The following is a 57245-nucleotide window of genomic DNA, read 5'->3' as shown; positions in this document are numbered from 1 at the left end:
CAGCTCGACCTCGTTAGGGCAGCGCTCTCTGATGCCCCGGAGGTGCCGATACACGGCGTGTTGTGCTTCATTGGCGCCGACTGGCCGCTCATTGGCGGCGCCTTCACTGTCCGCGGTGTTGCCGTGATGTGGCCGAAGAAGCTCAAAGCCCTTCTCGCCACCGCAGGCGACTTGGACGCCGACAGCATCGCCGACCTCCAGCTACGACTCCACGAGGCCTTTCCTCGAGCTAAGTCCTGACAGTTGCGGCTGGACGCACCGCGCGACCCCATCAGCACCCATGTGACGCGGTCCGTGGCACAAGCACGTCCGAAGCCTGGGCCCAGCCGGCAGCACGGACGAGGCAGAGTCCATCATGATCGCGTGCAACGAGGAGCCGAACTATGGCGACATTTGGGGGATTCGCAACGATGCACCCGGAGCAGAACCCCTAGTGGGCAACGCAAGAGGCCGAGTCTTTGCAGACTCGGCCTCTGGTGCGCGAGAGAGGAGTTGAACCTCCACGTCCTTTCGGACACACGGACCTGAACCGTGCGCGTCTGCCATTCCGCCACTCGCGCGAGTGATCTCCCTGGGGAGAACAGCCCGGTTAGGCTAGCACGTCGCCCGGGCTCGCCTCCAATCAGACCACCGACTCAACCGCAGCCAACGGCGTCCGACCTCAGTCCACGACCTTGAAGTGAGGCTAAGAACCCACCCCCGAGGCTGGGCCAAGGCGGGCTGCGGGCTAGGCTAAGGCGACGTCCGGTTTGCTGAGGGAGAGGGTGGACGCTGCCAGTGGGGGTGTTCGACAGCATCGAACGACGACTCGAGGGTGTGGTCTCGGGCGGTTTCGCGCGCGCTTTCAAGGGCGACGTGCAGCCCGTCGAGATCGCCGCGCGCCTGCAGCGCGAGCTGGACGCCGAGGCCCGGCTGCTGTCCCGCGACCGCAAACTGGTCCCGAACGACTTCACGGTCACGCTCAGCCCCCACGACTACGACCGCCTGTTCCCGTACAGCCAGACGATGAACGCCGAAGTCATCCCGCAATTGCGCGAGTACGCCGCCAACGCCGACTACATCTTCAACGGACCCATCACCATCGACTACGTCGTCGACGACAGCCTGCCGACCGGACGCTTCAAGGTGTCCAGCGAGGCCGTCGCCGCCGTGGACGCACCGCCCGCGTTCGGGCTCACTCCGCAGCGCCGCGCGACCCTCGTGCTCGAGGTCAACGGCGTCCGGCACCCGCTCAACCCGCCCGGCTTCGTGATCGGACGCGGCTCCGACGCCGACATCCGGATCAACGACCCGGGCATCTCCCGCGAGCACGCCCGCATCGTCGTCTCCGGACGCGGCCCCGACGCCGTCATCGACATCGAGGACCTCGGCTCCACCAACGGCATCCTGGTCAACGGCCAGCGCGTCCGCTCCGCCACCCTCGCCGAGGGCTCGCGCATCGAGATGGGCAACACTCGCCTGCTGGTCAGGACCCCGGTGGCCGATGTCTGACCTGCTCGTCCTCGGGCTGAGGCTGCTGTTCCTCGCCCTGCTCTGGCTGTTCGTCCTGTTCGCCGTCAACGTGATCCGCACCGACCTGTTCGGACGCCGCGTCCCGGCGTCCGACGTCGTCGCCTGGGACGCCGCCCCGCCGGTCCCCGTCACGCGACCCCGCCGGCGAGCCGGACGCCGCCTGCCGAGCCAGCTCAAGATCACCTCCGGCCCACGGGCCGGCCTCACGGTGCCGCTCGGCGAGGGCATCCTGATCGGCCGGACGCCGGACGCCCTCGACCTGAACGACCAGTTCATGTCGACCACCCACGCGACCATCACCCTCACCCCCACGGGCTACGTCGTCGAGGACCTCGGCTCCACCAATGGCACCCTCCTCAACGAGAGCCGCATCGTCGGCCCCACGCCGCTCACGCGCACCGACACCCTGCGCATTGGCCGCACGACGATGACCGTGGACAAGTGATCGCATGGCTCTCACGTTCCGTACGAGCGCGCACTCAGAGATCGGCCTGGTCCGCAAGAACAACCAAGACTCGGCCTACGTCGCCCCCGCGCTGATCGCAGTCGCCGACGGCATGGGCGGCGCCGCTGCGGGCGATCTGGCCTCCGCCGTCGCCATCACGCACGTCGCCGAGACCGAAGCCGATCTGGGCGCGAAGCTCGCGGCGGCGTCCGTCAAACGCCCCGATGCCGCACCCACCGGCCTGCCCGAGGGACCCGAGGGAGACCTGCTGGCCGTCCTCGCTGACACCCTCGCCAAGACCAACGAGCACCTCGCGACGCTCGTCACCGCGAACCACGACCTCGAAGGCATGGGCTCCACGCTCTGCGTGGTGGCGCTCACGGGCGACAAGGCGGCGATCGTCAACATCGGAGACTCGCGCGCCTACCTGCTGCGCGACGGCGTCCTGAGCCGCGTCAGCCACGACCACTCGTGGGTCCAGGCCCTGGTCGATCAGGGGCGCATCAGCGAAGAGGACGCCCTCGAACACCCCCACCGGTCGCTCATCCTCAAGGTGCTCAACGGCTCGCCGCACCACGAGCCCGACTTCGACCTCATCGACGTCCGGGTCGGCGATCGCTTCCTGGTCTGCTCGGACGGCCTCTGCGGCCTCGTCCCGGACGCCGCCATCGCCGAGCGCATCGGCCTCGCCGACCGGGACGCCACCGTCGACGCCCTCGTCGACCTGGCCCACTCGGCCGGCGGCCACGACAACATCACGATCATCGTCTCCGACGTCGTCGACGGCGAGCCCGAGGGCGGCGTCCATCTGCTCGGCTCGGTCTCGACGACCAAGATTTCGGACGCCGGCGCGCCAGCCGCCACGTCCCCGCGGCTGACCGTCCGAGCTGGACGGCGTCCGAATCGGTCGCCCGAGGTGGTCCGGTACTCGCCGGCGGCCGGGTCGCGCGTCCGGCGCGCGGTCCGCCTCGCGCTCGGGATCCTGGTGCCCGTCGTCCTCATCCTGGGCGGGGCCTTCGGCTGGTACACCTACACCCAGACGCGGTTCTATCTCGGCCCGAACAACACCACGGTGGCCGTCTTCCAGGGCGTCCCCGACCACGTGTTCGGGCAGCCGCTGAACAAGGTGGTCGCCGACGACGGCGTCCAGTTGGCCGATCTTCCGCCGTTCTACCTCGACAAGGTCAAGGGACTCATCCAGGTCGCCGACCTCACCACCGGCCAGGCCCGCCTCGTCGAGTTGAAGGGCATGGCGGCGCGCTGCGTCGCCCAGCGGGCCGCCGCCGCCCGGGCCAGCGAGCAGCCCTCCCCCAGCCCCACGCCCGCCCCGCCGTCGGCTTCGCCGTCGACCCCGGCGGCGTCGCCGTCGACCCCGGCGGCAAGCCCGTCGACGCCCGCAGCCAGCGAGACCCCCACGACCCCGACCACCCCGTCGACCCCCGCGACGCCGGCTCCCCCCGCCTCACCCGAGGACTGCTGATGGACGACGTCGTCGTCTACGAGCGGCGCAGCGTGGCCTCGTTCACCCTCGTGGTGTTCGCGCTGGCGCTGGGCCTCGGCGGCTACGTCCTGGTGGGCCTCAACCAGGACGGGCAGCCCCCCGCCGACTGGCCGCTCGCGGTGGCCGTGTGGGCGGGGCTCGGCCTGGTCTCGTGGGGAGTCGTCCGCTGGCGCCTGCCGTACGCCGACCCGCTGCTGCTGCCCTGCGTTCTGCTGCTCAACGGCCTCGGCATGGCGATGATCTACCGCCTCGACCAGGCGACCAACCCCCCGATGCAGTCCGGACGCCTCCAGCTCGGCTGGGCCGCCGCGGCCGTCGCCGTGATGCTCGCGGTCGTGGTCTTCCTCAAGGACCATCGGCGACTGCAGCGCTACACCTATCTGTGGTTCGTCCTCGGCCTCGGGCTGCTGCTGCTGCCGCTCGTGCCGGGCATCGGCTTCGCCAACCACGGCGCCCGCGTCTGGATCAAGCTCGGCACCTTCAGCTTCCAGCCCGGCGAGGTCGCCAAAATCGTGCTGTCCATCGCCTTCGCCGCCTACCTCACCGAGAAGGGCGACGTGCTGGCCAAGGCCGGACCCCGCCTGCTCGGGCTCACCCTGCCCCGCATGCGCGACCTCGGCCCGATCGCCGTGATGTGGGGCATCAGCATGCTGATCCTGGTCTTCGAGACCGACCTCGGCATGTCGCTGCTGTTCTTCAGCCTGTTCGTCGCGATGGTCTACATCGCCACGCGGCGCTCCAGCTGGGCCATCCTCGGCCTGCTGCTGGTGGGCGTCATGGGCTTCCTCGGCTACACCTACCTCGGCCACGTCCGCGTCCGGTTCCAGGCCTGGCTGCAGCCGTTCTCGAACTACGACCAGAACTGGCAGATCATCAGCGCCCAGTTCGGGTTCGCGTCCGGCGGCCTGCTGGGCACGGGCTGGGGCCTGGGGCGTCCGTACCTGACCCCCATCGCCAAGAGCGACTTCATCGCCGCCGCACTGGGCGAGGAACTGGGGCTCGTCGGGCTCTTCGCGATCCTGCTCGTCTACCTGATCATCGTCGCCCGGGTCCTGCGCGCCGCGCTCATCACGCGCGAAACCTTCGGCGCCCTGCTCGCCGCGGGCCTGGCCTTCGTCTTCGGCCTGCAGGTCTTCATCATCGTCGGCGGCGTCACCCGACTGCTGCCCCTCACCGGCCTGACAACGCCGTTCATGTCCCAGGGCGGCTCGTCGTTGATCTCCAACTACCTGCTGCTCGGACTGCTCCTGACCGTCACCCACCAGGCCCGCAAGCCGCAGGCCCAGATCGAGACCGACGAGTTCAGCTCGCTGCACGACGAGGCCACGACGGCCATTCCGGCCGTCGCCGCTGCGGGCGTTCGGACGCCGACGTCCCCGTCCTCGGCGTCCCCGGCCCCGACCCGGACGCCCCAGGTGACGACCCCCGCCCCGACCGGCCGGGCCTCCGACGTCGACGCACCCACCCAGGCGATCGCACCCCAGGCCCCCTTCGGCGGTGATGCCCCGTGAACAAGGCGATCCGCACCATCTCGGTGGTCATCGTGGTCATGTTCGTCTCGCTGATGGCCAACGCCACCTACGGCTACGTCGCGCGCACGCCCGCGCTCAGCAACGACCCGACCAATCGACGCGTCACCGACGCCGAGTTCGGCACCGACCGCGGGACGATCCTGGTGGGCAACACCCCCATCGCCCTCACCAAGCCGGTGAACGATCGCTACGGCTTCCAGCGCAGCTACCCCCAGGGCGCGCTGTACGCACCGGTCACGGGCTACTACTCGTACCTCTACAAGCGGACGGGCCTCGAGCAGACCCAGAACGCCCAGCTGTCGGGAACCTCCAGCAGCCAGTTCATGCAGCGGCTCGTCGACCTGGCGACGGGCAAGCGCCCCACCGGGGCGACCATCGTCACGACCCTGGACGCCCGCGCCCAGCAGGCCGCCCGGGACGCCCTCGGCAACCGCCCTGGCGCGGTCGTGGCCCTCGACTACAAAACCGGCGCCGTGAAGGCCCTCGTGACCTCGCCGACCTACGACCCCAACCTGCTCGCGACCCACGACCTCGGGGCGTCCAAGGCGTCCTACGACAAGCTGAACGCCGACGCGAGCAAGCCGCTGTCGAACCGGGCGACCCGCGAGATCTTTCCGCCCGGGTCCACGTTCAAGCTCGTCGTGAGCGCCGCCGCGCTGGCGTCCGGCATGACGCCCGACACGATGGTCGACTCGCCGGCGTCCCTGCCGCTACCCGGGACGACGCGTCCGCTGAGCAACTCGGGCGACTGCGGGGGCACCCAGATCACCCTCAAGCAGGCCCTCCAGACGTCCTGCAACACGGCGTACGCGGGCATCGGCATGAAGCTGGGGGCGGACGCCGTCCGCACGCAGGCGGAGAAGTTCGGCTTCGGGCGCTCCGACCTGCTGCCTCAGCTCGGGTCCGCGAAGAGCACCTTCCCGGCGACGCTCGACCAGGCGCAGCTGGCGCAGAGCTCCATCGGGCAGTTCGACGTGGCGGCGTCCCCGCTGCAGATGGCCATGGTCGGGGCCGGCATCGCCAACAACGGCGTCGTCATGCAGCCGTACCTGGTGCAGCAGGTGCGGGCCGCCGACCTGACCGTCCTGGAGACGGCCCAGCCGCAGAAGTTTTCCGAGGCGATGACGGCAGCCAACGCCGCCTCGCTGCAGGACATGATGGTCAACGTGGTGGCCAACGGGACCGGAACCAGGGCGCAGATCAACGGCGTCCGGGTCGGTGGCAAGACCGGCACCGCTTTGACAGACGGCAAGAACGCCCCCTATGCCTGGTTCGTGGCATGGGCGGACAACCCTTCGGTGGCGATCGCGGTGTTCGTTCAGGACGCCGGCGTTGAGGCGAGTGACGTCTCAGGGGGCCGCATCGCGGCACCCATCGCCAAGAGCGTGATAGAGGCAATGCGATGACCGATCAACGGCTATTGGGCGACCGCTACGAGGTCAACGAGGTGCTCGGACGGGGCGGGATGGCCACTGTACGCAGCGCCCGCGACCGGACGTTCGGGCGCGACGTGGCGGTGAAGGAGCTCCGCGCGGACCTGGCCTCCGACCCCACGTTCCAGGAGCGGTTCCGGCGCGAGGCTCAGGCATCCGGCAACCTCAACCACCCCAACATCGTGTCGGTCTACGACACCGGCGAGGCGAAAGACCCCACCAGCGGCGTCTCGGTCCCCTACATCGTCATGGAGCTCGTCAAGGGACGCACCCTGCGCGACATCCTGCGCGACGGGCGTCCGATCCTGCCGCGCCGCGCGCTCGAGTTCACCGTCGGGGTGCTGGACGCCCTCGCCTACAGCCACGCCGCCGGCATCGTCCACCGCGACATCAAGCCGGCGAACGTGATGATCACGACGGCCGGCAACGTCAAGGTCATGGACTTCGGCATCGCCCGAGCGGTCTCCGACACGTCCTCGACGATGACGCAGACCGCGGCGGTCATCGGCACCGCCCAGTACCTGTCGCCCGAGCAGGCCCGCGGCGAGACCGTCGACGCGCGCTCCGACCTGTACTCGACCGGCTGCCTGCTCTACGAACTGCTCGTGGGGCGTCCGCCGTTCACCGGCGACTCGCCGGTGTCGGTCGCGTACCAGCACGTCCGGGAGGCCCCCGTCCCGCCGAGCACGCTCGATCCCGAGGTGACCCCCGGCATGGACGCGGTCGTGCTGCGCGCGCTGGCCAAGTCCCCGGAAGATCGATACCAGACGGCGTCCGAGATGGCGACGGACATTCGCCGCCTCCTCGCGGGCCAGCCGGTGGCGGCCGCCTTGCCCACGGCTGTCACGGCGGCCGCCGTGCCGGTCGCCGCTGCGGCCGAGGGCACGTCCGTGCTCGGCGCCGTCAGCGAGCAGACCGGCAGCCAGACCGTCGTCCTGGGTGGACCGCAGCGGGCCAACACCCCCGAACCCCGCCGCGGACGCTGGCTGTGGCCGGTCCTGATCGGGCTGCTCGTGCTGGCGCTTGCCGGGGCGGGCGCGTTCTTCGTCTTGAACCAGCGCAAGGCCCAGGTCACGGTCCCCAACGTCAAGACCCTGGAGCGCGAGGCCGCGATCCTGCTCCTGCAGGAGAAGAACCTCAACCCGACGCCGAAAGAGGTGCAGGGTCCGAACGACGCCACCGTCGGACGCGTCACCGATCAGGTCCCCGCGGCCGGAGCCACGGTCGATCCGGGGTCGACCGTGACGATCATCGTCAACGTCGGTCCGACCATGTTGCAGCTGCCCTCGTCCGGCATCGTGGGCAATGACCTCGACCTTGTGACCGCCGAGCTGACCAAGGCGGGATTCAAGATCCTGCCCGTCACCGCGGAGACAGAGCCGCCCAACGCGGTGGCGAAACAGATCCTCAGGGTCGAGCCCGCCGAGGGCAGCAAGGTGGCGGCCGGACAGCAGATCGTCCTCTACTACGCCACCGGCCAGGCCAAGGTGCCCGCAGTCGGCAACTACGACAAGGACGTGGCGCTCAAGGCGTGCAAGGACCTCGGCCTCAACGCGGTGCTGGTCGGGCAGCCGTCCCCGCTGCCCGAGAACACGGTCATCCGCACCGACCCGGCCCCGGGCACGCTCATGAAGAAGACCGACAAGCTGACGATCTACTTCGCCACGCCGATGCCGGTCCAGACCCCGACGCAGGTGCCGACGACGGTCGCCCCGACCACGTCGGCGCCGACGACGCCGTCCACCACGCCGACCCCGTAGGGCTACGCCGGCACGTTCATCAAGGGCGTCAGCCCGGACGCCCGCGCGGGGGCGTCCGCGTCGCCGCAGGCGACCAGCCAGTTCGCGAGCAGCTGATGTCCGCACTCGGTGAGCACGGACTCCGGGTGGAACTGCACCGACTCGATCGGCAGCTCGCGGTGCCGGATCGCCATGATCACGCCCGAGTCCGTCCGGGCCGACACCTCGAGGGCGTCCGGGACGGTCTCTGGGTCGAGCGCCAGCGAGTGGTAGCGCGTCGCGGTGAACGGGTTCGGCAGGCCAGCGAAGACGCCGCGTCCGTCATGAAAGACCTCGGACGTCTTGCCGTGGAGCAGCTCGGGGGCGCGTCCGACCACGCCGCCGTAGGCCACCGCGATCGACTGCAGCCCGAGGCAGACGCCGAAGATGGGGAGGCGTCCGGCCTGGTTCTTGACGACGTCGATGCAGACTCCGGCCGCCTCCGGCGTCCCCGGACCGGGCGACAGCAGGACGCCGTCGAAGGCGTCCGGCCAGGACGCATCGGCGAAGCGTGAGTCGTCGTTGCGCCAGACAGCGACCTCGGCGCCCAGCTGGGCCAGGTACTGCACGAGGTTGTAGACGAAGGAGTCGTAGTTGTCGACGACGAGGATCCGGGCCATGGCGCACATGGTAGGCGTCGGGGCGGCGGCGTCCGGACCCGCTACGCTAGCCCGGACGATCCAGCGGTGTGACAGGAGCTAGCAGTGCCCGAGTCGAAGGGACGCAAGGCGGCGGACGACAAGGCCGTCATCAAGCGCAAGAGCGAAGCTGCGGCCAGGCGGTCCGAGAACAAGGCCCGCCAGGCGTCGCTCGAGAGCCCCCCATGGCTCGCGCCGCTGTTCATCGTGGTCGGCCTGCTGGGCGTCCTGTGGCTGGTGCTGTACTACATCGCGGCCGCGTACATCCCGTTCATGGCGGCCCTGGGCGGCTGGAATGTCGTCATCGGCATGGTTCTGATGACCGCGTGCTTCCTCATCGCGACCCAGTGGAAGTAGCCGCGTCCTAGCCGAGCAGGTCCAACGCCGCGCGCAATTGGTCGACCGGCACCTGGCCCGGGGCGGACGCCGTCCCGACCATCGCGAACGTCGCGCAGGAGCCGAAGAGGTGACCCGCGAGGCGCGTCACCACCCCGCCGGACCCCATCGCGATCGTGAAGAACGTCACCTCGGGGTGCAACTGCCGCATCGCCCGGGACGCCGCGAAGACGGTCAGGACGTCGTCCGGGCTCGTCGGGGTCACGGCGATCTTGGACACCGCCATGCCGCGCCGGTGCATGTCGCGCAGCAGCCCGACGATCTCGGACGCCTTCGGTGTCGCCGCGAAGTCATGGTTGGAGCCGATCACCGGGATGCCGCGCGCGTCGGCCGCATCCAGAATCTCGTCGCCGGACGCCGCATCGAACAGGTGCTCGACGTCGACGGCGTCCACCAGGCCTGAGTCGATCAGGGCGACGTTGAGGTCCACATAGTCGGACGCCGCGATCTCGCGGCCGCCTTCGGCCGCGGTCCGGAAGGTGGCGAGCAGGGGCCGTGAGCCGAGGGAGGCGCGGAGTTCGGGAAGGACGCCCAGCACGGCGTCCGGGTGGGCGTCGGAGAACAGGTCCACTCGCCACTCGACGATGTCGATGCCAGGGGTGGCTGCGACGACGCTGGCCTGGGCGAGCAGGTCGTCCGGCGTCGATGCCGTCAGCGGGACGATCACCTTGACCGGGCCGTCACCTAGGTCGACTCGTCCGATCTTCGCGACCATGAGCGCTCCTCTCGAACGGTGCGGCGATTGTTGGCGGAATTGGTCTCGCCACGCGATAGCTCATCCGCCAGCAAGCCGGGTGTCCTCAGCCTTGCGGCTTCAGCAACGGGAACAGGATCGTCTCGCGGATGCCGGCGTCGGTGAAGAGCATGATCAGCCGGTCGATGCCGAGGCCGACGCCGCCCATGGGCGGGGCGCCGAACTCGAGGGCGTTGAGGAAGTCCTCGTCGAGCTGCATCGCCTCGGGGTCGCCGCCCGCCGCCTTCAGCGACTGCTCGGTGAGGCGCTCGCGCTGGATCACCGGGTCGATCAGCTCGGAGAAGCCCGTGCCGCGCTCGAGGCCGCCGATGATGAGGTCCCAGGCTTCGATGAGCCCCGGCTTCGAGCGATGCTCGCGTGCCAGCGGCTGGGCGATCGCCGGGTAGTCGCAGACGAAGGTCGGCTGCAGCAGGTCGGGCTCGACCAGCTCGCCGAACATCTCGACGGCGAGCTTGTCCGCTCCCCACGCCGGGTCGTACTCGACGCCGTGGGCGTCGGCGTCCGACTGCAGCGTGGCGAGCGGGGTCTCGATGGTGACCTCGCGGCCCAGCTTCTCGCTCAGCCCCGTGTAGAGCGGAAGCCAGCGCCACTCGCCATCCAGGTCGATGACGCCCTTGGGGGTCTCGATCTGGCGGCTGCCGACGGCGTCCGCGGCGTCGGTGATGATCTGCTTGAGGCGGTTCGCGACGGTCGTCTGGTCGGCCCAGGCCTCGTAGAACTCCAGCATCGTGAACTCGGCGCTGTGCGTGGAGTCGATGCCCTCGTTGCGGAAGATGCGTCCCATCTCGTAGACCCGCTCGGTGCCGCCGACCATGGCGCGCTTGAGGTACAGCTCGAGGGCGATGCGGAGCGTCATCTGCTGGTTGAAGGCGTTGAGGTGCGTCTTGAACGGACGCGCCGCCGCCCCGCCGTGGATCAGCTGCAGGATCGGCGTCTCGACCTCCAGGTAGCCCTCACGATGCAGGGTCTCGCGGATGGAGCGGGTGATCGCGGCGCGCGTCCGGACCATGGCGCGCGCCGCCTCGCGCACGACCATGTCGGCGTAGCGCTGCCGGACGCGGGTCTCCTCGCTGAGCTCGTTGTGGAGCGTCGGCAGCGGACGAAGGGCCTTGGACGCCAGCGTCCAGCTCTGGGCGTACACCGAAAGCTCGCCGCGCTTGGAGCTGATGACGCGTCCGGTGATCGACACGTAGTCGCCGAGGTCGACGTCGGCCTTCCAGGCGTCCAGGGAGTCCTGCCCGACCTCGCCCAGGCTCAGCATCACCTGCAGGCGCTCGCCCGTGGACGCCTGCCCGAACTGGTCGGCCAGGGTCGCGAAGCAGAGCTTGCCGGTGTTGCGCAGGAAGATCACGCGTCCGACCACGCTGACGACGTCGTCGGTCTCGTGGCCGGCTTCGAGGTGGCCCCAGCCTGCGCGCACGTCCGCCAGCGAGTGGGTGCGCGGGACGGTCACCGGGTACGGGGGCCGCCCCTCGTCCAGCAGCCGGGCGCGCTTGTCGAGGCGCACCTGCATCTGCTCGGACACGCTCGGCTGGGTCGGAGTTGATTCGGTCACCGGGTCAGCCTAATGGGGGTGATCCGCTGGCAGCGCATCACGACAGTCCTTCGACAAGCTCAGGAACCTGAGACGAGTTGGGCTCCGCGCACCATCCGATCCGCACGGACGCCAGTTGAGCAGAGCGAGCCTTGCGCCGCTAGCTGAGCCGAGCGCCGTTGGCTGAGCTTGTCGAAGCCCCGCCGTCCTGACCAGGCCCCGTTGGTTGAGTCGAGCGCCGTCGGCTGAGCTTGTCGAAGCCCCCCGCCGTCCTGACCAAGCACCACTGGCTGAACTCAAACCGCTGGCTGAGCCTGTCGAAGCCCTCAGGCCCTTAGACCAGGACTCCCCCGGACTCGAAGTCGAGCAGCCAGCGCTTACGGTCCAGGCCGCCGGCATAGCCGGTCAACCCGCCGGACGCCCCGACGAGGCGGTGGCACGGGATGATGATGCCGATCGGATTGCGCCCGGTGGCGGCGCCCACGGCGCGCGTCCCTCGCGGATGCCCGATGCGCTCGGCGAGGCGTCCGTAGGTTTCGGTCGTCCCGAACGGAATCTCGCCCAGGGCCGCCCAGACCCCGCGCTGGAAGTCGGTGCCGACCGGCGCGAGCGCGAGGTCGAACTCGGTGCGGGTGCCGGCGAAGTACTCGGCCAGCTGCGCGACGGCGTCCGCTGCGACGGTGTCGTCGCGCTCGCCGAGGTCGGCGTCCGGCTCGGGACCCCACTTCTGATCGGCCATGGCGAGCGCCTGCAGCGCCCCGGAGTCGTTCACGACGAGGGTCAAAGGGCCGAGCGGGCTGTCGACGATGCGGAGTTTCATGGCGTCCTCTCCTGGGGTGGCCGGTTGATCGGGTGGTCAAGCGTCGCCCACAGGTACTGGGCAGCATACGAGCGCCAGGGTCGCCAGCGGCCGACCTCGGGATCGCCGACGGACGCCAGTGCCCGCCGCAGCCCGAGATCGCCGGCCGGGAAGGCGTCCGGGTCGCCCAGTCCGCGCATGGCGATGAGTTCGATGGTCCAGGGCCCGAGGCCCTTCAGCGACGCCAGCGTGCGCCCCGCCTCGTCCCAGTCGGCACCCGGCCCGAGCTCGAGGCGTCCGGACGCCAGGGCGGACGCCAGCGTGACGAGCGCCTCGGCCCGCGCGCGGGGCCCGGGAATCTCGGACGCTTCGAGCGTGGCGACGGCATCCGGGGTGGGAAACAGCCTGGTCAGGTCGCCGGCGGGGTCGATCACGGGCTCACCAAGCCGCTCGACGAGGCGTCCGGTGGTCGTCGCGGCGGCGGCCGTGGAGACCTGCTGGCCCAGGACGATCCGGAGCGCCAGCTCGGACGCGTCCACGGTGCGCGGGATCCGTGCGCCGGGCCCCGCGGCGACGAGCGGCGCCAGGGCCGGGTCCGCACCCAGGGCGGCGTCGACGGCGATCGGGTCGGCGTCCAGATCGAGCAGCCGGCGGCAGCGGCCGATGGCGGGCGTCAGGTCGCGCGGATCGGACAGCCACAGGGTCGCGGCGACGTGGTCCGTCCGAGGCGCGAGCGCGACGATGCCGGGCCCGTGCGGGAGGCGCAGCGTTCGGCGGTAGGCGCCGTCCCGCCACTCCTCAACTCCGGGCACGGCCGTCGCCGCCAGGTGCCCGAACAGCGGCCCGGACGCCAGCGGTGGCCGAAACGCCAGGCGCACGTCGACGCGGCCCAACACGGTTTTCGTCCCTCTCAGACCGCCCGACGACGCCGATTCGCCCGCGGAGCCGCCCTTGAGAGTGCGCAGATTCGGGTTGAGGTCGCGCAGCTGGGTGGGCGTCCGGTCGAATGCCACCTTGATCGCCTCGTTGAACGACCGGATGGACCCAAACCCAGCCGCATAGGCCACGTCGCTGAGCGGCATCGGCGATGTCTCGATCAGGATGCGCGCCGTATGCGCCCGCTGACTACGGGCGATGGCGAGCGGGGAGGCGCCGAGCTCGCCGAGGGTGATCCGCTGCAGCTGCCGCGTGGAGTACCCGAGCCGCGCGGCGACCCCGGGCACCCCCTCGCGTTCGACCACCCCGTCGCCGATCAACCGCATCGCGCGGGCGAGCGCGTCCGCCCGGACGTCCCAGTCGGGGCTCCCGGGCACCGTGTCCGGACGGCAGCGGCGGCAGGCCCGGTAGCCGGCGTCCTGGGCGGCGGCCGCCGAGGGGTAGAAGCTCATGTTCTCTTCGCGTGGCGTCATGGCCGGGCAGGAGGGGCGGCAGTAGATGCGGGTCGTCCGGACGGCGGTGAAGAACTGCCCGTCGAAGCGGGTATCGCGGCTCGCCACGGCTTGCAGGCAGGCCGCTCGGGTTGGAATCACGCCCCTCATCCTTGCCCGGACGCGACTGCAGTACTAGCGGAAATACGACATCGCGTTCTTGCGTGGACCAATCCGAAGACCAATGGTTGACTACGCCCCATGACGAAGGGATACGTCAGCCACGACGCGGTGGCTGGGGACAGGCGTTCGCCTGCCGGGACGCATCCGTGATCGGCATCGTCGTCGTCAGCCACAGTCGCCCGCTCGCCGAAGCGGCGGTCGCGCTGGCCTCCGGCCTGCTGCCCGCCGGCCCCGCGCCCGAGATCGCGGTGGCGGCCGGCACCACCGACGGCGGCTTCGGCACGGACGCGGCGGCCATTTCCGTCGCGATCAAGGCCGTCGACTCGGACGCCGGGGTCCTGGTGCTGCTGGACGGCGGCAGCGCGATCATGAGCGCCGAGCTGGCCGTCCGGTTCCTGGACGCCGACCTGGCCGATCGCGTCGTGATCTCCTCCGGCCCCCTCGTCGAAGGCCTGCTCGCCGCGGTCACCGCGGCCGCCAGCGGCGTCGGTCTGGACGCGGTCGCCGTCGAGGCCCGGCAGGCCCTGGTCGGCAAGGCGCGCCGCCTCAACCCGGACGGTGCAACCTCGGCCACCCCCCTGCGCCTCCAGGCGCCCCGGCCCCAGGCCAAGGCCCGGCCGGTCAGCCTCACCTGGCGGACGCCGGTCAACAACGAGCACGGCCTGCACATCCGCCCGTCGGCGGCGATCGTCACTTCCCTGCGGGGGCTGAACGCGGACGTCCTGATCAGCAACGCCACCACTGGACGCGGCCCCGCCGCCGCCGGCAGCCTCAGCGCCCTGGCGGCCCTCGAGATCCGGCGCGGCCACGTCCTCGAGGCACGCATCACCGGGCCGGACGCCGAGAAGGTCCGCAACATCCTGGCCGACCTCGCCGCCCGCGACTTCGGTGAAACGAGCGGACGCCGCCGCCCGCCCCGCGCCCCGCGTGAGCCCGCGGCGTCCGAGCTGGCCGTCGGGAACGGAGCGACGCCGGCGCCGACGGCGTCCGGAACCCAGATCGTCGTCGGGCCGATCCATCGGCGCACGTCGGTGCCGGCCGTGGACGGCTACCACCCGGGCAGCCCCAAGATCGAGTTCGCGCGCTTCAACGACGCCGTCGAGGAGGTCGAGGACTACCTCGACGCCCTCGCACTGACCCGCACTGCCTCGGCCGGAATCCTGCACGCGCAGGCGCTGCTGGCGTCCGACCGGGAGCTGGCGCACGCCGTGGTCGGACGCATCACCGAGGGCTTCAGCGCCGTCGATGCCGTCGTCGAACACCTGACCGGGCTGGCCCGCGAGCTGGACGCTCTCACCGACCCCTACCTGCGCGAGCGCGCCCAGGACGTGCGCAGCGTCCGGCGGCTGCTTCTGCTCGCCCTGATGCGCAAGCCGCTCGCCGAAGACGACCCCGGCGAGCCGTGCGTCTGGCTCGTCGAAGAGCTGGACGCCGCCACGGCCACCCGGCTCGACCAGCGCCTGTGCCTCGGCGTCATCACCACGACCGGCGGCGCGCACGGGCACGGGGCCCTGACGGCCGAGGCGCGCGGCATCCCGGTGCTGACCGGACGCGAGGACGCGCGCGCGCTCGCCGAGGGACGGCACGTCGCGTTCGACCCGGTGACGCGCGAGCTATGGCTCGACCCGGATCCGACGCTGGTCACCGCTCTCGAGCGCCTCAACGCCGAGCGGATGGAGGCGGCGGCGTCCGCCCTGTCGCGCGCGCACGAACCGGCCTACACCCTCGACGGGCGCCGCGTCCTGGTCGAGGCGAACGTCTCGTCGCTGGCGGACGCCCTCGCGGCCGCCGCGGCCGGGGCCGAGGGCTCAGGGGTGGTCCGGACCGAGATCCTGTTCGCCGCCCGCCGCCAGGCGCCCACGGCGGAGGAACAGGCCGAGGTCTACGTCGCGCTGGGCAAGACCATCGGCGGGCCGCTGTCGATCCGGACCTGGGACGCCGGCGGTGACAAGCCCGTGGCCTTCTTCACCCCGAGCCGCGAGCCCAACCCGGCGCTCGGCGAGCGCGGCATCCGGACGATGCGCAAGGCCCGCGACCTGTTCGCCGAGCAGCTGCGCGGCATCGCGATGGCCGCGCGCGAGACCCCGATTCGGGTGATGTTCCCGATGGTCACGCGTCCCGAGGAGGTGAGCTGGGCCCGCGGCGTCCTGGACGAGGCCCTCGCCGGGCTAGGCCCGGTCGAGTTGCCGGTCGGCATCATGGTCGAGGTGCCCGCGGCGGCGATCCGGGCGGCCGACTTCGCCGGGCTCGTCGACTTCGTCAGCATCGGCACCAACGACCTCGCCCAGTACACCCTGGCCAGCGACCGCACGAACGCGGCCGTGTCGCGGCTATCGTCCCTCGATGACCCCGCCGTCTGGGACCTCATCGAGCTCACCTGCCGCGGTCTGCCCGGCAAACCGATCGCCGTGTGCGGATCGATCGCCAACGAGCCGGACGCCGTCGCCCGGCTCGTCTCGCTGGGGGTGAGCGAGCTCAGCGTGCGGCCGCCGATGGTGGCTCAGATCAAGCAGGCGGTGCGCCAGGTCAGTGAGTGAGCGCTCACTCACTGGTCGATGCCCCCAGTCCGCGCCATCGCCTGTCGCTGGTGGAAGAGGGTCGACCCTTCGACAAGCTCAGGGACCAGAACTCCGTTGGCTGAGCTTGTCGTTGGCTGAGCTTGTCGTTGGCTGAGCTTGTCGAAGCCCCGCCCGACCCCGCGACGCGGTGCGACCACCTCCACGACGCGACGCTGCACCGGGCGCCGTGTCGTTCGATGAGTGAGTGCTCACTCACCTATAGTGTCGCAACGTGAGCCGCGCCCATCCGATGCCGCCTGCCGAGCGCAGGCAGGCGATCCTGGACGCCGTCGTTCCGCTCCTGCTGGCTCATGGACGCGCCGTCAGCACGCGCCAGATCGCGGAGGCGTCCGGGATCGCCGAAGGCACCATCTTTCGGGTGTTCCACTCCAAAGGCGAGCTGATCGACCAAGCCATCGCGCGCGCCCTCGCGCCCGGCGCCGTGATCGACGAGTTGCGCGCGCTGCCGCCGCGCGACGACCTGCGCGCCACGGTCGTCGACATCGTCTCGACGCTGACCGACCACGCCCGTACCACGCATCGCCTGCTGGCGCTGCTCCCCTTGGACGCGGATGCCCTCCCGCACCACGGCCACGACGAGGCGTCCCGGCGCGAGAAGGGCGAGCGCACCCTGGACGCCATCGCCACCGCGATCGCCCCCCATGCCGGACGCCTCGCGACGAGCCCGGAGGCGTCCGCCGGACCCATCCTGGCCATGAGCTTCGGCTCGCTGTTCGCGACGCCGTCCACCGACCCGGACGCCGTCGCCTCCATACTTCTGTACGGCCTCACGAAACCCGAGAAGGGCTGACATTGCTCACCAAACTGCTGCGTGACTACCTGAAGCCCTATTGGGGTCTCATCGCCATGGTGATGGTCCTGCAACTGGTGCAGGTCGCCGCCTCGCTGTATCTTCCGTCCCTCAACGCGGCGATCATCGACACCGGCATCGCCAAGGGCGACAACGACTACATCCTGCGCACGGGCGCGCTGATGCTGGCCATCACCCTCGCGCAGGTCTTCGGACAGATCGGCGCCGCCTACTTCGGCTCCCGGACGGCGATGTCGATGGGTCGCGACCTGCGGTCGTCCATCTTCCATCGGGTGCTGGGCTTCAGCTCGCGCGAGGTCAACAAGTTCGGCGCTCCGTCGCTGATCACCCGCAACACCAACGACGTCCAGCAGGTGCAGCAGATGGTCTACATGACGCTGCTGCTGATCGTGAGCACCCCGATCATGATGATCGGCGGCATCATCATGGCCCTGCGCGAGGACGTCGGCCTGTCGTGGCTCATCGCCGTGGCGGTGGCCGTGCTGGCCCTGGTGATCGGCACGATCATCATCCAGACGATGCCGCTGTTCAAGCGCATGCAGACCCTCACCGACCAGCTCAACCGGGTGCTGCGCGAGCAGATCTCGGGCCTCCGCGTGATCCGGGCGTTCGTCCGGGAGCCGCACGAGGCGCAGCGGTTCGCATCCGCGAACCACGACCTGACCGACACCGCCACGCGCGTCGGACGCCGCATGATGACGCTGTTCCCCACCGTCATGCTCGTCATGAACCTGGGCTCGGTCGGGGTGATGTGGTTCGGCGGCCTGCGGGTCGATGCCGGCGAGATGCAGATCGGCCAGCTCACGGCCTTCTTGCAGTACCTCATGCAGATCCTGATGGCCGTGATGATGTCGACGATGATGCTGATGATCGCCCCGCGTGCTTCCGTCTGCGCGGGACGCATCCGCGAGGTGCTCGACACCGAGTCGAGTGTGCGGCCGCCCGAGCACCCGATGGTGGCGCTGTTCGCGACCGGCGAGGTGCGCTTCGACCACGTGTCGTTCAGCTACCCGGGCGCCGAGCATCCGGTGCTCAAGGACATCAGCTTCACCGTCCGCGCGGGTGAGACCACGGCGATCATCGGCTCGACGGGCGCCGGCAAGTCGACGCTGATCAGCCTGATCCCGCGCCTGTTCGACCCCTCGCAGGGCGTCGTCGAGGTCGACGGTGCGGACGTCGCGAAGATCGATCCGGACCTGCTGTGGAGCAAGATCGGACTCGTCCCGCAGAAGCCGTACCTCTTCACCGGGACGGTCGCCTCGAACCTGCGTTACGGCAAGCCCGACGCCACCGACGCCGAGCTGTGGCACGCCCTCGAGGTGGCCCAGGCCCGCGACTTCGTCGAGAAGATGACCGGCGGCCTGAACGCCCCTATCGCCCAGGGCGGCACCAACGTCTCCGGCGGTCAGCGGCAGCGGCTCTCGATCGCGAGGGCGCTGGTGAAGCGTCCCGACATCTACGTGTTCGACGACTCGTTCTCGGCCCTCGACGTCACCACGGACGCGCGCCTGCGCGCCGCCCTGGCCCCCGAGACCGCGGACGCCGCCGTTCTCATCGTCGCCCAGCGGGTCTCCACGATCCGCAACGCCGACCAGATCATCGTCCTGGACGACGGCGAGATCGTCGGACGCGGCACGCACGCCGAGCTGCTCGTCAATTGCCCGACCTACGCCGAGATCGTCGACAGCCAGTTCAAGGCAGAGGAGGTGGCCGCGTGAGCGACTACAAGCCCAAGCGCGGCGGCGCCGAGAGCCCCGACACCTACGTCCCTCGGCGCTCGTCCGGACTGTCGGCGTCCGACTTCGACAACTACATCCCGGCCCGGTCGGCGCTGACCCCGCCCCGGCTGGACGACGACGTCGACCTTCCTCCCGGACGCCTCGAGCCGGCCCCCGCGGACGTCGCGCGTCCGGCGTCCCCGACATTGCCGGACGTCGGCGGAGCTGGCGCTGCGGCGTCCCCGGCCATGCCCGACCCGAGCGCAACCGGCGCGACGGCGTCCCCGGCACTGCCCGACCCGAGCGCAACCGGCGCGACGGCGTCCGAGGCGAAGCAGGACCAGAGCGGAACGGGCGCTGCGGCGTCCGGACCCAGGCCAGACACGGTCGCGGTGGACGTGCGTCCGGACGAGAAGATCACGAAGGCCGCCGAGCGGCCGAAGGACGCGCCCCGCAGCGTCGGCCACGGGCCGATGGGCGGCATGCGGGCGGCAGAGAAGGCGATCAACTTCGGCCCGTCGATGCGGCGACTGCTGCGGATGCTGCGTCCGGAGCGGGTGCTCGTCGGGCTCGTGCTGGTCATGACCCTGGTCAGCGTGCTGTTCAGCGTCGTCGGGCCGCGCATCCTGGGCGAGGCGACGAACGTGATCTTCGCCGGCGTGATCGGACAGGCGATCGGGGCCAAGCTGCCCGCGGGCGTCTCGGTCACGAAGGAGCAGGCGATCGAGCTGCTCCGCTCCAGCGGGCAGACCCAGTTCGCCGACATGGCCGCCAAGCTCGACTTCATCCCCGGCCAGGGCATCAACGTCACGAACCTGTCGTTCTGGGTCCTGCTGGCCGTCGGCCTGTACGCGGTGTCGGGGCTGTTCATGTGGGGGCAGGGCTGGATCCTCAACGGGGTCATCCAGCGGACCGTCTACCGCATGCGCAAGCAGGTCGCCGACAAGCTCGACCGCCTCCCCCTGAAATACTTCGACGGCCAGCCGCGCGGCGAGCTGCTCTCGCGCGTCACCAACGACATCGACAACGTCGCCCAGTCGCTGCAGCAGACCCTGTCGCAGCTGATCGCCAACCTGCTCACGCTGATCGGCGTCCTGGTGATGATGTTCTGGACGTCGTGGGAGCTGGCGCTCATTGCCCTCATCGCCGTGCCGCTGTCGATGGGGGTGGCGATGATCATCGGCAAGCAGAGCCAGGGCCGCTTCGTCCAGATGTGGAAGTCGACCGGCCAGCTGAACGGCACCATCGAGGAGGCCTACACCGGGCATTCGCTGGTCAAGGTCTTCGGACGCCAGCGCGAGGTCGAGGCCGCGTTCGCCGAGCACAACAACAAGCTGTACGCGTCGGCGTTCGGGGCCCAGTTCATCTCCGGCATCATGATGCCGCTGATGTTCTTCATCGGGAACCTGAACTACGTAGCCATCGCGGTGTTCGGCGGGCTGCGGGTCGCGTCCGGCCAGATGAACCTGGGCGACGTCCAGGCGTTCATTCAGTACTCGCGGATGTTCACCCAGCCCATCACGCAGGTCGCCTCGATGGCGAACCTGCTGCAGTCGGGCGTCGCGTCCGCCGAGCGCGTCTTCGAGGTGTTGGACGCCGACGAGCAGACCCCGGACGCGTCCGGCTCGCTGCCCGTGCCCCTGACCGGACGCGTGGCGTTCGAGGACGTGTCGTTCTCGTACAACCCGGACAAGCCGCTCATCACGAACCTGTCGTTCGTCGCCTACCCGGGCTCGACGGTGGCCGTCGTGGGTCCGACCGGGGCGGGCAAGACGACGATCGTGAACCTGCTGATGCGCTTCTACGAGCTGCAGGGCGGACGCATCACCATCGACGGCGTCGACATTGCCACGGTGCCCCGGTCCGAGTTGCGCGGTCAGATCGGCATGGTGCTGCAGGACACGTGGCTCTTCCACGGGTCGATTCGCGACAACATCGCGTACGGGCGCCCGGGGGCGTCCGAGGCGGACGTGCTGGCGGCGGCCAAGGCGGCGTACGTGGACCGGTTCGTCCATTCACTGCCCGAGGGCTACGACACGGTGATCGACGAGGAGGGCTCGAACGTCTCCGCGGGCGAGAAGCAGCTGATCACGATCGCGCGGGCGTTCCTGAGCGAGCCGGCGATCCTGGTGCTGGACGAGGCCACCTCGTCGGTGGACACGCGCACCGAGTTGCTGGTCCAGCGGGCCATGAACGCGCTGCGGTCCGGACGCACGTCCTTCGTCATCGCCCACCGCCTGTCGACCATTCGGGACGCCAACGTGATCCTGGTCATGGCCGACGGCGCGATCGTCGAGCAGGGCAACCACCGCGAGCTGATGGCCGCCCGCGGGGCGTACTACGACCTCTACCAGAGCCAGTTCAACGCGGCGATCACCGAGGACGACGCCACTCCGGCGGGCGCTCCGGTGGGCGGCCCCGGGATGATGCGCGGGGCTGTCGGCAAGTGAGGTAGAAGGTGTAACTCGCGTTAGGTAGAGTTACACCATGGCTCTGAACATCAAGAACGAGCACGTGCATCAACTGGCTCGCCAGGCCGCTGAATTGACGGGCAAATCCCAGACGGCCGCAATCGAAGAGGCCTTGGAGCGACTGCTGCGTGACTATGGGGCCGACCCATCGACCGGGCGTGCGCGGAGGCGCCTAGACGTGGCCCGACGCCTCGCCGTGGAATACCGCGCGGACCCGGGCGTCGACGCGCGCGTGGTGGCGTCGATCGACGACCTCTACGACGACCAGGGGCTGCCCCGATGATCGTCGACTCGTCCGCTCTGATGGCGATCGTCGAGGGCGAACCGGACGCCGACGCCCTGCTCGCTCGCGCTGCTGAGGGCCCGTGTCGGATGTCCGCCGCGTCCTGGGTCGAGGTCGGCATCGTTGCCGATGCACGATCCGCACGGCACGGCGAGCGCCTCAACCAGATTATCGACGCGCTCGAGATCGAGATCGTGCCGGTGACGGTGCGGCAAGCAGAGATCGCCCGGCTCGCCTATCGACGTTACGGTCGAGGCTCCGGCTCACCGGCACGACTGAACTACGGCGACTGCTTCGCCTACGCCCTGAGCGTGACTCAGGGCGAGCCCCTGCTGTTCACCGGTGACGATTTCACCCACACCGACGTCGCTCCAGCCCGTCCATGAACGGCCTCGGTCGTCGCGTCCAACCCTTCGGCGGATCGCGTTAACAGCACGTTCACACGCCCATAGGGGTGTGTGAACGTGCTGTTAAGCGTCGTCGAGGTTTGGCGGGTGAGGCCCTTGGGCCCAAGAAACATCTGTGGACAGTGACAGAATCCCGGCCCTCGAGCCCAATGTGTGGGCGTGAATCGACGAGTGATCATCTCCGACGCCGCGCGCAGACTCCTGAGCCAACAGAGGGGCGTTATCTCTAGGGCCCAGGCGGTTGAGGCTGGGTTGAGCGACAAGGCCTTGAGCATTCTGGTGCGCGACGAACGCTGGACGCGCACCCAGAACGGCATCTACATGCGGGGCGCTTCCGTACCCACGTTTGATCAGCGGCTCTGGATTGGCCACCTGTTGGCCGGCGACCCTTCCGCGATCGGAGGGTCGGCCTGCCTGTTCGCGCAAGGGATCGGTCGCGAGCCTTCCGAGGTCGACGTGTGGGTGCCTCCAGACCCGTGGCGCTCGCTGCCCCAACCATTCCGAGTCGTCCGGGACGGACGTCGCCGGCTAGCGCATGCCCGCGGCACCCTGCCTCTCATCAGACTGGAAGACGCCTTGTTGGATGGTGCACGCCATCACTCCCTCGAGGCATTCGTGGGCAACGTCACGGACGCCGTGCGGCTCGGCAGGACGACCCCCAAACGCATCGAGACCGTCCTTCGACATCGGGATCGCCAGCGGGACAAGACGGAACTACTCGAGGTACTCGCCGACCTTCAGGGGATCGAAAGCAATCTCGAGTTCATCTTCCGTCGCGATGTTGAGCGTGCCCATGGGCTCCCCAAGGGGCTTCGGCAAGTCAAGAGGGGGCGATCTCGCTTCGACATCCTCTACGAGCCGTACGGGGTGATCGCCGAAGTCGATGGAGAGCGCGGACACGTCGATGGGCGCCTACGGGACTTTCGGCGCGACAACTCCCATGCCGCGCATCTCCTCACAACCTTTCGCTACGGCAGTTATGACATCCGCACGGTGCCCTGTCAGCTTGCTGGCCAGCTGGGAAATTCGCTCCAACTTCGCGGCTGGAATGACGTGATCAAGCCCTGCCCGAGTTGCACCTCTTGAGGCGTGCCAGAGGTCCCGGGCGCGCGCGTGCCAGCTTGCCGATGCCCACTCGGGACGTTAACAGCACGTTCACATGCCCACATGGGGGTATGAACGTGCTGTTAACGACGTGAAACGTGCCCGGACTCCAACGCATAGGTCCTGGCTCGGACTCTGCCGCCGGATCTGCTGTGATGGCTTCATGACGGTGCAGGTGCAGAAGCGGAGCGATCCTCAGGGGGTTCGGCGGCTCCTGGAGGCTCTCCCCTCCTGGTTCGGCATCCCGGACGCCATCGACGGATACGTCGCGGCAGGCGACACGATGCCCAGCTACCTGGCCGTTCAGGACGACCGCACCCTCGGGGTGGCCCTCGTCAAGCGCCACTACGCCGAATCAGCCGAGCTGTACCTCATGGCCGTCGACCCACTCCTGCGCCGCTCGGGCATCGGGCGGCAACTCGTCCATGCCGTGGTCGACGACCTTCGAGGCGACGGCGTCCGCTTCTTGCAGGTGAAGACGGTCGGTGAGAGCTTTCCCGACGAGGGGTACGCCGAGACGCGAGCGTTCTACCTCGCCCTCGGCTTCACTCCCTTGGAGGAGTTCGCCCTCGTCAGCTGGGACGGCCCAACACTGCAGCTCGTCATGGCCCTCGCTCCCCTCGGTCCCGAGCGGGTCACATGATGGCCGGAGCGCCCGACATCTTGGCCGCCCGCCTGGCGAACCAGCGGCTGTGGGGTCCGGCGGCGTCCACGCCGGAGCAGGTCGTCGGCGAGCTGCTGGCCGTTCAGTCCCAGGACGCGCCGCTGGCCCGCCTGGCGATCGCTCAGCGCGCCGACTGCCACGTCACCGAGGTCGAGGCCGCGATCGACGCCGGACGCATCGTCCGCACCCACGTCCTGCGCCCGACCTGGCACTACGTCCTCCGCGACGACTTAGCTTGGCTTTTGGAGTTGACCGGACGCCGCATCGTCACCGGCGTCGCCTCCCGGCTGCAGCGCCTCGGCCTGCCGCCCGAGATCCTCAACCCCGCTCTGGACGCCGTCGTCACGGCCGTCGCCCACCAACCGGCCACGCGCAAACAGCTGTGGGACGTCCTCGTCGCCGACGGAATCCTGGACCGCGACGCCGAGCTGGGCATGCGGGTCACCCACGTCCTCATGCAGGCCGAGGTGCTCGGACTCATCGCCTCCGGGCCGCTCCGCGACGGCGAACACACCTACGCCCCGTGGGACGCCCCACCGTCCGGACGCGACCGCGACGACCTGGTGGCCGAGCTGGTCCGACGCTTCGTCACCTCCCACGGACTCGTCAGCGTCGGCGACCTGATGCGCTGGGTGAACGTCACCAAGACCGAGGCGCTGCGCGCCCTCGCGGCCGACGACAGCATCGTCTCAGTCACCGTCGATGGCGTCGCCCTCTACCTCGCCCCGGACGCCGCCCTCCCCGTCACCCGCCAACCGGCGCTTCTCCTCAGCACGTTCGATGAGGCATTCCTGTCGTATCGCGACGTGGCGTGGCCCCGCACCACCAGCCATCCACTCGGCGAAGCCCCCTACCGCTGGTCCGAGGCCGGCGGCGGACCCGTCCTGGACAGCCTCGAAGACGTCGGGTCCTGGAAGCGCACCGCCAAGCCCGGACGCCTCACGATCCGCCTGGATCTGGCCTCTTCACTGTCGGACGCCGCCCGCGCGCGCGTCCACGCGGCGGCCGAGGATGCGGCGTCCCGGATGACGCAGCCGGAAACGATCGTGACCTACGAGGACGGGCCGGTGCCCTGGGGCGTCCGCAGCCCCCGACGTTGACCGGACGCTAGCTGGCGGCCCGAGACGACGGGCAGTCGCCGCAGTTCAGCTCGGCGGCGCGACAGGCGGCCAGGAAGGCGCAGGACCGGGCGGGCGGCGTCCAGGCCGGGTCGCCGGTCGTCATGCAGGAGTCCTGCCCAGCAACGACGACCTCGCCCATCCGAGCATCGATCTGAGCCAGGATCGAGCGGACGTGACCCTCACCGCACCCCGCCAAGAGCCCAAGAATCTCGTCGGCGTGCAGGTCCACGCACGACTTGAGCGAGCGATACAGCCACGCGCGGCCATCGAGCTCGCGGGCGACGACGTTCTTCTTGGCGAGACGGTCCAAGACGGTCATCACCGTCGTGTACGCGACCTCGCGGTTGTAGTGCAGCAGCTCGTGCGTTTCACGCACCGACAAGGGGCGTTGGGCGCGCCACAGCACCGCCATCACGTGCTGCTCGAGGTCACCCAAGACCGCCATGCGGAACACTGTACCGGCGGCTTGAGGCGTCTACGACCGTTTGTAGTAGAAACGTGTGCGAGCTACGACGCGCGGTAGTAGATTGCGCCGCATGAACGCTGAAACCATTGCCAGATGGCAATTCGGGATCACCACGGTCTACCACTTCTTCTTCGTTCCGGTGACGCTCGCCCTGAGCATCATCACCGCCATCTTGCAGACGCTGTGGGTCCGTTCGGGTGACCTCAAGTACCTCCGTCTCACCAAGTTCTACGGCAAGCTCTTCCTGATCAACTTCGCCATGGGCGTCGTGACCGGCATCGTCCAGGAGTTCCAGTTCGGCATGAACTGGTCCGAGTACAGCCGCTTCGTGGGCGACATCTTCGGTGCCCCGCTGGCGCTCGAGGCCCTGCTGGCCTTCTTCCTGGAGTCCACCTTCATCGGCATGTGGATCTTCGGCTGGGATCGTCTGCCCAAGAAGGTCCACCTGACCTCGATCTGGCTGGCCGCCATCGGCACCAACCTGTCCGCGATCTTCATCCTCGCCGCCAACGCGTGGATGCAGAACCCGGTCGGCGCGATCTACGACGCCGCCCTCAACCGCGCGCACATGACCGACTTCGGCGCCGTGTTGCTCAACCCGGTCTCACTGGTCACCTTCGCCCACGTCATCACCAGCGCGTGGATGACCGTCGGTGGCCTCATGGTCGCCGTCAGCGGCTGGCACCTGGCGAAGATTGGCAACGCTGCCAAGAACCCGGACGCCGGCGCGCACCGCTTCGCCACGAAGTTCGGCGCGTGGGTGCTGCTGGGCGCGGGCCTGCTGGTCTGCATCACCGGTGACATCCAGGGCAAGATCATGACCGAAGTGCAGCCCATGAAGATGGCCGCTGCCGAGGGCCTGTACACGACCGAAGGCGGCGACGGAAAGTGCGCCGACTTCTCGATCCTGACCATCGGCTCGATGGACGGCAAGCAGGCCGTCACGCCGATCATCAAGGTCCCGTGCATGCTGTCCTTCCTGGCGACCGGCAACTTCGACGGCAAGGTCGAGGGCATCAACGACCTCACCAAGGCCTACGAGTCCGGCACGCTGATCACCCCGACGAACGAGCTCCAGAAGACCTCGTACGCCACGCTGAAGGCGAAGATCGCCGCCCTCAAGGCCGATCCGAACTCCGGCTGGGACTGGGCCCCGAACATCCCCACGTCCTACTGGACGTTCCGCATCATGATGGGCCTCGGCTTCCTCGCCATGGCCATCGGCGCCTTCACCCTGTGGACGCTCCGCAAGGGCGGCGTCCCGAAGGACAACGGCCTGTGGAAGACGATCTTCTGGGTCGCCCCGCTCGCCCCGCTCTTCGGCATCAGCTTCGGCTGGATCTTCACCGAGATCGGCCGGCAGCCCTGGCTCGTCAACGGCGTCCTGCCGACGGCGTCCGGAGTCTCCCCCGGCGTCAGCGCGGCTGAGGTCCTGATCACCTGCATCGGCTACACGCTCCTCTACGGCGTCCTCGCTGTCGTCGAGCTCGGCCTGTTCAACAAGTACGTCCGTCTCGGCCTGCCGGCCGTCACCGAGCCCAAGGTGCTCACCGACGCCGACGCCCCGCTCACGTTCGCGTACTAGGAAGGAGTGACCACCATGAATCTTCTCGCTACGAGCCCCACGGCTCTGCAGATCGTCTGGTTCATCCTGGTGTGCGTCCTGTGGATCGGGTACCTCGTCCTCGAGGGCTTCGACTACGGCGTCGCCATGCTGATCCCCTTCCTCGGCAAGACCGAGAAGGAGAAGCGGGTCATCGTCAACACCATCGGCCCCGTCTGGGACGGCAACCAGGTCTGGCTGCTGACCGCCGGTGGCGCAACCTTCGCCGCCTTCCCCGGCTGGTACGCCACCCTGTTCTCGGGCCTGTACCTGCCGCTGTTCCTCATCCTCGTCGGCCTCATCATCCGTGGCGTGTCGTTTGAGTACCGAGCCAAGAACCCCGAGACCAAGTGGCGTAACACGTTCGACTGGATGGCCAGCATCGGCTCGTTCATCGTCGCGCTCGTGTTCGGCGTCGGCTTCGCGAACTTCATCATCGGCCTGCCTGTGGTGACCGCTCCCGGCAACGACTCGCTTTACGTCCTCGACGGCAAGCCGTACTTCTGGCAGCTGTTCAGCCCGTTCGCGCTGCTGGGCGGCATCGTGCTGGTCGTGCTGTTCCTGTTCCACGGCGCCAACTACCTGGCCCTCAAGACCAAGGGCGAGGTCCACGACAAGGCCCGCGCGTTCGCGTCCAAGGCCGGCCTCGTGGCCATCGTCGGCGGCGCGATCTACCTGCTGTGGTTCCAGCTGGCCTACTCCGCCGGACTGTTCGGCTGGGTGCTGCTCGTCCTCGCCGCCCTGGGCCTCGTGGCCTCGTGGTGGTTCGGCCAGCAGGGTCGTGACGGCATCGCCTTCATCGGGACGGCCGCCGCCACGGCGTTCGTCACGGTGATGATCTTCGTCCGGATGTTCCCGACCATGGGCTTCAACTCCGCCAAGGTGAAGACGGCGCTGGACGTGACCGTCGCCGCCTCGTCCGAGTCGACCCTCGTGCTCATGACGATCGCCGCGGTAATCTTCGTGCCGATCGTCCTGGGGTACACGGCCTGGAACTACAAGGTCTTCTCACGTCGTCTGGGCACGGTCAACATGCCTGACGAGAAGGAGCTGACCCCGGCGTAATGTCGGCCACCACAACACCCAAGGACGGCGTCCGCGATGCGGGCGCCGTCTTTGGCGCGTCCACAGATCCGGCCGCGGCGCGGGCGTCCCAAGGGTCGTCCGGGCCCGGACGCCGTCGCGGCCCGATCGATCCCCGCCTGGTCCGGCGCGCGTCCGCGACCCGCTGGTTCCTGGTGGCGCTGGTCGTCGTCGGCGCCGTGGGCGCCCTGTTGACCATCGCCCAGGCCTGGATCCTGTCGCGGTCCATCGGTGGGGTTTTCGCGACCGGGGACGCCGGTCCGGCCTTGCGCTTCCTCGTGCCGCTGGCTGCGGTGTTCGCCGGAAAGGCCGTGCTCGCCTGGCTGAACCAGTGGCTCGCGCAGCGCGCGGCGGCGTCCGTCAAGTCGCAGCTGCGGGTCGACATCATGCGCGCCCGGCTGGAGCGTCCACTGGACTGTGAGGCGTCCACCGGCGGACTCGTCACCCTGGTCACCCAGGGCCTGGACGCCCTCGACGGTTTCTACTCCAAGTATCTGCCGCAGCTGGTGCTCGCCGTGGTCGTACCGGTGATCGTCGGCGTCGCCGTGCTGACGACCGACCTGCTCAGCACGGTCATCGTCGCGTTGACCCTGCCGTTGATCCCGTTCTTCATGGCGCTCGTCGGCTGGACCACCGAGGCCCGGACCCGCCGCCGCTTCTCGCTGCAGACCCGGCTGGCGCGCCACTTCGCGGACCTCGTCGAAGGACTGCCCACCCTGCAGGTCTTCGGACGCGCCCGCGCCCAGGCCGAGGGACTGCGGCGCACCGAAGCCGCGCACCGCGCCGAGACCATGACCACGCTGCGGATCTCGTTCCTGTCGGCCCTGGTCTTGGAATTGCTCGCAACGTTGAGCGTGGCCATCGTGGCCGTGACGACCGGGTTCCGGGTGCTCTTCGACCAGATGGACCTCACCGCCGCGCTCTTCGTCCTGATCCTCGCACCCGAGGTGTACCTGCCCGTGCGCCAGGTGGGCGTGCATTACCACGACAGCGCCGACGGCATGGCGGCCGCCGAGGCCGCGTTCGCGCTGATCGACCCGGCGGAGCCTGGCGTAGCGGCCGCGCCGAAAGATCGCGGTGAAATTGCCCCCGATGTCGGGGTCGAATCCACCACCATCCTGAGCGGGGATGACCGTCCGTGGCTGATCGCCGCCGAACGGGTGGGGCACACCTACCCGGGGACGTCGTCGCCGGCGGTCGAGGGGGTGAGCTTCAGCGTCCGACCTGGTCAGTTCCTGGTCCTCACCGGACCCTCAGGGGGCGGCAAGACAACGGTGCTGAACTCGCTACTCGGGTTCATCCGGCCTAGTCAGGGCCGCATTCTTATAGACGGTCAGCCCCTGAACGACACCGCGCTGGACTCCTGGCGGCGCCGCCTCGCGTACGTCGGGCAGAACCCCGGCATGATCTCCGGCACCGTCGGCGACAACGTTCGCCTCGGTTTCCCCGGCGCCTCGGACGCCGACCTGCGGTCCGCCCTGGACGCCGCCGGCGGACCCGAACTGAGCCTCGATCACCCCGTGGGCGACGACGGGCAGGGTCTCTCGGCCGGCGAACGGCGCAGGGTCGCGACGGCCCGCGCCCTCCTCCGGATCACGCACGGCCATGCTGACCTGCTGCTGCTCGACGAGCCCACCGCCGGCCTGGACGCCGACGCCGAGGCCACCCTGCTCCACGGCCTGCGCTCACTCGGGGTCGCGGCGGTCGTGGTGAGCCACCGGCCCGCCGTCATCGCCGAAGCGGACGCAGTCATCGAGATCGGCGGCCCCACGGACGATCGCGGCGGGGCTTCGACAGGCTCAGCCAACGGACGGTTGCCCAAGGCCACCGAAGGGCCGTCCCCTGAGCCTGCCGAAGGGCCACTTGCTGAGCCCACCGACGGAGCCGGGGGCGTCCGATGAACTTGATCTGGAAGCTCCTAGGCGGCATCGACCGCCCGCGACTGCGGGTCGCCGGATCGGTGCTGCTCGCCGCGTTGGCGTCCGGCGCCTCGGTCGCGCTGATGGGCACCGCCGCCTGGATGCTGTCCCGGGCCGCCGAGCACCCGCCCGAGCAGGCCTTGGCGGTCGCCGCGGTCGGCGTCCGGTTCTTCGGAATCAGCCGCGGACTCTTCCGCTACGTCGAACGCCTCGTCGGCCACGATCTCGGCCTGCGCATGCAGTCGGCGCTTCGGCTGCTGACCTACGAACGCCTGGCGCAGACCACCCTGCTCGGACGCCGCCGCGGCGACCTGCTCACCCGGGTCGTCGCCGACGTCGAGGCCATCTTGGACGTGGTCGTCCGCGTGTTCGTGCCCCTTGTCGCGGGCGGCATCGTGATCGTCGCCACGACGGCGATCCTGGCGACGTTCAACCTGCCGAGCGCCCTGGTCCTGCTGGCCACGTCGCTGCTCGCCGCCGTGGTCGCGCCCCTGCTCGCGCAGTCACTCTCGCGCAGCACGGACGCCGCAGCCGTCCCCGCCCGCGGCGCACTGGCCGATGTCGTCCACGAACTCGCCCGGACGGCACCCGACCTCGTTGCCTACGGCGCGGACGCCGCCGCCCTCGATCGCCTCATCGCCGCCGACGCCGCCCTGCGCCGCGCCGAGCAGCGCGCGGCCTTCTCGCGGGGCATCGCGACCGCCATCCAGGTGGCCGCCGCGGGGATCGCGGTCGTCGCTGCCCTCGCCATCGGCGGGCCAGCCGTCGCGGCCGGCACGCTCGACCGAACGATGCTCGCGGTCCTGGCCCTCACTCCCCTTGCCTTGCACGAGGTCTTCGGCGACTTCGCCAAGGCCGCCCAGACCTTCACCCGCGCCCGCGTCGCTCTCGACCGCGTCCAGTCCGTCCTGGACGAGCCGCTCGTCGGACGCGGAGACCTGACGCCGCAGACGACGGCGGCCGCGGCGTCCGACCTCTTGATCCAGCTGGATGACGTGACCGTCGGCTGGCCGGGCGGCCAGCCGCTGGTCGAGCACCTCGACCTGCGCGTCGGTCCGGGAGAACGGGTCGCCCTGGTGGGACCGTCCGGCATCGGCAAGACGACCGTTGCTGCCACGATCCTGGGCTTGATCCCGCCGCTAGCTGGGACCGTCACCACCCGCGGACGCCTCGGCTACCTCGCCCAGGACGCCCACATCTTCACCACCTCCGTCGCCGAGAACGTCAAGATCGGCAACAAGGACGCCTCGGCGGCCCAGGTCGTCGACGCTCTCGCCCGGGCTGGCCTCCCCGTCGATCCTGCGTTGGCCGTCGGCGAACTCGGCTCGACCCTGTCCGGCGGCGAGGCGAGGCGGCTCGCGGCGTCCAGACTCTTCGTCGGCGACTACGCGACGATCATTTTGGACGAGCCGAGCGAACACCTCGACCCCGAGACCGCCGCTGCACTGCTCGATGACCTGTGGACCTCGACGTCCGGGTGCCCCACCCTGGTCATCACCCACGACCCCGAGGTCGTCGCCCGCTGCGACCGGGTCGTCCGGCTGGGCCGCTGACCCGGGGCGATCGTCCTTTACTCGCTCCAGCGAGCGTGCTTGATGGCGTCGATCAGCCAGCCAGGCGCCTTGGACTGGCCGTCGAGAACCACCGCTACCGTCTCCACGGTGACGAAGGTGACCAAGGGCGTCGCACCGCATGAACTGCGATCCCACACGGAGCAGGTGTTGTCCAAAGAGCCGTCTAGGAATGATCGGAGCGCCCCCGACGGCAAGGTGCTTCGGTCAGCTGGCTTGCCGTTCTACACGGGCAGCACGTCACGAGCGAAGTCGTCGCTGTTCCAGAGGTGGACGCCGAAGTCCTCCGCCTTGTAGCTGCAGCCCGAACCCCCGGACGGAGTCACCCGAGCGAGCGAGATTCCGGCCAGCTTGCTGATCGCGGCGGCGTCCGGGCAGGCGCCGTTCGCGACGAACAGCTGGGTCTGCTGCGCCGCGGGTGCAGACGTGCTGGAGGTGGCAGTCGTCGACGTGGACGTCGGCGCGATAGGCGCCGAGGTTCCGGCGGAGCAACCCGCGGTCAACGAAACCATCAGGAGGGCTGAGGCGACCGTCATACGCTCGGCCAGCACGTTAGCCGGGCGCCGGCGTCCCCTCGCCGTACTCACCGTTGGCGACTAGATTCAGCCGAACCAGGGAGAGGAAGCACCTATGTCCATCAAGGTCGATCTGGCGCGGCTGGCCGAGACCACGGCCGACTTCGATCACGCCTACCTGCTCACGGTGTCGTCCGCTGGCATCGTCAAGGTCAACGCCGTCGATCCGGTCGTCACCGAGAGCTCCGTGACGATCCCGAGCACCTCGATGCAGGCGCGGTTGAACCTGGACGCCAACCCTGCGGTCACCCTGGTCTGGCCCCCCACGGTGCGCCACGGGCACACACTGATCGTCGACGGGCACGGCGTCCACGACGCATCGACCATCACGGTGCACCCCGAGACGGCGATCCTGCACCGGCCCGGCGATCACGCCGATGGCCCCGCCTGGGCCGACAAGGACGGCTGCGTCCAGGACTGCCGCAACGTCTAGCCGCGCCTGCGAAGATCTTTGAGGCACCATTCGCCGCAGATGCGGTGATATTGTCCTGCCCATGCCGCAGTATCGGATCAGCGACGCCGCCCAGCTCCTCAACGTCAGCGACGACACTCTGCGCCGCTGGATCGACGCCGGACGCCTCGAGGCGTCCACGGACGAGTCCGGACGCCGCGTCGTCGACGGCGTCCAGTTGGCCCAGTTCGCGCAGGACCTGGCGGGCGACCCGGGCGGACCCGAGCACACCAGCGCCCGCAACCAGTTCCGCGGACTCGTGACCCGAGTCGTCTCCGACACCGTCATGAGCCAGGTCGAACTCCAATGCGGACCCTTCCGCGTCGTGGCCCTGATCAGCACCGAAGCCGTCCACGAACTGGGCCTCGCCCCTGGCGTCGTGACCACCGCCCGCGTCAAAGCGACCAACGTCGTCATCGACAACTAGCCCACGGATCAAGGAAGACCCATGAAGAAGCTCGTCGCGTCGCTCGCTGCTGCCCTCGTCCTCGCCGGCTGCTCGGCCCCCGCCGGCACCTCCTCGCCGGCGGTCGCGTCCGGCAAGACCGTCACGGTCTTCGCCGCCGCCTCGCTCAAGGGCGCCTTCACCAAGATCGGGGACGCCTTCGGGGCCGAGACCGGCGCCAAGGTGAGCTACAACTTCAACGGCTCGTCCGCCCTCGTCGACCAGCTCTTGGGCGGCGCCCCCGCGGACGTCTTCGCCTCCGCGGACGAGTCCAACATGAAGAAGGCCACCGACGCCGCGCTCACCGCCGGCAAGCCAACGCTCTTCGCCACCAACGTCCTGACGCTGGTGGTGGCCCCGGGTAACCCCGCCAAGATCACCGGCCTGGACGCCTCCCTCGACGGCAAGAAGCTCGTCGTCTGCGCGGTGGGCGTCCCGTGTGGCAACGCCCTGGCGACGCTCGAGAAGAACCTCGGGGTCTCGCCGAAGCCCGTGTCGCAGGAGCAGACCGTCACCGACGTCCTCGGCAAGGTCACCTCGGGCGAGGCCGATGCCGGCGTCGTGTACGCCACCGACGCCAAGTCCGCGGGCGCTAAAGTCACGGCCGTGGCGATTCCTGGCTCGGAGAAGGTCGTGAACAACTACCCGATCGCGGCGACGGCGTCCACCAAGGACGCGGCGCTCGCCCGGGCCTACATCGACTACGTCACCGGACCCAAGGGCCAGGCGATCCTGACCGAGTTCGGCTTCGGGAAGCCGTGAGCAGAGCCCGGACGCCGCAGGCGCGACCCCTGCCCGGCTGGCTGTTTGTGCCGGCCGGGCTCGCGCTGGCGTTCGTGGCCCTGCCCATCGCCGGGCTGCTGACCCGGGTGCCGTGGCTGCGGCTGCCCGCCCTGCTGGCCACCCCCGAGTCGGTGGACGCCCTCGCCCTCAGCCTCCAGACCTGCGCGGCCTCGCTCATCCTGACCATCGTGCTGGGGCTGCCCCTCGCTCTCGCCATCGCCCGGTCGACGGGTCCCTGGGCGGCGGTCGCCCGCGTCCTGGCCGTCCTGCCCATGGTGCTGCCGCCGGTGGTCGCGGGCCTCGCTCTGCTCGTCACCCTCGGACGCCGCGGCCTGCTCGGCGCCCACCTCTCGGCGTTCGGCATCGAGATCGGGTTCACGACGCTGGCGGTGGTGATCGGGCAAACGTTCGTCGCGATGCCCTACTTCGTCATCGCTGTCGAAGCAGCACTGCGGACGCTCGACCCCGGCTTCGAGCAGGTCGCCGCCACGCTGGGCGCCTCGCCCAGTCGCGTCCTGTCCCGGATCACCCTGCCGCTCCTGGCGCCCGCCTTCGTCAGCGGGGCCGCGATGGCGTTAGCCCGCGCGCTCGGCGAGTTCGGGGCGACCCTGACCTTCGCCGGCTCGCTGCAGGGCGTCACCCAGACCCTGCCCCAGGCCATCTACCTCGCCCGCGAGGTCGAGCCGGACGCCGCCCTCGCCCTGTCGGTCGTCCTCCTCGGGCTGGCGGCAGCCTTGATGGCGGTGTCCGGACTGGTCAACCGGGCAGCGAGCGGGGTGTCCGATGGCTGACGACGTCCTGATCACAGCCGCGATCGACGCGCGCCAGTTCGACGTCGACGCCACCTTGGCGGCCGGACGGGTCACGGCGATCGTCGGACCCAACGGCTCGGGCAAGTCGACGCTGGTGGGCCTCGTCTCGGGCGAGCTCCGCCCCGACCGCGGGTCCGTCAGCCTCGGGCTCCGGGTCTTGTCGGACGCCGCCGCTCACGTCCCGACCCACCGCCGGCCGATCGCGCTGCTGGCGCAGCGTCCGCTGCTCTTCCCGCACCTGGACGTCGTCGACAACGTCGCCTTCGGCGTCCGGTCGCGCGGCGCCGGCAAGACCGAGGCCCGCGAGCGCGCCCTGCGCGAACTGGACGCCGTCGGCGCGGCCCCGCTGGCGTCCCGGCGCGCCCGCGCGCTGTCCGGCGGGGAGGCGCAGCGCGTCGCCTTGGCCAGGGCACTGGCGACCGATCCCGCGATCGTGCTGCTGGACGAGCCGCTCGCGTCGCTCGACGTCGCCACAGCGGGGGCGATGCGGGCGCTGCTGGCCGAGCGGCTGCCCGCCTGTGGCGCCACCGTCGCCCTCGTCACCCACGACCCCCTCGACATCTGGACGCTCGCCGACGATCTCGTGTGTCTCGAAGCCGGACGCCTCGTCGAGTCCGGCCCGATCGCCGACGTCCTGGCCCGGCCCCGGACCGGATTCCTGGCCGACCTGTCCGGGGTCAACCTGCTGGAGGGGACGGCCGACCCGCACGATCCCGCGGCCAACGGCGTCCTCGTCGGAGACGACCGCGTGCTGGGCCTCTGGGAGGGCCCCGAGGACGCCGTCGGCGGGCAGCACGTCATGGCGACCTTCGCGCCCTCGGCGGTCGCCCTGTTCCGGACGCCTCCGGCTGGCAGCCCCCGCAACACGTGGGGCGTCCGGGTCGTCGACGTGGACCCACGCGGGGCCACCGTCCGCGTCAACCTGACCGTCGCCAACGGCCAGCGCCTCTCCGCGGACCTCAGCGCCCCCGGTGCGGCGGCGTTATCCTTGGCGCCGGGCGATCAGCTTCACGCTCAGGTCAAGGCCACGCAGGTATTCCTGTATCCGCGTCATTGACGCGACAGCATGCCGCGTCCCCTATGCTGAAATGCTGCTGATCACAGTGCACGTGTCCCCATGCTGAGAAGGGTCATTGATGAGGCGGGAGCTGGACCAAGCTGCCCTGTTGGACTCTCCAGCACGGCAGAGCATCATGTCGATTCTGTCGAATTTGCCGCCCCTGCCGACGGAGACCGAACCGCACGCGCGACGCGACGGCATGACGGCGTCCGAACTCGGGCAGCGGCTGGGCCTGCACGTCACGACGGTCCGCTTCCACGTCGACCAACTGGTCGGCGCGCACCTGCTCTGTTTCCACGACGTCCGCCTGGGCGTCGGGCGTCCGCGTCGGCACTACAGCGTCGACCCGTCGCAGTTGGAGACACACGGCAACTACGACGCGGCCAAGCTCATCTCCGAGGTGCTGAGCGACGCCTTCGCTCACCAGCTCCGGACGGGCGAGATGGTCACGCCGGCGCAGGCAGCCGAGCGGTGGGTCAAGCAGTTCGTCGCCAGCTTCGGCTCGACCCCCAGTTACGAGCGGGCGCTGTCGACGGAAGCTCTCATCGACAAGATCGCCGTCCTCGTCGACCTGCTGGAGCGCTGGTCCTACTCGCTCACCGTCGAGCCATCCCCGGACCAACGCTTCGTCGACATCGGCTTCCCGGGCTGCCCACTGCGCTACCTGGCGGACCGCAATCCGGAGGTCGCGTTGTCGCTGCACGAGAGCCTGCTGCGGTCCGCCCTGACGAGCCTCGGCGCCGCGCACCTGGAGATCACCACCGAGCGCGACCCCGCAACGCAAGAGTGGCGGACGCGCATCGCGCAGCCCGCCACTCCCGCCTGATCTACCCCGGTCAGCTGGGCTTAGGCGCCCCGGGCCGCGCGTACCGCCACCAGGTGAGCACGACGCACAGGGCGGCCCACACGACGCCGATCCAGTAGAACGTCGTCGCGGGCATCAGTGTCAGGCCCAGGCCGAACAGGAACGGCCCGAAGGCCGCGATGGCGCCCGTCCAGCCGATGACGCCGCCGGCCTGGCGCCGCTCGAAGATCATTGGCATCTGCTTGAACGTGGACGCATTACCTATGCCGGCGAACAGGAAGATCGCCAGCATGCCCCAGAGGAACTGGTTGAACCCGGCTTGCAGCGTCGCCGCCGAGGACGTGTTCGGCACCAGACCGCCGATGGTGTAGATGATCGAGCCGATGAGGCCGAGGCCCGAGATGAACGTCCAGATGGCGCCGCCCATCCGGTCGGTGAGCGGCGAGAACAGCACCCGCGCTCCCGCGCCGACGAGCGGTCCGAGGAAGACGAACGCGGCCGGGTCCGGCACGGCGTAGCCCTGGACCAGGATCTTGGCGGTCGCGCCAGCACCCTGGACGATGGCGGGATTCCCGGCGCCGTAGAGGTTGCCCATGAGCAGGCCGAACTGGGCCGACAGGCCCGAGAAGGTGCCGAAGGTCATGATGTAGAGCAGCGTCATGAACCAGGTATCCGGGTTGTTGAAGATGTCGAACTGCTGGCGAATGTTGGCCTTGATCGGCACCGACTTCAGGTACTGCCAGGCGATCCAGGCGCCGATCAGGATGAATGGCAGCCAGACGAAGGACGCCGCCTGGTACCAAACCTCCCGGTCCGGCTTGCCCGGCACCTTCATCTTCTGGCTCTGGCCGAGCCACCACAGCATGCCCAGGCCGATGATCCATGGCGTGAGCAGCTGGACGAGCGAGACGCCGAAGTTACCGATACCGGCCTGCAGGCCGAGGGCAACGCCCTGCTTCTTGCGGGGGAAGAAGTAGGAGGTGGACGGCATGAAGCCCGAGAAGGCGCCGCCGCCGATGCCGGCCAAGAAGGCCAGGACGAGCAGCTCCCAATACGGCGCGGTGGGCGACATCGACCGGACGCCCCACCCCAGCACGGGGAAGAACAGCAGCAGCGTCGTCGCGGCCACCATCTTGCGGGTGCCCACGATGGGCGGCAGCACCATCCACACGAGGCGCATCAGGCCGCCGGACAGGCCGGGGATGGCGGCGAGCCAGTAGAGCTGGTCCTTGGTGAACGAGTAGCCGATCGCATTGAGCTTCGGGACGATCGCGCTCGGCAGGAACCAGGCGACGAAGCACATCGTGAGCGTGAACGTCGTGATCCAGAGGGTCTGCCAGGCGAGCTTGGAGTCCCAGGTCTTCTCGTCCTCGGGGTCCCACGCTTGCAGCCACTCGTTGCCCTTGCGGGCGGGCTCTGTCGTTGCGGTCATGCGCGGACCTCCTCAGGGGTCGGTGCGGTGATGGGGGACGAGGGCACGCCGGTGTGCGGCCTCTCCAGTAGGTCGTTGAGATGCGCCGAAGAGCTTTGGTGCATGCGGTGGATCGTCCAGTGCATCCACGCGAGTGAGAGGGCGACGAAGATGGCGAGAATGCCGAACGCGGACGACCACATGCCCGTCCACTCCTGGGTGTAGGAGAACATCAGCGGCAGGAGGAATCCGCCCAGCCCGCCGAGCATCCCGACGAGGCCGCCGACGGACCCGACGTTGTCGGGGAAGTACGTCGGGATGTGCTTGAAGACGGCGGCCTTGCCGATGCCCATGGCACAGCCGACGATGAAGACCAGCAGCACGAACAGCCACAAGCTGATGTTGTAGTGCAGCAGCGCCGTCTGCGAGCCGTTCGGGTTATGCAGGACGATGTGGCCGTTCGGCATCATCAGGACGCCGCAGGCGACGAGCATGACGAAGAACGTGAAGTACATGGCCCGACGAGCCCCCCACCGGTCGCTCACCCAGCCGCCGAGCGGACGCAGCAGCGAGGCCGGGAAGATGAACGTTGCGGTCAGCAGCGCTGCCGTCTGCAGGTCGACGCCGAAGCTCTTGACGTAATAGCTCGGCAGATAGGCCGACAGCGCCACGTACGCCCCGAAGACGACGACGTAGTACAGGCTGAACCGCCAGACTCGAATGTCCTTGAGGGGCTCGAGCATCTCGCGAATGGGCTTGCCCGAGGCAGGGACGTGATCGACCTTGGGCGCCACCAGCAGGATCGCGACGGCCGTCGCGACGAGCAGCACCGCGTAGATGATCGGAATGACGCGCCAGCCGCCGGGGATGATCCCGAAGTAGGTCGCCCCCGCGGTCCCGGCGATGATCGCCGGACCGATGAACTTCGTGGCGGACGCCCCCACGTTGCCGGCGCCGAAGACGCCGAGGGCGAAGCCCTTGCGCCGCTGGCTGTACCACGCCGAGTTCCAGGCGATGCCGACGCTGAAGGAGTTGCCGACGAAGCCCACCAGGAAGGCCAGCACGAGCAGCATCGGGTAGCTGCTGGCGAAGGAGACCGCGACGGACGCCACCGCTCCCGAGAACAGCAGGAAGACCATCACCTTCTTGCCGCCGATCTTGTCGGCCAGCATGCCGGCGGGCAGGCGCCACATCGATCCGTTCAGCACGGCCAGCGAGGTGATCCAGAACAGCTCAGGGTTGCTGAGCTTGAACTCCTTCTGGATGGGGACGCCGAGGATGCCGAACATCAGCCACACCGCGAACATCAGGGTGAAGGCGATCGTCGAAAGCGTCAGGACGCGGCCGGAGCCACGCAGTTCGTGCTGGGCGGGATGGGCCTCCATTGGCTCCCCTCAAATTAGAATGAAAACAATCGTCTAAACTGGCCGCCCAGAACACTACACCCCATCCCGGACCTCCGCGAGAAATGCACCACAGGGCGCACCAGAGGGCTCGTTGGTCACGTAGGCATTCGAGCGACCCGGTGGACCCCGACCACGCCCCGGCCCGCGTCGCTCACCCCCACCAGCCGCCCCTATCCCATAATAAGTCCGCCTCATAGCCCGCGATCAGGCAGCGCCTGGTCAAGGCAGGTCAGGGCCAGCCTCAGGGACCACGCCGCCGCCACCCCGCCTCGACGAGCCGACGCTGGACACAATTCGTGACATTGACCGGCCACAACTCCTATGCTGGACGACGCGAACTCATTTTTATGTTCGATAAAGGAGTCACCGTTGACCACCGAGGCCTCGCCGATGGCGCTGCTGACGTCCCCCGTCCGCCGCGAAATCATGCAGATCCTGGGCAACCTGCCCGTCGCCAGCACCGCCGACGAGCCGCGCACGAGGGCGGAGGGCCTTACGGCGTCCGAACTGGGCGACCGCATCGGACTGCACGCGACGACCGTCCGCTTCCACGTCGACCAGTTGCTCGGCGGCGGCTTGCTGCTGGCGCATGACGTCAAGGTCAGTGTCGGACGCCCCCGCCGCCACTACGTCGCCAACCCGGGCAGCATCACCACCAGCGAGCCGGGCACCTACCGCCTGCTCGCGGGGCTGCTGGCCGACTCCTTCCTGGACGCCCAGTCCGAGGGCGTCCCCCAGACCGCGGAAGAGGCCGCCGCCCAGTGGGTCGAGCGCAACCGCGACAAGTTCGTCCCCGAGGGGCTGGGCCTGTCCCCGGCCAAGACCCCCGGGCACTTCCTCGCGAAGGCCGGCGCCCTCGTCGATGTGCTCCAGACCTGGGGCTACACCACCAAGCTCTCGACGACCGACGACGGCCAGACGGTCGAGCTCGGTCTCAACGACTGCCCGATCCGCGAGCTGGCCCAGGTGAACCCGGGCGTCGCCTGCGGCGTCCATCGCGGCCTCATCCAGGCAACGATGGCGACCCTCGGCGAAGACCGGGCCGCCATCGGCCTGGTCCCCTTCATCGAGCCAGACCTGTGCATCGCCCGCGTCTCCACCGCCCGAAACTTCCGCCACCAGGAGGAACAGTGACCGATACCCAGCGGCGTCCGGCCGGCATCGACGGCCCTCTCGCGGACGCTCTCGTCGGCACCCGGCGGTTCTTCACCAAAGCCGAGGTCAGCGGCGACAAGCGCGCCCTGTACGCCGAAGGCGGCCGAGCGGACTGGTTCTACCGCGACCGGTGGGCCTACGACAAGGTCGTTCGCTCGACCCACGGCGTGAACTGCACCGGCTCCTGCAGCTGGAAGGTGTACGTCAAGGACGGCATCATCACGTGGGAGGCCCAGCAGACCGACTACCCCTCCCCCGGCCCGGACAAGCCCGACTACGAGCCCCGCGGCTGCCCGCGCGGCGCCGCGTTCTCGTGGTACACCTACTCGCCGACGCGCATCCGCTACCCCTACATCCGCGGCGTCCTGCTCGACCTCTACCGGGCGGCGAAGGCCGAGCACGGAGATCCGGTGCTGGCGTGGGCGTCCATCGTTCAGGACCCGGCGAAGGCCAAGCTCTACAAATCCGCGCGCGGCAAGGGTGGCCTCGTGCGCGCGTCCTGGGACGAGGCGGTCGAGATGGTCGCGGCGTCCCACACCTACACGATCAAGCGGTGGGGCCCCGACCGCATCGCGGGCTTCTCGCCGATCCCGGCCATGTCGATGGTGAGCCACGCGTCCGGCGCGCGCTACACCAGCCTCATCGGCGGCTCGATGCTGAGCTTCTACGACTGGTACGCCGACCTGCCGGTCGCGTCGCCGCAGGTGTTCGGCGACCAGACCGACGTGCCCGAGTCGGGCGACTGGTGGGACGCCGGCTACCTCATCATGTGGGGCTCCAACATCCCGATGACCCGCACGCCGGACGCGCACTGGATGACCGAGGCCCGCTACCGCGGCCAGAAGGTCGTCGCGATGAGCCCCGACTACGCCGAGAACGTCAAATTCGCCGACGAGTGGCTGCCGGTCGCACCCGGCACCGACGGCGCGCTAGGCATGGCGATGGGCCACGTCGTCCTCAAGGAGTTCTTCGTCGACAAGACGACGCCGTACTTCGACGGCTACGTCAAGCAGTACACGGACCTGCCGTTCCTCGTCACCTTGGACGCCCAGGCCGACGGCTCGTACAAGCCGGGCAAGTTCCTGGTCGCGGGCGACTTCCCCAACGCCGCGCAGGACTCCGAGAACGCCATGTTCAAGCCCGCGCTGTGGGACGGCGCCACGGACGCCCCGGCTGTTCCCAACGGGACGCTCGGTCACCGCTTCGGCGAGTCCGGCATGGGCAAATGGAACCTGGACCTCGGCGACCTCGCGCCGCTGCTGACCCTCGCCGGCCCTTCGACAAGCACAGGGAACGTGCCTGCGACACGCTCAGGGACCACGGTGGCTGAGCCGGTCGAAGCCCCCACCACGGCGGCTCAGCCGGTCGAAACCGTCCGGCTGACCCTGCCGTCCTTCGACACCCCGGACGGCACCGCGGCGCCGGTGACCCGCGGCGTCCCGGTTCGGCGCGTCGGCGACCGGCTGGTGACGACGGTGTTCGACCTGATGTTGGCGCAGTACGGCGTCGGACGCCCCGGCCTGCCGGGCGACTGGCCGGCCGACTACGACGACGTCGAGGGCCTCTATACCCCCGCGTGGCAGGAGACGATCACCGGCGTCGAGGCCGCCTTGGTGGCGCGCATCGCGCGGGAGTTCGCCCAGAACGCCGAGGACACCCAGGGCCGCTCGATGATCGTCATGGGCGCGGGCACCAACCACTGGTACCACTCCGACCTGATCTACCGGACGATGCTCATGCTGACGACCATCACCGGTTGTCAGGGTCGCAATGGTGGCGGCTGGGCGCACTACGTGGGCCAGGAGAAGGCGCGTCCGATCACGGGCTGGGCGCAGATGGCGTTCGGGCTCGACTGGAGCCGTCCGCCGCGGCAGATGATCCAGACGGGCTACTGGTACATCAACACCGACCAGTGGCGCTACGACACGTTCAACGCCGACGTTCTGGCCGCGGGCGAGGTCGGCAACGGCGCCTTCGAGGGTCGGACGACCGCGGACCTGTTCGCGCAGTCGGCCCGCTCGGGCTGGATGCCCACCTACCCGACGTTCGACCGCAACCCGCTGCAGCTGGCCGATGACGCCAAGGCGGCCGGCCAGGAGGTCGCGCCGTACGTCGCGGCGTCCCTCAAAGACGGCAGCCTGAAGTTCGCCGTCGAGGATCCGGACGCCGAAGAGAACTGGCCACGCGCGCTGACGCTGTGGCGCGCCAACCTGTTCGGCAACTCGGCCAAGGGTGACGAGTACTTCCTCAAGCACCTGCTGGGCACCGATCACGCGGTGACGGCGTCCGAGGCGCCCGAAGGCCAACGGCCGAAGGACATCAACTGGCGTCCCCAGGCACCCGAGGGCAAGCTCGACATGCTGCTCACCCTCGACTTCCGGATGACCTCGTCAACCCTGATGTCCGACGTGATCCTCCCGGCCGCGACCTGGTACGAGAAGCACGACATCAACACCACGGACATGCACCCGTTCATCCACCCGTTCACGCCGGCGATCAACCCGCCGTGGCAGGCCAAGACGGACTGGGACATCTTCGGGCTGCTCGCCAACAAGCTCAGCGAGTTCGCCGTCACGCATCTGGGCACCCGCACGGACGCGGTCGCGGTGCCGCTGATGCACGACAGCCCGGACGCCATGGCGACCCCGCACGGGCAGGTCCGCGACTGGAAGACCGGCGAGGTCGACCCGATCCCGGGCGTGACGATGCCGAAGATCATCGCCGTCGAGCGCGACTACACCAAGATCGGCGAGAAGTACGGCTCGATCGGACCGGTCCTCGACAAGCTCGGCACCACCACCAAGGCCGTGACGGTCGACGTGAACTCGGCCATCACCTACCTGAAGGGCCGCAACGGCGTCCGGACGGGGGTCGGGCCGAGCGACGGGCGTCCGAAGCTGGACAACGGAATCCAGGTGGCCGAAACCATCATGGCCCTGGCCGGCACGACCAACGGGCACCTCGCGACGCAGGGCTTCAAGACCCTGGAGAAGCGGACGGGCATCCAACTGCACGACCTGGCCGCTGAGCACGAGGGCAAGATCATCACCTTCGCCGAGATCGTGGGGCAGCCGACGCCTGTCATCACGTCGCCCGAGTGGTCGGGCTCCGAGACCGGTGGACGCCGCTACTCGCCGTTCACCATCAACGTCGAGCGGCTGAAGCCCTGGCACACCCTGACCGGACGCCAGCACTTCTACCTCGACCACGACTGGATGCAGGCGCTCGGCGAATGCCTGCCGACCTATCGCGGTCCGCTCAACATGACGCACCTGTTCGGCGAGACGCCGCTGGGCGAGACGAACGCGCTGGGCGTCTCGGTGCGCTACCTGACCCCGCATTTCAAGTGGGCGATCCACAGCCAATACCAGGACAACTGGTTCATGCAGCAACTGTCGCGCGGCGGGCAGCAGATCTGGATGTCGGTCGAGGACGCCGAGAAGGTCGGTATCGCCGACAACGACTGGGTCGAGCTCGTGAACCGCAATGGCGTCGTGAACGCCCGGGCGATCGTCTCGCACCGCATGCCGAAGGGGACGATTTATATGTACCACTCCCAAGATCGGCTCATCGACGTGCCCCTGACCGAGAAGAACGGACGCCGCGGCGGCATCCACAACTCGCTGACGCGGATCATGATCAAGCCCTCTCACATCATCGGCGGCTACGCGCAGCTGGCGTTCGCCTTCAACTACCTCGGACCCACGGGCAACAACCGAGACGAAGTCACGATGATCCGCAAACGCTCGCAGTCGGTCGAGTACTGAGAAGGGGACTTTCGACATGCGCATCATGGCTCAGATGTCGATGGTGATGAACCTCGACAAGTGCATCGGCTGTCACACCTGCTCGGTGACCTGCAAGCAGGCTTGGACCAACCGCACGGGCACCGAGTACGTGTGGTTCAACAACGTCGAGACGCGCCCGGGGCTCGGCTACCCGCGCCGCTACGAGGACCAGGAGAAGTGGAAGGGTGGCTGGACGCTCAAGCGCAACGGACGACTCGCCCTGAAGGGCGGCGGCCGCCTGCACCGCCTCTCGATGATCTTCGCCAACCCCAAGATGCCGGGCGTCGACGACTACTACGAGCCCTGGACCTACGACTACGAGACCCTGCTCAACGCCCCGGCGCAGAAGAACTTCCCGGTGGCGCGTCCGCACTCGATGTTGTCGGGCAAGCCGATGCAGGTGAAGTGGGGCGCCAACTGGGACGACGACCTCGGCGGCACCTACGCCACCGGCGCCGACGACCCGATGCTCAAGGGCATCGCCGACAAGGTGAAGTTCGAGTTCGAGCAGACGTTCATGTTCTACCTGCCGCGCATCTGCGAGCACTGCCTCAACCCGAGCTGTGCGGCGTCCTGCCCGTCGGGCGCGATCTACAAGCGCACCGAGGACGGCATCGTCCTGGTCGACCAGAACAAGTGCCGCGGCTGGCGCATGTGCATCTCGGGCTGCCCCTACAAGAAGATCTACTTCAACCACTCGACCGGCAAGGCCGAGAAGTGCACGTTCTGCTATCCGCGGATCGAGGTCGGCATCCCGACCGTGTGCTCCGAGACCTGTGTCGGACGCCTCCGCTACATCGGGCTGATGCTCTACGACGCGGACGGGGTGCTGGCGGCGGCGTCCGCGAAGAACGATCAGGATCTGTACGAGGCGCAGCGCGGCGTCTTCCTCGACCCGCGTGATCCGGCGATCGCCGCCGAGGCCGAACGCCAGGGCATCCCGGTCGACTGGATCGAGGCGGCCAAGAAGTCGCCGGTGCTGCGGCTGATCGTCGACTACAAGGTGGCGCTGCCGCTGCATCCGGAGTACCGGACGATGCCCATGGTCTGGTACATCCCGCCGCTGTCGCCCATCTCGGACGCCCTGCGCAACTCCGGCCACGACGGCGAGGACGCCAACAACCTGTTCGGCGCGATCGACGCGCTGCGCATCCCGATCGAGTACCTGGCCAACCTGTTCACGGCCGGCGATGTGGCGCCCGTGCGGCGCGTCCTCGACAAGCTGGCCGCCATGCGGTCGTTCATGCGCGACGTCAACCTTGGACGCCCCGAGCAGGAGTCCATCGCTGCCGCGGTTGGTATGACGGGCGCCGAAGTCAAGGAGATGTTCCGGCTGCTCGCGATCGCCAAGTACGACGAGCGGTACGTGATCCCGACCGCACACCGCGAGCAGGCGCACGCCCTCGAAGAGCTGGCCACCGACTGCCCGGTGGGCGGCGGCGGCTCGGGTGGGGCGTTCGGCTCGGGCTCTGGTGGGCCGGTGCCGGTCGCGATCCAGACCTTGCGCGAGACCAAGGCCCGCATGCAGGCCGACGAGATGAGCCAGGTGCCGGGATCGGTGTCCTACCTCACCTGGGACGGCAAGGGCATGCCCGGCAAGGCCACCCCGGACGATGTGGCCGACCGGAGCGGCATTCCTGGTGCCGAGTCCGAGCGACCGGTGACGGGCCCGAGCCTGGTCCATGCCGGCGAGGAGGAGCCCGGCGTCCCCGGCGTCGTCGACCCGCGTCCGGATCAGGGCGAGCGATGAGCCGGGCCAAGCGTGATCTGACGGTGGCGTCTCCCGACCGAGCAGAAACCGCCCTTCTGGCTGGTTCGCAAGCGCGGTCCGGCGACGTCGCCGGCAAATCCGGCTTCGGCTCGTTCGTCGGCGGCGTCCTCGGCCTGCGGAAGAAGTCGAAGCCGGCGCTGTCGGCGTCCGACCTGGCGACGGCCTGGCAGTCGGTCTCGGTGCTGCTGGACTACCCGACCGAAGCGACCGTCGCCGCGGCGCCGGTGATCATCGCGGCGTCCGCTCGACTGCCAGAGCCCATCCGGACGCCGCTGGTGCGGCTCGCGACGCACGTGGCGGCGTCAAACCTGGCGACGCTGCAGGCGCAGTACGTGGCCACCTTCGACCACACCCGCAAGTGCGCCCTACACCTGACCTACTACGCCTTCGGCGACACCCGCAAGCGGGGCGTGGCGCTGGTGCGGTTCAAGCAGGCCTACCGCGCCGCAGGGCTCGCGATCGGCGACGACGAGCTGCCCGACCACCTGTGCGTCGTGTGCGAGGCGGGGGCGTCCGGGGCGACCGACATCGCCTGGAAGCTGCTCACCGAGCACCGCGCCGGCATCGAACTGCTGCGTCTGGCCCTGACCGACAAGGGCTCGGCCTGGCTGGACGGGGTCCTCGCCCTCATCGCCACCCTGCCGCCCCTCGACGGCGACGGGGAGGCCGCGGTGGCCCAACTGCTCGCTGAGGGACCCCCCGGCGAGGAGGTCGGCATGGACGCCTACGCCCTCGATCCCCGCCTCAATCCCCATCCCGCCGCCGACGCCGAACTCGATGCTTCGACAAGCTCAGGGCGGGCCTCAGCAACCGCGAGGAGCTACGCATGAGCACCTTTCTCTGGGTCGTCTTCCCCTATCTGGCGCTGGCCACGTTCGTCGGCGGACTGATCTGGCGCTACCGCTACGACCAGTTCGGCTGGACGTCACGTTCGTCCCAGCTCTACGAATCCAAGCTGCTGCGCATCGGCTCCCCGCTGTTCCACGTGGGCCTCCTCATCGCGTTGATGGGGCACCTGATGGGCCTGGTCATCCCCAAGACCTGGACCGACGGCCTCGGCATCGAACAGCACCTCTACCACCTGTTCGCCGTCGTCGGCGGACTGGTGTCAGGCGCGATGATCGTGGTCGGCTTCGCCATCTTGGTGTTCCGCCGCCGGACGACCTCGACCGTCTTTCAGGCCACGACCTGGAACGACAAGCTGATGTACCTGCTGCTCGGCCTCGTGATCGCCTTCGGCATGTGGAACACCCTCTCGACCGCGCTGGACGTCTCGCACGATGCCTACAACTACCGGCTGGGCGTCTCGCGGTGGTTCCGCAGCGTGTTCATGTTGCGTCCTGACGCGAGCCTGATGGTGGACGCCCCCCTGCAGTTCCAGGTGCACGCCGTCTTGGCGTTCCTGCTGATCCTGGTCTGGCCGTTCACGCGGCTGGTCCACGTGTTCAGCGCGCCGATCGGCTACCTGACCAGGCCATACATCGTCTACCGCTCGGCAGGCGACGGGCCCGGCGGGCGTCCCGGATCGGGCCTCGGCGTCCCCCAGAAAACGTGGGACTCCCCCACCTCGAAGCGAGGCTGACATGACGACAGAAACCGACGAGCGCGTCCGGCACGACCTGGACGACGCCCTGTGGCGTCCGTGGATCGATCGGGTCGCGGACGCCCTCGGCGTGGACGCCGCGGGGGTGGACGTGGAGCTCATCCACTCGCTGACGCGCGTGGTCGCGCACGAGTTCCAGCGGCCGATGGCGCCGGTGGCCGCCTACATCCTCGGGCTCGCCGTCGGGGCGCACGGACGCCCCGCCGACGAACTTCGGGACGCGATCGTCGACGTCGTCCGCGAGTCGGCGACCCGGTAAGCCAGCTCGGGCGGCCCGGTGGGCCGCCCGAGGGCACGTCGCCGGGTCAGGCCAGGAAGTCGATCGTGTGCTCCTGTCCGCGGAACTCGTAGGTGTCGCCCAGGCGGAGGCCCTCGATCGCGGCGTAGAGCGGCGCCTCGGTCGAAATCGTCTCGTAGGTGACGCCGTCGACCTCGAACGGTTCGCCTGAGATGCCGACGACATCGCGGTGACCGTCGATGCCCACGATCGCCCCCGGCCGCACCACGTCGGTCAGGGAGAAGTCGATCTGCTCCAGGATGTTCAGGTCGAGCCGCTGCGCGTAACCCTGCTCGGAGAAGATGCCGGCCAGATCGCCGTCGGTGTCGGCCTGCCAGGTGGCGTCGATGTCGTGGCTCTCGTCCTCGTCGACGGTGGCGGCGGCGCTGGTCGCGGCGACGTTCGTCGTCCACGACTCGGCGGCGGCACGCGCGCGAGCGACCCATTCGTCTCGAACCCGCTGCTTCGCTGCCGCGGTCATGGTGTCGGTCATCGTCAACTCCGTCCCTGTCGGGGCCTGGGTGGCCGGGCCGTCGATCGGCCTACTCGTTCGGGCTAGTCTGCCCCAGGTCGGGGTCTTGTCGTAGGGTGGCGCGATGGATCTCCCCCTTCCGCTCGTCTCGCCCGTGCCTGAGCTGTCGGACGCCGAGCGGTACCGGTACGCGCGGCACCTGACCATCCCCGAGATCGGCGAGCTGGGTCAGCGGCGACTCCGCAACGCGCGCGTCCTGTCGATCGGGGCGGGTGGGCTGGGCTCTCCCGCGCTGCTGTACCTGGCGGCGGCCGGGGTGGGCACGCTGGGCATCGTCGACAGCGACGTGGTCGAGATTCACAACCTGCAGCGTCAGGTCCTGCACGACGAGGCGTCCGTCGGGGTGGCGAAGACGACGTCGGCGTCCGCGCGGCTGACCGGGATCGACTCCGGGGTTCGGGTGGTTGAGCACCTCGTCCGGCTGGATGCCGAGAACGCGCCCGGCATCTTCGCCGACTACGACGTGGTGCTCGACTGCACCGACAACTTCGCCGCCCGCTACGTGATCAACGACGCGTGTGTCGCGTTGGGGCTGCCGGAGGTGTGGGCGGCGGTGTTCCGGACGTCGGCCCAGGTCTCGGTGTTCTGGTCCGCGGTCGGCGGCCCCCAACTGCGGGACCTGTTCCCCGAGGTGCCGGACGCCTCCGCGAACGCCGAGGTGATCGGTGCCGGGGTGCTCGGGGCCATGACGGGCCAGGTCGGGGCGATGATGGCCGCCGAGGCTATCAAGCTGATCACTGGGGCCGGCGAGCCGTTGGTCGGCCGCGTCGCCTACCTCGACGTGCTGGGCGCTCGGATCCACGAGATCCCGCTGCGTCCCCGGGCCTGATCGTGACCGGCCCGGACGACTCGGCCACCGAACGGCCGCCTCCGCCTGGACGCCTCAGCGGCGCGCGTCAGCGAGACTCCGTTGCGCCCGCGGACCTGACCGTCACCGGTCCGGACGACTCGGCCGCCGTCCGGACGCAGCCTCGACGTCCTCAAGGGAATCGGACCAGGGCTCCACGAGCTCTCGCGGCGGCCGCAGCGTCGGCCACCCCCCGGCCACCTCGCGCAGTGGCCCACACCGTGGTCAGGGCGGTGCTCGGCGTCCTCGGGCTCGCCTTGATCGCCAACGCTGCCTGGCTGGCCATGACGGCGAACCGGAACGTGGGCATGGCGCTCGTGGCGGCGTCCGGACTGTTCTTCTTGATCTGGGCGGCGGCCTACCGCCGCCTGCCGCGGCTGCTGCACGTGGTCGCCACGCTGCTGACCGCAGCGATGGTGGGGCTGGCGGGCTTCCTGGGCTGGTCCGGGACGCGAAACACGGTCACCTACCGCGAGGACGCGGTGGTCGTGCTGGGGGCCGCGGTGCATGGGTCGACGTTGTCGCCGACGCTCGAGCGACGCCTGGACGCCGCGCTGGCGTACCACGCCCTCAACCCGCACGCGCTCGTGGTGGTGACGGGCGGCCAGGGTCCGGGCGAGGACCTGCCGGAGGGCGACGCGATGCGCGCGTACTTGGTCGCGCACGGCGTGCCGGAGGCGTCCGTGCTGGTCGAGGACCGGGCGACCTCGACCGAGGAGAACTTCGCGTTCTCGCGGCGCCTGCTGGACGCCACGCTGCCCGCCGGGTACTCCGTGGCCTTCGTCACGAGCGAGTTCCACGTCGTCCGGGCCGAGCGGATCGCGGCGGCGTCCGGGCTGAAGGCCACCCACCTGAGCTGCCCCACGCCGTGGTACTTCTGGCCGACGAACTACCTACGCGAGAGCCTGGCGCTCGCGGCGTCCCTGCTCTGACTAGCGCGGACGCGCCTGCTCGACCGGCGGATGCTCCGCCCGGAACGCGTTGACCGGGTGCTCGCTCGGGTAGCCCAGCAAGAAGCCGGTGATCAGCTTGTAGTCCTTCGGCACGTCGAACTCGGCGTCCACCGGATGCCGCCACGTCGTCAGGACGCCCAGGGCGCACGACCCGAGGCCGTGCGCCGTCGCCGACAAGAACAGGGTCTGCAGCATGAGTCCGGCGTCCAGGGCGGCGAAGGGCATCAGGCCTTCGTGCACGAACACGAAGCCCACCGTCGGGGCACCGTGGAACTCGAGGTGACGCTGAGCCTTGGCGTCGCGGGCGGCGCGATCCTCGCGGGCGATGCCCAGATGGGTGTACAGACCCTTGCCCACCTTGACGCTGCGCTCGCGCAAGGCGTCCGGGTAGCGGCCCCAGGTCTTGTAGTCGGCGTCCGGCCAGCGGCGCAGCAGCGTGGCCCTGAGGATCGCGGCCGGCTCCTTGCGCTGCAGCGGCAGCGCCTCGGTGAAGGCCTTGACGTAGGCGTCCTTCAGTCGGTCCTTGCGCTCACCGGACGCGACCGCGAGGCAGTACGGACGCGTGTTGCTCCAGCTCGGCGAGAAGGCGGCGTCGCCGAGGATGGCGTCCAGGACGGCGTCCGGGATGGGGTCGGGGCGGAAGTCCCGGACGCTGTAACGCTGCCGCGCCAAGGCGGAGAAATCTTCTGCGAGCACCCGCGCAGTCTAGGCGCGCGCGGGCGGACACATCGGTGGCGACCGGGTCGCCCGGAGGCGGCGGGCGTGGTAGAACCGACGGGTGAACGAGCCACGCCCCACGCGGACGGTCGAGCAGTATCTGGACGAGGTCCTGAGCCTGGTCGCGCCCCTCGACGACGTCTTCATGGAGCCCTACACCCGAGCCGCCGGGCTGACGCTCGCCGAGCCGGTCACGAGCCGCGGACCGGTCCCGGCGTTCACCAACTCGGGCATGGACGGGTTCGCGGTGCACGGTGACGATCTCGCGGTGGGGGCGGTTTTGCTCGAGGTCGCGGACGTGCCCGCAGGGTCGTCCGAGGACCCAGCCGTTGGATCCGGCCAGTGCGCGCGCATCATGACGGGCGCGCCGGTGCCGACCGGGTGCGACACGGTGATCCAGCGCGAGCTGGTGACCGAGGCTGATGGCAGCATCGTGGTCAACGAGGTGGTGCCGGCGGGCGCCAACGTCCGGCACCCTGGCGAGGACCTGGCCGTCGGCGACGCGGTGCTGGCGCCGGGCCACGTCCTGGACGCCCGCGCGCTGGCCCTGGTCGCCGCCTGCGGACGCGACGAGGTGGCCGTCGTGCGGCGTCCGATCGTGAACGTCGCCTCGACCGGCGACGAACTCTCGCCTCCCGGACGCGACCTCGCGCGCGGTGAGATCTACGAGTCGAACTCGACGTTCCTCGCCGAGGCCGCCCGCCGCGACGGGGCCGAGGTGCTGAGGGTCTCGGTGTTGCCGGACGATCCGGACGCCTTCGCCGCCGGCCTCGACGCCCTCGCCGAGCACGCCGACCTGGTCGTGCTCTCGGGAGGGGTGAGCGTCGGCGACTACGACGTCGTGCGGATCGTGCTGGCCGAGCGCGGCGACGCGCAGTTCCGGGCCGTCTTCATGCAGCCCGGCAAGCCCCAGGGATTCGCGCGGTGGCGGACGCCGTCCGGCCGGGTCGTGCCGGTGCTGGCGCTGCCCGGGAACCCCTTGTCGGCGGCGGTGAGCTACGAGCTGTTCGTGCGTCCGGTGATCGATCGGCTGCAGGGTCGTCCGGCGCGGACCTGGTCCGCGGCCGTCGCCGACGACACGTGGTCGTCCCACGCCGGACGCCGCCAGTTCGTCCCCGTGAGTATCGAGACCGACGCCGACGGCGTCCGACGCCTGCGGCGGGCGCACCGGCGCGGGTCGGCGTCCCACATGGTCAGCGCGCTCGCGCTGGCCGACGCGCTGGCGTCCGTGCCGGAGGACGTGACGTCCGTGCAGCCCGGCGATGTACTGCTGACAAGGAGCTTGGCATGAGCGACCAGCCGTTCACCCATCTCGACGGAGCCGGGCAGGCGCGGATGGTCGACGTGACCGCCAAGACGCCGACGGTGCGCGCGGCGACGGCGGCCGGATCGGTGCGGTGCTCGCCGGAGACGGTCGCGCTGCTGCGCGACGGGTCCGTGCCCAAGGGCGATGTGCTCGCGGTCGCGCGGGTCGCGGGGATCGCGGGGGCGAAGAAGACGCCCGAGCTGCTGCCGTTGGCGCACATCATCGGCGTGCACGGCGTGACGGTCGATCTCACCATCACCGACGCCGGGGTGGACATCGTGGCGACGGTTCGCACGGCCGACCGGACCGGCGTCGAGATGGAAGCGCTGACCGCCGTCGCCGTGGCCGCGCTGAACGTGATCGACATGATCAAGGGCCGCGATCGCGGCGCACACATCGCCGACGTCCGGCTGCTGGCCAAGGAGGGCGGACGCTCGGGAACGTGGACCCGAGATGAGTGATCGGCACGACCCCGAGGGGCCGCTGGCCGCGGGCCGGGCACCGCTGCATCGGACGCAGACCGACAGCCTGACTGAAAGCCCGGTGGACGTGGTGTCCGGCGGCGAGCGAGGCAGCTCCCTCGGCCATGGAGCGTCGGCGCTGAAGTACGACGCGATCATCCTCGCCGGGGGGCGCGGATCCCGGCTGGGCGGCGTCTCGAAGGCTGACTTGGTCGTGGGCGGCGTCCGGCTGCTCGACCGGGTGATCGCCGCCGTCCCGGATGCGGCGACCGTCGTGGTCGTGGGTCGCGTGGACGTGCCCGACGGCGTCCGGCTGACGCTCGAAACCCCCGCCGGCAGCGGACCGGCAGCCGGCCTCGTCGCCGGCCTGGACGCCATCCCCGAGCCGGCGCCCTGGACGCTCGTCCTGGCCTGCGACCTCCCGGACGCGCCCGCGGCGGTCGCGGCGCTGCGGGCAGCGGCGTCCGAGGGCGGGTCGGCCTATGCGCTGCGCGGGCGCGATCAGCACCCGCAGTGGCTGCTCGGCCTCTACGACAGCGCGGCGCTGCGGCGGGCGGCGGCCGCGTACGGTGACCCCAGGAACCGGTCGGTGCGGGGGATGCTGGGCCCGCTTGAGCCGGAGTTGGTCGCGGCGGACGATGCGTCCGGCGACGACCTCGACACCTGGGCCGATCACGCCCGCTGGAATGCTCACCTGAGAAGGAGAAACGCGATGCGTCAACCAGAAGACCGCGACACCTGGGCACCGTTCGTCGAGCGTGCGTGCGCGGCGCTCGGAGTCGATCCGGCGCTCGTCGACATGGAAGCCGTGCTGGACATGACCCGCGAGATCGCGCACGCGGGCGCGCGTCCGATGGCCCCGGTGAGCGCGTATATTCTCGGGATCGCGGTCGGCCGCGGGGGTGACCCCGAGTATCTACGCCGAGTCTTGGAAGATGCCGCGAACGCCGCACCCACACCCCAGGAGGACGTCTGATGGCCACCATCCGCTACTTCGCCGCTGCTGCGGCTGCGGCCCAGGTCGGGTCCGAGATGCGGGTCGCCGATACCCTCGGAGCGTTGCTCGACCAGCTCACCGACGTCCACGGCGAGGACTTCGCCAAGGTCCTGGGTCGCTGCTCGGTCCTGGTTGACGGAGCCCGCAGCGAGGATCGCGACCTAGCTCTGGCCCCGACCGCGACCGTCGACATCCTCCCGCCCTTCGCCGGCGGCTAGGCGGAATCTTCGGATTGCTGGCGGGATCGGGTATCGCCTAGCGAGACCGCATCCGCCAAGAATCTGCGGAAGAAGTGATCCACAGGGTGCCAAGAAATGGCTTCTGGCGCCCCCTGTGAAGACGTGTTCGCCCATAACCTCCCCCCGTCCCTCGTGCGCCTCTTGACCCTTCAGGAGTACGTGACGTCGCGAGAGCAGGCGCTCGCGGCGGGGCTTCCACACGCCAGGCTGCACCGCCTCGTGGCGGCGAACCTGCGTCGAGGACACGGTTCTCGACCTGGGCAGCACCCTGCCCGTTGACGACCTGTGTCGTTTGAGTGCCGACGTATGCCTCTTTGAGAGGTGGCGGAATTGGTATCGCCTAGCGATACTTTTCCCGCCATCAATGGGCCAGTGGTGTCAACCGCCGATCGCGCTCATCGGACGCCTCGGCTGCAGGAAACCCGGCTCGTTGATGCCGTGCCCGGGCAACTTCGCCACCAGGCACGACACGAAGATCTCCGCCAGTTCCTCATCGGACGCCCCCGCGCGCAGGGGTCCGCGCAGGTCCGACTCGTCGCGGGCGAACAGGCAGTTGCGCACCTGACCGTCGGCGGTGAGCCGCAGCCGGTCACAGGCCCCGCAGAAGGGCATCGTCACCGAGGCGATGACGCCGACCGACCCGGGTCCGCCGTCCACGAGCCAGCGCTCCGCGGGCGCTGCCCCCCGCCCCGCGATCGGCGTCAGCGCGAACGCCTCACCGAGCCGGGCCAGGATCTCCGCGCCGGTGATCATCTCGTCGCGCCGCCAGGTGTGGCCGGCGTCCAGCGGCATGTGCTCGATGAAGCGCAGCTCATGCCCGGCATCCACGGCCCAGCGCACGAGGTCGACGGCCTCGTCATCGTTCACCCCGCGCATCAGCAGCGCGTTGACCTTGATCGGCGCCAGTCCGGCGGCGCGCGCGGCGTCCAGCCCGGCGAGCACGTCAGCCAGCCGATCGCGCCGCGTCAAGGCCTTGAACCGCTCGGGCCTCAGCGTGTCCAACGACACGTTCACCCGCGTCAGCCCGGCGTCCGCCAGCGGCTCGGCGAGCCGGGCCAGCCCGATGCCGTTGGTCGTGATCGACACCTCCGGACGCCCACCGTCCGGGGTAGTCAACGCCGCGATCCGGGCGACGATCTCGACCACGTCAGGACGCAACAGCGGCTCGCCCCCGGTCAGCCGCACCTCGGTGAGCCCCAGCCCGACTGCGACGCGCACGATCCGCATCAGCTCGGCGGGCGTCAGCAACGTCTCGCGCGGCAGCCACTCGACGCCCTCGGCGGGCATGCAGTAGGTGCAGCGCAGGTTGCAGTGATCGGTCAGCGAGATGCGGAGGTCGCGATGGACGCGCCCGTGCGTGTCGACCAACCGCCCGGCGACCTCAGCCATCGGCGTCCAATCCGAGGTTGGACCAGACGGTGCGTCCGGACGCCTCCTGCTGGTGCTTCCAGATCGGCAACTCGGCCTTGATGCGTTCGACGAGCTCCTGGCAGACGGTGAACGCCAGCCCGCGGTGCCCGGTGGCGACGTGCGCCACGAGAGCGGCGTCGCCGACGACGAGGCGTCCGATGCGATGGCCGACGACGACCAGGGCCTCGCCCTCGGGGTCCAACTGGGTCACCACCGAATCGGCGATCTCGCGGATGATGCGGCCCGCGTCCGGATGGCACGTGTAGTCGAGCGAGACGACCTCGCCGGACGCCTCCGGGTCGTGGTTGCGGATGACCCCGTAGAAGGACGCCACCGCCCCCACGGCCGGCGACTCGACGGCCAGCAGCATGCGGTCGGAGTCGATGGGCTGGTCGGTGACGAACGCCTCCAGGACCGGCATCAGTGATCGCCCCCAGCCAACTGGTCGAGGATGTGCGGCACGAGCGGCAGCAGCACCGCCAGCCCCTCCTCGACGGCCACCGGCTTGCCGGGCAGGTTCACGATGAGCGCTCCGGGCGAGTCCGGCGTCGCGTCCACGACCCCGGCGAGACCGCGCGTCAGCGCCCCGAACGGCGTCGTGCGGACGGCGTCCGCGCGGAGCAGTTCGGCGAGCCCCGGCAGCTCGCGATCGAGGACGTCGAGTGTGCCCTCGGGCGTCCGGTCGGTCGGGGTCACGCCGGTGCCTCCGGAGGTCACGATGAACCGCGCCCCGGACGCCAGCCCCCCAAGCAGCGCCGCACGCACAGATTCGGCGCCGTCCGGCACCAGCGCTCGGGTCACCTCGTACCCGGACCCGGTCAGCACTCGCTCCGCCAGCAGCCCGGACGTGTCCTCCCGCACGCCGGCGGAGCACCGGTTCGACACGGTGATCACATGGGCCAGCACACGGAACTCAGACACCCGGCCACCGTAGCAAACCGCCCCACGAACACCACGACCTGCCGATTCCCGCACGCGACCGTTCTCGCCCTGGCAGCCGGGATGCCTCGCCACCACCGGACGTCTCCCGTCGCGACCATCCTCTTGCCCGGACCCGCCTCAGCTCACGCCGCGCAGGTCCAGAATGGACGCCGTGCCGTTGTCGCCGCCGTCCGTCGCGTTCACCATCGCCGCCGTCACCGCCGAGGACGCCGAGGCGTACGTCCGGGCCCACATCGAGTTCCTGGCGCACACCTACGAGCCCATCGCCGGGGCCGCGTTCGGGGACGCCCGCCGCGCCGAGTTCGACCAACGGATCGCCCACCTCCACGACGACATCGCCGAGACGACCAGCGCCGACGCGGCCGGACGCGAGCCCTTCCGGCGCCACCTCATCGCCCGCGACAGCCGCGGTGACGTGATGGGGGTCGCCTCCGCCGGTCTCGGGGCCGAGGAGTGGGAGGAGCCGCACCTCGGCGAACGCTGGTTCAAGGCGTCAACCGACGTCGTGCTCTCGCACCTCTACACGGCGTCCCACACGCACGGCACCGGCCTGGGCCAAGCCCTCCTCGACGCGGCGCTGCCGGGTCGGCGTCCGGCGTATCTCTGGGTCTACGACGAGAACCGGCGCGCCGTCCGGTTCTACGAGCGCAACGGTTTCGTCCGCGACGGGCTCTGCTCAGACTCGGGCGAGTCGTGGGGCTCGCGTCCGATGTCGCGGATGCACCGCCTCTAGGAGCCTGCTGAACAAGGCGTCTATCTGACGGCGGGTTGGTCGTGGGTGGCGGGTGGGTCGCCGTCGCGGCTGTCGAGCGGCGAGGGTGAGTCAG

54 protein-coding genes and 1 tRNA gene (1 of these 55 running past the window's edge) are annotated in these 57245 nt (G+C 69.6%); 40 read left to right on the top strand and 15 right to left on the bottom strand.

Features of this window, described 5'->3' with window-relative positions; translation table 11 throughout:
- Positions 1-240, top strand: partial view of a nuclease-related domain-containing protein gene (locus tag FN821_RS12775; protein ID WP_131172937.1) — the 3' end only. It extends 696 nt beyond the left edge of the window; 240 of the gene's 936 nt are visible here — the last part of the coding sequence; its start codon lies off the left edge, out of view; the stop codon is at positions 238-240.
- Between the two features lie 234 nt (positions 241-474).
- Here the strand turns inward: FN821_RS12775 and FN821_RS12770 are convergent.
- Positions 475-560 (bottom strand) — tRNA-Leu (locus FN821_RS12770).
- A gap of 217 nt (positions 561-777) precedes the next feature.
- On the opposite strand from FN821_RS12770, the gene FN821_RS12765 reads away from it, so the two are divergent.
- From FN821_RS12765 to pknB, 6 genes are read left to right on the top strand one after another with little or no spacing between them, the layout of a single operon-like run.
- Positions 778-1491, top strand: coding sequence for an FHA domain-containing protein (locus FN821_RS12765; RefSeq protein ID WP_131172936.1), 714 nt, complete (start codon positions 778-780; stop codon positions 1489-1491).
- Positions 1484-1957 carry an FHA domain-containing protein FhaB/FipA gene (locus FN821_RS12760; RefSeq protein ID WP_131172935.1) on the top strand — a complete coding sequence of 158 codons (474 nt, stop codon included), beginning with the start codon at positions 1484-1486 and terminating at the stop codon, positions 1955-1957. Before FN821_RS12765 ends, FN821_RS12760 begins: the two co-directional genes overlap by 8 nt.
- 4 nt (positions 1958-1961) lie before the next feature.
- A complete protein-coding gene (locus tag FN821_RS12755) occupies positions 1962-3437 on the top strand; it encodes a PP2C family protein-serine/threonine phosphatase (protein ID WP_131172934.1) in 1476 nt (491 codons plus the stop codon).
- The gene (locus FN821_RS12750; protein WP_131172933.1) at positions 3437-4969 is read left to right on the top strand and encodes an FtsW/RodA/SpoVE family cell cycle protein; all 1533 of its coding nucleotides are present in this window, start codon (positions 3437-3439) and stop codon (positions 4967-4969) included. Before FN821_RS12755 ends, FN821_RS12750 begins: the two co-directional genes overlap by 1 nt.
- The gene (locus FN821_RS12745) at positions 4966-6396 is read left to right on the top strand and encodes a peptidoglycan D,D-transpeptidase FtsI family protein (protein ID WP_131172932.1); all 1431 of its coding nucleotides are present in this window, start codon (positions 4966-4968) and stop codon (positions 6394-6396) included. Before FN821_RS12750 ends, FN821_RS12745 begins: the two co-directional genes overlap by 4 nt.
- Entirely contained in the window at positions 6393-8183 is a 1791-nt protein-coding gene (gene pknB, locus FN821_RS12740) for a Stk1 family PASTA domain-containing Ser/Thr kinase (protein ID WP_131172931.1), read from the top strand. The genes FN821_RS12745 and pknB overlap by 4 nt, the downstream gene beginning before the upstream one ends.
- A gap of 2 nt (positions 8184-8185) precedes the next feature.
- On the opposite strand, the gene FN821_RS12735 is transcribed toward pknB, so the two are convergent.
- On the bottom strand, positions 8186-8821 hold the full coding sequence (locus tag FN821_RS12735) for an aminodeoxychorismate/anthranilate synthase component II (RefSeq protein ID WP_131172930.1): 636 nt from the start codon (positions 8819-8821) through the stop codon (positions 8186-8188).
- Positions 8822-8905: 84 nt separating this feature from the next.
- On the opposite strand from FN821_RS12735, the gene FN821_RS12730 reads away from it, so the two are divergent.
- Complete coding sequence (locus FN821_RS12730) at positions 8906-9196, top strand: cell division protein CrgA (RefSeq protein ID WP_131172929.1); 291 nt, start codon at positions 8906-8908, stop codon at positions 9194-9196.
- A gap of 7 nt (positions 9197-9203) precedes the next feature.
- On the opposite strand, the gene aroD is transcribed toward FN821_RS12730, so the two are convergent.
- From aroD to FN821_RS12710, 4 genes are all read right to left on the bottom strand, one after another.
- Positions 9204-9950, bottom strand: coding sequence for a type I 3-dehydroquinate dehydratase (gene aroD / locus FN821_RS12725; RefSeq protein WP_131172928.1), 747 nt, complete (start codon positions 9948-9950; stop codon positions 9204-9206).
- Positions 9951-10035: 85 nt separating this feature from the next.
- Positions 10036-11502, bottom strand: coding sequence for a lysine--tRNA ligase (lysS, locus tag FN821_RS12720; RefSeq protein WP_131172943.1), 1467 nt, complete (start codon positions 11500-11502; stop codon positions 10036-10038).
- 355 nt (positions 11503-11857) lie between these two features.
- Positions 11858-12343, bottom strand: a complete 486-nt coding sequence (locus FN821_RS12715) for a methylated-DNA--[protein]-cysteine S-methyltransferase (protein WP_131172927.1) — start codon at positions 12341-12343, stop codon at positions 11858-11860.
- Entirely contained in the window at positions 12340-13851 is a 1512-nt protein-coding gene (locus FN821_RS12710; protein ID WP_241660254.1) for a DNA-3-methyladenine glycosylase 2, read from the bottom strand. Before FN821_RS12710 ends, FN821_RS12715 begins: the two co-directional genes overlap by 4 nt.
- 167 nt (positions 13852-14018) lie before the next feature.
- On the opposite strand from FN821_RS12710, the gene FN821_RS12705 reads away from it, so the two are divergent.
- The 9 genes from FN821_RS12705 (at position 14019) to FN821_RS12665 (ending at position 25009) form a co-directional block, all read left to right on the top strand.
- Positions 14019-16409 carry a putative PEP-binding protein gene (locus FN821_RS12705; protein ID WP_165489371.1) on the top strand — a complete coding sequence of 797 codons (2391 nt, stop codon included), beginning with the start codon at positions 14019-14021 and terminating at the stop codon, positions 16407-16409.
- A gap of 253 nt (positions 16410-16662) precedes the next feature.
- Entirely contained in the window at positions 16663-17241 is a 579-nt protein-coding gene (locus tag FN821_RS12700; protein WP_241660253.1) for a TetR/AcrR family transcriptional regulator, read from the top strand.
- Positions 17242-17243: 2 nt separating this feature from the next.
- Positions 17244-18980 carry an ABC transporter ATP-binding protein gene (locus FN821_RS12695; protein ID WP_131172924.1) on the top strand — a complete coding sequence of 579 codons (1737 nt, stop codon included), beginning with the start codon at positions 17244-17246 and terminating at the stop codon, positions 18978-18980.
- The gene (locus tag FN821_RS12690) at positions 18977-21430 is read left to right on the top strand and encodes an ABC transporter transmembrane domain-containing protein (RefSeq protein WP_241660252.1); all 2454 of its coding nucleotides are present in this window, start codon (positions 18977-18979) and stop codon (positions 21428-21430) included. Before FN821_RS12695 ends, FN821_RS12690 begins: the two co-directional genes overlap by 4 nt.
- A 37-nt stretch (positions 21431-21467) precedes the next feature.
- A complete protein-coding gene (locus FN821_RS12685; protein ID WP_131172923.1) occupies positions 21468-21734 on the top strand; it encodes a type II toxin-antitoxin system VapB family antitoxin in 267 nt (88 codons plus the stop codon).
- Positions 21731-22120 (top strand): type II toxin-antitoxin system VapC family toxin, encoded by a 390-nt coding sequence (locus FN821_RS12680; protein WP_131172922.1) that lies wholly within the window; start codon positions 21731-21733, stop codon positions 22118-22120. The genes FN821_RS12685 and FN821_RS12680 overlap by 4 nt, the downstream gene beginning before the upstream one ends.
- 174 nt (positions 22121-22294) lie before the next feature.
- Positions 22295-23227 (top strand): type IV toxin-antitoxin system AbiEi family antitoxin domain-containing protein, encoded by a 933-nt coding sequence (locus FN821_RS12675; RefSeq protein ID WP_131172921.1) that lies wholly within the window; start codon positions 22295-22297, stop codon positions 23225-23227.
- Between the two features lie 181 nt (positions 23228-23408).
- Positions 23409-23888 (top strand): GNAT family N-acetyltransferase, encoded by a 480-nt coding sequence (locus tag FN821_RS12670; protein WP_131172920.1) that lies wholly within the window; start codon positions 23409-23411, stop codon positions 23886-23888.
- Positions 23888-25009, top strand: a complete 1122-nt coding sequence (locus FN821_RS12665; protein ID WP_165489369.1) for a winged helix DNA-binding domain-containing protein — start codon at positions 23888-23890, stop codon at positions 25007-25009. The genes FN821_RS12670 and FN821_RS12665 overlap by 1 nt, the downstream gene beginning before the upstream one ends.
- A gap of 7 nt (positions 25010-25016) precedes the next feature.
- Here the strand turns inward: FN821_RS12665 and FN821_RS12660 are convergent, their stop codons facing one another.
- Positions 25017-25475, bottom strand: coding sequence for a BlaI/MecI/CopY family transcriptional regulator (locus FN821_RS12660; RefSeq protein WP_131172918.1), 459 nt, complete (start codon positions 25473-25475; stop codon positions 25017-25019).
- A 91-nt stretch (positions 25476-25566) separates the two neighbouring features.
- Here FN821_RS12660 and FN821_RS12655 point away from each other — a divergent pair, with 91 nt between their 5' ends.
- The 4 genes from FN821_RS12655 to cydC are packed head-to-tail and all read left to right on the top strand — an operon-like array spanning position 25567 to position 31654.
- Positions 25567-27081, top strand: a complete 1515-nt coding sequence (locus FN821_RS12655; protein WP_131172917.1) for a cytochrome ubiquinol oxidase subunit I — start codon at positions 25567-25569, stop codon at positions 27079-27081.
- A 15-nt stretch (positions 27082-27096) separates the two neighbouring features.
- Positions 27097-28164 (top strand): cytochrome d ubiquinol oxidase subunit II, encoded by a 1068-nt coding sequence (gene cydB, locus FN821_RS12650; RefSeq protein ID WP_131172916.1) that lies wholly within the window; start codon positions 27097-27099, stop codon positions 28162-28164.
- Positions 28164-30083 carry a thiol reductant ABC exporter subunit CydD gene (gene cydD, locus FN821_RS12645; RefSeq protein WP_131172915.1) on the top strand — a complete coding sequence of 640 codons (1920 nt, stop codon included), beginning with the start codon at positions 28164-28166 and terminating at the stop codon, positions 30081-30083. Before cydB ends, cydD begins: the two co-directional genes overlap by 1 nt.
- Complete coding sequence (gene cydC, locus FN821_RS12640; RefSeq protein ID WP_131172914.1) at positions 30080-31654, top strand: thiol reductant ABC exporter subunit CydC; 1575 nt, start codon at positions 30080-30082, stop codon at positions 31652-31654. The genes cydD and cydC overlap by 4 nt, the downstream gene beginning before the upstream one ends.
- 242 nt (positions 31655-31896) lie before the next feature.
- On the opposite strand, the gene FN821_RS12635 is transcribed toward cydC, so the two are convergent.
- A complete protein-coding gene (locus tag FN821_RS12635; protein ID WP_131172913.1) occupies positions 31897-32208 on the bottom strand; it encodes a hypothetical protein in 312 nt (103 codons plus the stop codon).
- Positions 32209-32302: 94 nt separating this feature from the next.
- On the opposite strand from FN821_RS12635, the gene FN821_RS12630 reads away from it, so the two are divergent.
- From FN821_RS12630 to FN821_RS12605, 6 genes are all read left to right on the top strand, one after another.
- Positions 32303-32680: a pyridoxamine 5'-phosphate oxidase gene (locus FN821_RS12630; protein WP_131172912.1), complete on the top strand. Its 378-nt coding sequence runs from the start codon at positions 32303-32305 to the stop codon at positions 32678-32680.
- A gap of 61 nt (positions 32681-32741) precedes the next feature.
- Complete coding sequence (locus FN821_RS12625) at positions 32742-33125, top strand: TOBE domain-containing protein (protein WP_131172911.1); 384 nt, start codon at positions 32742-32744, stop codon at positions 33123-33125.
- Between the two features lie 21 nt (positions 33126-33146).
- The gene (modA, locus tag FN821_RS12620) at positions 33147-33905 is read left to right on the top strand and encodes a molybdate ABC transporter substrate-binding protein (protein ID WP_131172910.1); all 759 of its coding nucleotides are present in this window, start codon (positions 33147-33149) and stop codon (positions 33903-33905) included.
- Positions 33902-34717 carry an ABC transporter permease gene (locus tag FN821_RS12615; protein WP_180319766.1) on the top strand — a complete coding sequence of 272 codons (816 nt, stop codon included), beginning with the start codon at positions 33902-33904 and terminating at the stop codon, positions 34715-34717. The genes modA and FN821_RS12615 overlap by 4 nt, the downstream gene beginning before the upstream one ends.
- Positions 34710-35795, top strand: a complete 1086-nt coding sequence (locus FN821_RS12610) for a sulfate/molybdate ABC transporter ATP-binding protein (protein WP_131172909.1) — start codon at positions 34710-34712, stop codon at positions 35793-35795. Before FN821_RS12615 ends, FN821_RS12610 begins: the two co-directional genes overlap by 8 nt.
- A gap of 79 nt (positions 35796-35874) precedes the next feature.
- On the top strand, positions 35875-36624 hold the full coding sequence (locus FN821_RS12605; RefSeq protein ID WP_131172908.1) for a helix-turn-helix transcriptional regulator: 750 nt from the start codon (positions 35875-35877) through the stop codon (positions 36622-36624).
- Between the two features lie 10 nt (positions 36625-36634).
- Here the strand turns inward: FN821_RS12605 and FN821_RS12600 are convergent, their stop codons facing one another.
- On the bottom strand, positions 36635-38035 hold the full coding sequence (locus FN821_RS12600) for an MFS transporter (protein WP_131172907.1): 1401 nt from the start codon (positions 38033-38035) through the stop codon (positions 36635-36637).
- Positions 38032-39399 carry an MFS transporter gene (locus FN821_RS12595; protein WP_131172906.1) on the bottom strand — a complete coding sequence of 456 codons (1368 nt, stop codon included), beginning with the start codon at positions 39397-39399 and terminating at the stop codon, positions 38032-38034. Before FN821_RS12595 ends, FN821_RS12600 begins: the two co-directional genes overlap by 4 nt.
- A 390-nt stretch (positions 39400-39789) precedes the next feature.
- On the opposite strand from FN821_RS12595, the gene FN821_RS12590 reads away from it, so the two are divergent.
- The 6 genes from FN821_RS12590 to FN821_RS12565 are packed head-to-tail and all read left to right on the top strand — an operon-like array spanning position 39790 to position 47996.
- Complete coding sequence (locus FN821_RS12590) at positions 39790-40554, top strand: helix-turn-helix transcriptional regulator (RefSeq protein WP_165489368.1); 765 nt, start codon at positions 39790-39792, stop codon at positions 40552-40554.
- Positions 40551-44342, top strand: coding sequence for a nitrate reductase subunit alpha (locus FN821_RS12585; RefSeq protein WP_241660251.1), 3792 nt, complete (start codon positions 40551-40553; stop codon positions 44340-44342). The genes FN821_RS12590 and FN821_RS12585 overlap by 4 nt, the downstream gene beginning before the upstream one ends.
- 16 nt (positions 44343-44358) lie before the next feature.
- On the top strand, positions 44359-46113 hold the full coding sequence (gene narH, locus FN821_RS12580) for a nitrate reductase subunit beta (RefSeq protein ID WP_131172904.1): 1755 nt from the start codon (positions 44359-44361) through the stop codon (positions 46111-46113).
- Positions 46110-46964, top strand: coding sequence for a nitrate reductase molybdenum cofactor assembly chaperone (gene narJ, locus FN821_RS12575; protein WP_131172903.1), 855 nt, complete (start codon positions 46110-46112; stop codon positions 46962-46964). Before narH ends, narJ begins: the two co-directional genes overlap by 4 nt.
- A complete protein-coding gene (gene narI, locus FN821_RS12570; protein ID WP_131172902.1) occupies positions 46961-47716 on the top strand; it encodes a respiratory nitrate reductase subunit gamma in 756 nt (251 codons plus the stop codon). The genes narJ and narI overlap by 4 nt, the downstream gene beginning before the upstream one ends.
- Position 47717: 1 nt before the next feature.
- Complete coding sequence (locus tag FN821_RS12565) at positions 47718-47996, top strand: DUF6457 domain-containing protein (RefSeq protein WP_131172901.1); 279 nt, start codon at positions 47718-47720, stop codon at positions 47994-47996.
- 46 nt (positions 47997-48042) lie between these two features.
- Here FN821_RS12565 and FN821_RS12560 read toward each other — a convergent pair whose 3' ends face one another.
- On the bottom strand, positions 48043-48507 hold the full coding sequence (locus tag FN821_RS12560) for a hypothetical protein (RefSeq protein ID WP_131172900.1): 465 nt from the start codon (positions 48505-48507) through the stop codon (positions 48043-48045).
- A gap of 103 nt (positions 48508-48610) precedes the next feature.
- Here FN821_RS12560 and FN821_RS12555 point away from each other — a divergent pair, with 103 nt between their 5' ends.
- Together FN821_RS12555 and FN821_RS12550 are read left to right on the top strand one after the other, a co-directional pair.
- Positions 48611-49375 carry a HesA/MoeB/ThiF family protein gene (locus FN821_RS12555; protein ID WP_131172899.1) on the top strand — a complete coding sequence of 255 codons (765 nt, stop codon included), beginning with the start codon at positions 48611-48613 and terminating at the stop codon, positions 49373-49375.
- A gap of 227 nt (positions 49376-49602) precedes the next feature.
- Positions 49603-50325, top strand: coding sequence for a YdcF family protein (locus tag FN821_RS12550; protein ID WP_131172898.1), 723 nt, complete (start codon positions 49603-49605; stop codon positions 50323-50325).
- On the opposite strand, the gene FN821_RS12545 is transcribed toward FN821_RS12550, so the two are convergent.
- Positions 50326-51042: a nitroreductase gene (locus tag FN821_RS12545; protein ID WP_131172897.1), complete on the bottom strand. Its 717-nt coding sequence runs from the start codon at positions 51040-51042 to the stop codon at positions 50326-50328. It abuts the gene before it with no gap.
- Positions 51043-51124: 82 nt separating this feature from the next.
- On the opposite strand from FN821_RS12545, the gene FN821_RS12540 reads away from it, so the two are divergent.
- From FN821_RS12540 to FN821_RS12525, 4 genes are read left to right on the top strand one after another with little or no spacing between them, the layout of a single operon-like run.
- Positions 51125-52354 carry a molybdopterin molybdotransferase MoeA gene (locus tag FN821_RS12540; RefSeq protein ID WP_206662117.1) on the top strand — a complete coding sequence of 410 codons (1230 nt, stop codon included), beginning with the start codon at positions 51125-51127 and terminating at the stop codon, positions 52352-52354.
- On the top strand, positions 52351-52830 hold the full coding sequence (gene moaC / locus FN821_RS12535) for a cyclic pyranopterin monophosphate synthase MoaC (protein WP_131172896.1): 480 nt from the start codon (positions 52351-52353) through the stop codon (positions 52828-52830). The genes FN821_RS12540 and moaC overlap by 4 nt, the downstream gene beginning before the upstream one ends.
- A complete protein-coding gene (locus FN821_RS12530) occupies positions 52823-53806 on the top strand; it encodes an NTP transferase domain-containing protein (protein WP_131172895.1) in 984 nt (327 codons plus the stop codon). Before moaC ends, FN821_RS12530 begins: the two co-directional genes overlap by 8 nt.
- The gene (locus tag FN821_RS12525; protein WP_131172894.1) at positions 53806-54045 is read left to right on the top strand and encodes a MoaD/ThiS family protein; all 240 of its coding nucleotides are present in this window, start codon (positions 53806-53808) and stop codon (positions 54043-54045) included. Before FN821_RS12530 ends, FN821_RS12525 begins: the two co-directional genes overlap by 1 nt.
- Before the next feature lie 399 nt (positions 54046-54444).
- Here the strand turns inward: FN821_RS12525 and moaA are convergent, their stop codons facing one another.
- The 3 genes from moaA to FN821_RS12510 are packed head-to-tail and all read right to left on the bottom strand — an operon-like array spanning position 54445 to position 56397.
- Positions 54445-55455, bottom strand: coding sequence for a GTP 3',8-cyclase MoaA (gene moaA / locus FN821_RS12520; protein ID WP_131172893.1), 1011 nt, complete (start codon positions 55453-55455; stop codon positions 54445-54447).
- Complete coding sequence (locus FN821_RS12515) at positions 55448-55897, bottom strand: molybdenum cofactor biosynthesis protein MoaE (protein WP_131172892.1); 450 nt, start codon at positions 55895-55897, stop codon at positions 55448-55450. Before FN821_RS12515 ends, moaA begins: the two co-directional genes overlap by 8 nt.
- Positions 55897-56397 (bottom strand): MogA/MoaB family molybdenum cofactor biosynthesis protein, encoded by a 501-nt coding sequence (locus FN821_RS12510; protein ID WP_241660250.1) that lies wholly within the window; start codon positions 56395-56397, stop codon positions 55897-55899. The genes FN821_RS12515 and FN821_RS12510 overlap by 1 nt, the downstream gene beginning before the upstream one ends.
- Before the next feature lie 172 nt (positions 56398-56569).
- On the opposite strand from FN821_RS12510, the gene FN821_RS14785 reads away from it, so the two are divergent.
- Positions 56570-57151, top strand: coding sequence for a GNAT family N-acetyltransferase (locus FN821_RS14785; protein WP_165489367.1), 582 nt, complete (start codon positions 56570-56572; stop codon positions 57149-57151).
- Positions 57152-57245 lie beyond the last annotated feature (94 nt).

It is taken from the genome of Propioniciclava tarda, from assembly GCF_900182665.1.
GTDB lineage: Bacteria > Actinomycetota > Actinomycetes > Propionibacteriales > Propionibacteriaceae > Propioniciclava > Propioniciclava tarda.
The sequence above is the reverse complement of the archived record's forward strand: the minus strand, read 5'-3'. Positions and strand labels throughout refer to the sequence as shown.

Coding starts and splice junctions, on each gene's coding strand:
- FN821_RS12760 (WP_131172935.1), top strand. CDS start 1,484: ATGTCTGACCTGCTCGTCCTCGGGCTGAGGCTGCTGTTCCTCGCCCTG.
- FN821_RS12755 (WP_131172934.1), top strand. CDS start 1,962: ATGGCTCTCACGTTCCGTACGAGCGCGCACTCAGAGATCGGCCTGGTC.
- FN821_RS12750 (WP_131172933.1), top strand. CDS start 3,437: ATGGACGACGTCGTCGTCTACGAGCGGCGCAGCGTGGCCTCGTTCACC.
- pknB (WP_131172931.1), top strand. CDS start 6,393: ATGACCGATCAACGGCTATTGGGCGACCGCTACGAGGTCAACGAGGTG.
- FN821_RS12735 (WP_131172930.1), bottom strand. CDS start 8,821: ATGGCCCGGATCCTCGTCGTCGACAACTACGACTCCTTCGTCTACAAC.
- aroD (WP_131172928.1), bottom strand. CDS start 9,950: ATGGTCGCGAAGATCGGACGAGTCGACCTAGGTGACGGCCCGGTCAAG.
- lysS (WP_131172943.1), bottom strand. CDS start 11,502: ATGCAGGTGCGCCTCGACAAGCGCGCCCGGCTGCTGGACGAGGGGCGG.
- FN821_RS12715 (WP_131172927.1), bottom strand. CDS start 12,343: ATGAAACTCCGCATCGTCGACAGCCCGCTCGGCCCTTTGACCCTCGTC.
- FN821_RS12685 (WP_131172923.1), top strand. CDS start 21,468: ATGGCTCTGAACATCAAGAACGAGCACGTGCATCAACTGGCTCGCCAG.
- FN821_RS12680 (WP_131172922.1), top strand. CDS start 21,731: ATGATCGTCGACTCGTCCGCTCTGATGGCGATCGTCGAGGGCGAACCG.
- FN821_RS12670 (WP_131172920.1), top strand. CDS start 23,409: ATGACGGTGCAGGTGCAGAAGCGGAGCGATCCTCAGGGGGTTCGGCGG.
- FN821_RS12665 (WP_165489369.1), top strand. CDS start 23,888: ATGGCCGGAGCGCCCGACATCTTGGCCGCCCGCCTGGCGAACCAGCGG.
- FN821_RS12660 (WP_131172918.1), bottom strand. CDS start 25,475: ATGGCGGTCTTGGGTGACCTCGAGCAGCACGTGATGGCGGTGCTGTGG.
- FN821_RS12655 (WP_131172917.1), top strand. CDS start 25,567: ATGAACGCTGAAACCATTGCCAGATGGCAATTCGGGATCACCACGGTC.
- cydB (WP_131172916.1), top strand. CDS start 27,097: ATGAATCTTCTCGCTACGAGCCCCACGGCTCTGCAGATCGTCTGGTTC.
- cydD (WP_131172915.1), top strand. CDS start 28,164: ATGTCGGCCACCACAACACCCAAGGACGGCGTCCGCGATGCGGGCGCC.
- cydC (WP_131172914.1), top strand. CDS start 30,080: ATGAACTTGATCTGGAAGCTCCTAGGCGGCATCGACCGCCCGCGACTG.
- FN821_RS12635 (WP_131172913.1), bottom strand. CDS start 32,208: ATGACGGTCGCCTCAGCCCTCCTGATGGTTTCGTTGACCGCGGGTTGC.
- FN821_RS12630 (WP_131172912.1), top strand. CDS start 32,303: ATGTCCATCAAGGTCGATCTGGCGCGGCTGGCCGAGACCACGGCCGAC.
- FN821_RS12625 (WP_131172911.1), top strand. CDS start 32,742: ATGCCGCAGTATCGGATCAGCGACGCCGCCCAGCTCCTCAACGTCAGC.
- modA (WP_131172910.1), top strand. CDS start 33,147: ATGAAGAAGCTCGTCGCGTCGCTCGCTGCTGCCCTCGTCCTCGCCGGC.
- FN821_RS12610 (WP_131172909.1), top strand. CDS start 34,710: ATGGCTGACGACGTCCTGATCACAGCCGCGATCGACGCGCGCCAGTTC.
- FN821_RS12605 (WP_131172908.1), top strand. CDS start 35,875: ATGAGGCGGGAGCTGGACCAAGCTGCCCTGTTGGACTCTCCAGCACGG.
- FN821_RS12600 (WP_131172907.1), bottom strand. CDS start 38,035: ATGACCGCAACGACAGAGCCCGCCCGCAAGGGCAACGAGTGGCTGCAA.
- FN821_RS12595 (WP_131172906.1), bottom strand. CDS start 39,399: ATGGAGGCCCATCCCGCCCAGCACGAACTGCGTGGCTCCGGCCGCGTC.
- narH (WP_131172904.1), top strand. CDS start 44,359: ATGCGCATCATGGCTCAGATGTCGATGGTGATGAACCTCGACAAGTGC.
- narJ (WP_131172903.1), top strand. CDS start 46,110: ATGAGCCGGGCCAAGCGTGATCTGACGGTGGCGTCTCCCGACCGAGCA.
- narI (WP_131172902.1), top strand. CDS start 46,961: ATGAGCACCTTTCTCTGGGTCGTCTTCCCCTATCTGGCGCTGGCCACG.
- FN821_RS12565 (WP_131172901.1), top strand. CDS start 47,718: ATGACGACAGAAACCGACGAGCGCGTCCGGCACGACCTGGACGACGCC.
- FN821_RS12560 (WP_131172900.1), bottom strand. CDS start 48,507: ATGACCGACACCATGACCGCGGCAGCGAAGCAGCGGGTTCGAGACGAA.
- FN821_RS12555 (WP_131172899.1), top strand. CDS start 48,611: ATGGATCTCCCCCTTCCGCTCGTCTCGCCCGTGCCTGAGCTGTCGGAC.
- moaC (WP_131172896.1), top strand. CDS start 52,351: ATGAGCGACCAGCCGTTCACCCATCTCGACGGAGCCGGGCAGGCGCGG.
- FN821_RS12530 (WP_131172895.1), top strand. CDS start 52,823: ATGAGTGATCGGCACGACCCCGAGGGGCCGCTGGCCGCGGGCCGGGCA.
- FN821_RS12525 (WP_131172894.1), top strand. CDS start 53,806: ATGGCCACCATCCGCTACTTCGCCGCTGCTGCGGCTGCGGCCCAGGTC.
- moaA (WP_131172893.1), bottom strand. CDS start 55,455: ATGGCTGAGGTCGCCGGGCGGTTGGTCGACACGCACGGGCGCGTCCAT.
- FN821_RS12515 (WP_131172892.1), bottom strand. CDS start 55,897: ATGCCGGTCCTGGAGGCGTTCGTCACCGACCAGCCCATCGACTCCGAC.